The sequence below is a fragment of the Kitasatospora sp. NPDC051170 genome (assembly GCF_044455705.1).
Lineage (GTDB): Bacteria > Actinomycetota > Actinomycetes > Streptomycetales > Streptomycetaceae > Kitasatospora.
In genome coordinates, this window is record NZ_JBITFA010000014.1 from 169,834 (window position 1) to 227,504 (window position 57,671).

At 73.7% G+C, this 57,671-nt stretch carries 42 protein-coding genes and 1 pseudogene (2 of these 43 only partly in view); 23 read left to right on the forward strand and 20 right to left on the reverse strand.

Annotation, left to right across the window (positions count from 1 at the left end):
* A protein-coding gene (locus tag ACIBCA_RS27345) for a hypothetical protein (RefSeq protein ID WP_396285659.1) crosses the window boundary here: on the forward strand, positions 1 to 10,508 show its final stretch. Its footprint begins 11,656 nt before the window's first position; the window shows 10,508 of its 22,164 coding nt (coding positions 11,657-22,164); its start codon lies off the left edge, out of view; the stop codon is at positions 10,506 to 10,508.
* A gap of 6 nt (positions 10,509 to 10,514) precedes the next feature.
* On the opposite strand, the gene ACIBCA_RS27350 is transcribed toward ACIBCA_RS27345, so the two are convergent.
* Genes ACIBCA_RS27350 through ACIBCA_RS27370 form a run of 5 tightly spaced genes read right to left on the reverse strand, consistent with a single transcriptional unit; the run spans position 10,515 to position 13,717 of the window.
* Positions 10,515 to 10,865 (reverse strand): hypothetical protein, encoded by a 351-nt coding sequence (locus tag ACIBCA_RS27350; protein ID WP_396285660.1) that lies wholly within the window; start codon positions 10,863 to 10,865, stop codon positions 10,515 to 10,517.
* Positions 10,866 to 10,886: 21 nt separating this feature from the next.
* Entirely contained in the window at positions 10,887 to 11,219 is a 333-nt protein-coding gene (locus ACIBCA_RS27355) for a hypothetical protein (RefSeq protein WP_396285661.1), read from the reverse strand.
* A gap of 26 nt (positions 11,220 to 11,245) precedes the next feature.
* Positions 11,246 to 12,106, reverse strand: coding sequence for a DUF3592 domain-containing protein (locus ACIBCA_RS27360; protein ID WP_396285662.1), 861 nt, complete (start codon positions 12,104 to 12,106; stop codon positions 11,246 to 11,248).
* Between the two features lie 15 nt (positions 12,107 to 12,121).
* Complete coding sequence (locus ACIBCA_RS27365) at positions 12,122 to 13,189, reverse strand: hypothetical protein (RefSeq protein ID WP_396285663.1); 1,068 nt, start codon at positions 13,187 to 13,189, stop codon at positions 12,122 to 12,124.
* 54 nt (positions 13,190 to 13,243) lie between these two features.
* On the reverse strand, positions 13,244 to 13,717 hold the full coding sequence (locus ACIBCA_RS27370; protein ID WP_396285664.1) for a hypothetical protein: 474 nt from the start codon (positions 13,715 to 13,717) through the stop codon (positions 13,244 to 13,246).
* A 134-nt stretch (positions 13,718 to 13,851) separates the two neighbouring features.
* Between ACIBCA_RS27370 and ACIBCA_RS27375 the strand changes: the two genes are divergently transcribed.
* On the forward strand, positions 13,852 to 14,661 hold the full coding sequence (locus ACIBCA_RS27375; RefSeq protein WP_396285665.1) for an alpha/beta hydrolase: 810 nt from the start codon (positions 13,852 to 13,854) through the stop codon (positions 14,659 to 14,661).
* Positions 14,662 to 14,707: 46 nt separating this feature from the next.
* Here the strand turns inward: ACIBCA_RS27375 and ACIBCA_RS27380 are convergent, their stop codons facing one another.
* On the reverse strand, positions 14,708 to 16,048 hold the full coding sequence (locus ACIBCA_RS27380) for a hypothetical protein (protein WP_396285666.1): 1,341 nt from the start codon (positions 16,046 to 16,048) through the stop codon (positions 14,708 to 14,710).
* A gap of 139 nt (positions 16,049 to 16,187) precedes the next feature.
* On the opposite strand from ACIBCA_RS27380, the gene ACIBCA_RS27385 reads away from it, so the two are divergent.
* Positions 16,188 to 16,730: an ATP-binding protein gene (locus ACIBCA_RS27385; protein WP_396285667.1), complete on the forward strand. Its 543-nt coding sequence runs from the start codon at positions 16,188 to 16,190 to the stop codon at positions 16,728 to 16,730.
* On the opposite strand, the gene ACIBCA_RS27390 is transcribed toward ACIBCA_RS27385, so the two are convergent.
* Positions 16,661 to 17,050 (reverse strand): VOC family protein, encoded by a 390-nt coding sequence (locus tag ACIBCA_RS27390; protein ID WP_396285668.1) that lies wholly within the window; start codon positions 17,048 to 17,050, stop codon positions 16,661 to 16,663. The two genes, ACIBCA_RS27385 and ACIBCA_RS27390, sit on opposite strands and share 70 nt — an antisense overlap.
* 172 nt (positions 17,051 to 17,222) lie before the next feature.
* Between ACIBCA_RS27390 and ACIBCA_RS27395 the strand changes: the two genes are divergently transcribed.
* Complete coding sequence (locus tag ACIBCA_RS27395; RefSeq protein ID WP_396285669.1) at positions 17,223 to 17,696, forward strand: hypothetical protein; 474 nt, start codon at positions 17,223 to 17,225, stop codon at positions 17,694 to 17,696.
* Between the two features lie 9 nt (positions 17,697 to 17,705).
* On the opposite strand, the gene eccD is transcribed toward ACIBCA_RS27395, so the two are convergent.
* Complete coding sequence (gene eccD / locus ACIBCA_RS27400) at positions 17,706 to 19,100, reverse strand: type VII secretion integral membrane protein EccD (protein WP_396285670.1); 1,395 nt, start codon at positions 19,098 to 19,100, stop codon at positions 17,706 to 17,708.
* A 149-nt stretch (positions 19,101 to 19,249) separates the two neighbouring features.
* Here eccD and eccCa point away from each other — a divergent pair, with 149 nt between their 5' ends.
* Together eccCa and ACIBCA_RS27410 are read left to right on the forward strand one after the other, a co-directional pair.
* Positions 19,250 to 23,215 carry a type VII secretion protein EccCa gene (gene eccCa / locus ACIBCA_RS27405; protein WP_396285671.1) on the forward strand — a complete coding sequence of 1,322 codons (3,966 nt, stop codon included), beginning with the start codon at positions 19,250 to 19,252 and terminating at the stop codon, positions 23,213 to 23,215.
* Between the two features lie 487 nt (positions 23,216 to 23,702).
* Positions 23,703 to 26,111: a hypothetical protein gene (locus ACIBCA_RS27410; RefSeq protein ID WP_396285672.1), complete on the forward strand. Its 2,409-nt coding sequence runs from the start codon at positions 23,703 to 23,705 to the stop codon at positions 26,109 to 26,111.
* Between the two features lie 49 nt (positions 26,112 to 26,160).
* On the opposite strand, the gene ACIBCA_RS27415 is transcribed toward ACIBCA_RS27410, so the two are convergent.
* Positions 26,161 to 26,502 (reverse strand): S26 family signal peptidase, encoded by a 342-nt coding sequence (locus tag ACIBCA_RS27415; protein ID WP_396285673.1) that lies wholly within the window; start codon positions 26,500 to 26,502, stop codon positions 26,161 to 26,163.
* Between the two features lie 191 nt (positions 26,503 to 26,693).
* On the opposite strand from ACIBCA_RS27415, the gene ACIBCA_RS27420 reads away from it, so the two are divergent.
* From ACIBCA_RS27420 to ACIBCA_RS27430, 3 genes are all read left to right on the forward strand, one after another.
* The gene (locus ACIBCA_RS27420) at positions 26,694 to 27,203 is read left to right on the forward strand and encodes a hypothetical protein (protein ID WP_396285674.1); all 510 of its coding nucleotides are present in this window, start codon (positions 26,694 to 26,696) and stop codon (positions 27,201 to 27,203) included.
* A complete protein-coding gene (locus tag ACIBCA_RS27425) occupies positions 27,200 to 28,447 on the forward strand; it encodes a sensor histidine kinase (RefSeq protein WP_396285675.1) in 1,248 nt (415 codons plus the stop codon). Before ACIBCA_RS27420 ends, ACIBCA_RS27425 begins: the two co-directional genes overlap by 4 nt.
* A gap of 121 nt (positions 28,448 to 28,568) precedes the next feature.
* Positions 28,569 to 29,009, forward strand: a complete 441-nt coding sequence (locus tag ACIBCA_RS27430) for a hypothetical protein (RefSeq protein ID WP_396285676.1) — start codon at positions 28,569 to 28,571, stop codon at positions 29,007 to 29,009.
* A gap of 36 nt (positions 29,010 to 29,045) precedes the next feature.
* Here ACIBCA_RS27430 and ACIBCA_RS27435 read toward each other — a convergent pair whose 3' ends face one another.
* A complete protein-coding gene (locus ACIBCA_RS27435; RefSeq protein WP_396285677.1) occupies positions 29,046 to 29,246 on the reverse strand; it encodes a hypothetical protein in 201 nt (66 codons plus the stop codon).
* Positions 29,247 to 29,379: 133 nt separating this feature from the next.
* On the opposite strand from ACIBCA_RS27435, the gene ACIBCA_RS27440 reads away from it, so the two are divergent.
* From ACIBCA_RS27440 to ACIBCA_RS27450, 3 genes are all read left to right on the forward strand, one after another.
* Positions 29,380 to 30,486 (forward strand): hypothetical protein, encoded by a 1,107-nt coding sequence (locus ACIBCA_RS27440; protein ID WP_396285678.1) that lies wholly within the window; start codon positions 29,380 to 29,382, stop codon positions 30,484 to 30,486.
* 67 nt (positions 30,487 to 30,553) lie between these two features.
* Positions 30,554 to 33,949 carry a right-handed parallel beta-helix repeat-containing protein gene (locus tag ACIBCA_RS27445; protein WP_396285679.1) on the forward strand — a complete coding sequence of 1,132 codons (3,396 nt, stop codon included), beginning with the start codon at positions 30,554 to 30,556 and terminating at the stop codon, positions 33,947 to 33,949.
* Entirely contained in the window at positions 33,946 to 35,154 is a 1,209-nt protein-coding gene (locus ACIBCA_RS27450; protein ID WP_396285680.1) for a S8 family serine peptidase, read from the forward strand. The genes ACIBCA_RS27445 and ACIBCA_RS27450 overlap by 4 nt, the downstream gene beginning before the upstream one ends.
* Before the next feature lie 701 nt (positions 35,155 to 35,855).
* On the opposite strand, the gene ACIBCA_RS27455 is transcribed toward ACIBCA_RS27450, so the two are convergent.
* Complete coding sequence (locus ACIBCA_RS27455; RefSeq protein WP_396285681.1) at positions 35,856 to 36,653, reverse strand: hypothetical protein; 798 nt, start codon at positions 36,651 to 36,653, stop codon at positions 35,856 to 35,858.
* Positions 36,654 to 36,892: 239 nt separating this feature from the next.
* Here ACIBCA_RS27455 and ACIBCA_RS27460 point away from each other — a divergent pair, with 239 nt between their 5' ends.
* Together ACIBCA_RS27460 and ACIBCA_RS27465 are read left to right on the forward strand one after the other, a co-directional pair.
* Positions 36,893 to 37,267: a hypothetical protein gene (locus ACIBCA_RS27460; protein WP_396285682.1), complete on the forward strand. Its 375-nt coding sequence runs from the start codon at positions 36,893 to 36,895 to the stop codon at positions 37,265 to 37,267.
* A gap of 131 nt (positions 37,268 to 37,398) precedes the next feature.
* Complete coding sequence (locus ACIBCA_RS27465) at positions 37,399 to 38,043, forward strand: sigma-70 family RNA polymerase sigma factor (RefSeq protein ID WP_396285683.1); 645 nt, start codon at positions 37,399 to 37,401, stop codon at positions 38,041 to 38,043.
* A 145-nt stretch (positions 38,044 to 38,188) separates the two neighbouring features.
* On the opposite strand, the gene ACIBCA_RS27470 is transcribed toward ACIBCA_RS27465, so the two are convergent.
* On the reverse strand, positions 38,189 to 39,472 hold the full coding sequence (locus ACIBCA_RS27470; protein WP_396285684.1) for a serine hydrolase domain-containing protein: 1,284 nt from the start codon (positions 39,470 to 39,472) through the stop codon (positions 38,189 to 38,191).
* A gap of 391 nt (positions 39,473 to 39,863) precedes the next feature.
* Between ACIBCA_RS27470 and ACIBCA_RS27475 the strand changes: the two genes are divergently transcribed.
* From ACIBCA_RS27475 to ACIBCA_RS27485, 3 genes are all read left to right on the forward strand, one after another.
* Entirely contained in the window at positions 39,864 to 40,847 is a 984-nt protein-coding gene (locus tag ACIBCA_RS27475; protein ID WP_396285685.1) for a phosphatidylserine/phosphatidylglycerophosphate/cardiolipin synthase family protein, read from the forward strand.
* Positions 40,848 to 40,897: 50 nt separating this feature from the next.
* A complete protein-coding gene (locus tag ACIBCA_RS27480) occupies positions 40,898 to 41,788 on the forward strand; it encodes an alkaline phosphatase family protein (protein WP_396285686.1) in 891 nt (296 codons plus the stop codon).
* A 122-nt stretch (positions 41,789 to 41,910) separates the two neighbouring features.
* Entirely contained in the window at positions 41,911 to 42,522 is a 612-nt protein-coding gene (locus ACIBCA_RS27485) for a hypothetical protein (protein WP_396285687.1), read from the forward strand.
* Here ACIBCA_RS27485 and ACIBCA_RS27490 read toward each other — a convergent pair.
* Positions 42,488 to 43,531, reverse strand: a complete 1,044-nt coding sequence (locus tag ACIBCA_RS27490; RefSeq protein WP_396285688.1) for a hypothetical protein — start codon at positions 43,529 to 43,531, stop codon at positions 42,488 to 42,490. The genes ACIBCA_RS27485 and ACIBCA_RS27490 overlap by 35 nt on opposite strands.
* 176 nt (positions 43,532 to 43,707) lie before the next feature.
* A complete protein-coding gene (locus tag ACIBCA_RS27495) occupies positions 43,708 to 44,631 on the reverse strand; it encodes a chitosanase (protein ID WP_396285689.1) in 924 nt (307 codons plus the stop codon).
* 206 nt (positions 44,632 to 44,837) lie between these two features.
* Between ACIBCA_RS27495 and ACIBCA_RS27500 the strand changes: the two genes are divergently transcribed.
* The gene (locus tag ACIBCA_RS27500) at positions 44,838 to 44,975 is read left to right on the forward strand and encodes a hypothetical protein (protein WP_396285690.1); all 138 of its coding nucleotides are present in this window, start codon (positions 44,838 to 44,840) and stop codon (positions 44,973 to 44,975) included.
* Positions 44,976 to 45,061: 86 nt separating this feature from the next.
* On the opposite strand, the gene ACIBCA_RS27505 is transcribed toward ACIBCA_RS27500, so the two are convergent.
* Positions 45,062 to 46,375 (reverse strand): DUF5685 family protein, encoded by a 1,314-nt coding sequence (locus ACIBCA_RS27505; RefSeq protein WP_396285691.1) that lies wholly within the window; start codon positions 46,373 to 46,375, stop codon positions 45,062 to 45,064.
* Positions 46,376 to 46,566: 191 nt separating this feature from the next.
* The gene (locus ACIBCA_RS27510; protein ID WP_396285692.1) at positions 46,567 to 47,511 is read right to left on the reverse strand and encodes a LysR family transcriptional regulator; all 945 of its coding nucleotides are present in this window, start codon (positions 47,509 to 47,511) and stop codon (positions 46,567 to 46,569) included.
* Between the two features lie 71 nt (positions 47,512 to 47,582).
* On the opposite strand from ACIBCA_RS27510, the gene ACIBCA_RS27515 reads away from it, so the two are divergent.
* From ACIBCA_RS27515 to ACIBCA_RS27525, 3 genes and pseudogenes are all read left to right on the forward strand, one after another.
* On the forward strand, positions 47,583 to 48,527 hold the full coding sequence (locus tag ACIBCA_RS27515; RefSeq protein WP_396285693.1) for an SDR family NAD(P)-dependent oxidoreductase: 945 nt from the start codon (positions 47,583 to 47,585) through the stop codon (positions 48,525 to 48,527).
* A 45-nt stretch (positions 48,528 to 48,572) separates the two neighbouring features.
* Positions 48,573 to 49,148: pseudogene (locus ACIBCA_RS27520) on the forward strand (helix-turn-helix domain-containing protein).
* On the forward strand, positions 49,145 to 50,590 hold the full coding sequence (locus ACIBCA_RS27525; RefSeq protein ID WP_396285694.1) for an MFS transporter: 1,446 nt from the start codon (positions 49,145 to 49,147) through the stop codon (positions 50,588 to 50,590). The pseudogene ACIBCA_RS27520 and the gene ACIBCA_RS27525 overlap by 4 nt, the downstream one beginning before the upstream one ends.
* A gap of 1,204 nt (positions 50,591 to 51,794) precedes the next feature.
* Here the strand turns inward: ACIBCA_RS27525 and ACIBCA_RS27530 are convergent.
* Together ACIBCA_RS27530 and ACIBCA_RS27535 are read right to left on the reverse strand one after the other, a co-directional pair.
* Positions 51,795 to 53,249 carry a DUF2252 domain-containing protein gene (locus tag ACIBCA_RS27530; RefSeq protein WP_396285695.1) on the reverse strand — a complete coding sequence of 485 codons (1,455 nt, stop codon included), beginning with the start codon at positions 53,247 to 53,249 and terminating at the stop codon, positions 51,795 to 51,797.
* 125 nt (positions 53,250 to 53,374) lie between these two features.
* Positions 53,375 to 54,157, reverse strand: coding sequence for an SGNH/GDSL hydrolase family protein (locus ACIBCA_RS27535; RefSeq protein ID WP_396285696.1), 783 nt, complete (start codon positions 54,155 to 54,157; stop codon positions 53,375 to 53,377).
* 170 nt (positions 54,158 to 54,327) lie between these two features.
* On the opposite strand from ACIBCA_RS27535, the gene ACIBCA_RS27540 reads away from it, so the two are divergent.
* Complete coding sequence (locus ACIBCA_RS27540) at positions 54,328 to 55,233, forward strand: 4Fe-4S domain-containing protein (RefSeq protein ID WP_396285697.1); 906 nt, start codon at positions 54,328 to 54,330, stop codon at positions 55,231 to 55,233.
* A 187-nt stretch (positions 55,234 to 55,420) separates the two neighbouring features.
* Positions 55,421 to 56,245 (forward strand): dimethylargininase, encoded by an 825-nt coding sequence (gene ddaH / locus ACIBCA_RS27545; RefSeq protein ID WP_396285698.1) that lies wholly within the window; start codon positions 55,421 to 55,423, stop codon positions 56,243 to 56,245.
* Between the two features lie 128 nt (positions 56,246 to 56,373).
* On the opposite strand, the gene ACIBCA_RS27550 is transcribed toward ddaH, so the two are convergent.
* Together ACIBCA_RS27550 and ACIBCA_RS27555 are read right to left on the reverse strand one after the other, a co-directional pair.
* The gene (locus ACIBCA_RS27550) at positions 56,374 to 57,561 is read right to left on the reverse strand and encodes a globin domain-containing protein (RefSeq protein ID WP_396285699.1); all 1,188 of its coding nucleotides are present in this window, start codon (positions 57,559 to 57,561) and stop codon (positions 56,374 to 56,376) included.
* Positions 57,562 to 57,640: 79 nt separating this feature from the next.
* Positions 57,641 to 57,671, reverse strand: partial view of an RrF2 family transcriptional regulator gene (locus ACIBCA_RS27555; RefSeq protein WP_396285700.1) — the end only. Its footprint extends 413 nt past the window's final position; only the last 31 of its 444 coding nucleotides appear in the window; its start codon lies beyond the right edge, outside the window; its stop codon occupies positions 57,641 to 57,643.

The window sequence follows — 57,671 nt, forward strand, 5'->3', positions numbered from 1 at the left end:
CCTACGTGGGCTACGGCCCGCCGCCCGGCGCGGGACCGGGCGGACGCCTCGCGGGTTCGCACATCCTGGCCGAGGTCTGGACGATCCCGCCGCGCCCGGCGCCGGTCGTCGGCCCCGACGGGATCGAACTCCCCGCCCTCCACCCCGTCCTTCACCCCGCCCCGCACGCCCCGAACGGCCTGGAGGACTTCGTCGCGGGCTTCGAGGACGCGGCGCGGACGTACTTCGACGGCGACTGGCCCGACATGCGCAGGCGCGTGCTGGAGGAACTCGACCTCGGCATGCTGCACCAGGACCTCAAGGCCCTGATGTCCGGCGACTCCCGCAGCATCGTGCTGGAGCGGATCACCGGCCCCGACCTGATGGTCACCTTCCACCGGGCCACGATCCGCAGGAACGAGAACACCGCCGAACTGCCCACCACCGAGATCAACCTCTCCACCGCCGTCACCCGCTCCCACCTGGAGCAGGACACGACCCTCAAGGGGGCGCAGTTCCCCCTGCCCCTGGGCGGCACCGGCTCCGGCAAGATCTTCGGCGGCGGCGCCGGAGCGAGCGGGAACGCCGGACGCACCGACATCCAGCGGCACGGGGACAGCGAGGAGCTCGGCCTCGGCATCAAGCGCAAGACGGCCGCCCTGCTCTACGAGGGCGAGGCCGAGATCGTCGTCACCTTCGAGAGGTTCAGCCGGAACACCGTCCACGAGAGCGGCGAGGGCCGGACGAGCCTCGGTTTCCGGACCGTCGTCGAGAAGGCCGAGGCCGTCCCGGAGGTGCTCCCGGACGGCACGGCCGTCCTGCCGGACCCGCACCTGCCCGTCGCCACCCGCGAGACGCTGGCCGCGTACCAGGGCCTGCCCAGGAACACCGTCGTGCGCGACCTGCGCGACGTCTCCCCCCTGCACCGGCAGCTCGACGCCATCGGCAGGGCGCAGTACGGCGAGTTCGGCTGGCTGGAGGTGCGCGAGGACGTGCTGCGCACCTTCTCCCACGCGGCCGTCAGCGCCCACCTGGCCGCCATGACCCAGGGCGTCCCGCTGCGCACCCCGGTGACGGGCCGGGGCCCGCTGAGCAAGCTCCACCTCGAGGTCACCGCCCACGTCACCACCGAGCACTTCGTCCGGGAGCAGCGCGACTCCGACCTCAACCCCATCCGGGAGACCACCACCCAGGACGGGCAGCGCAACCTGCGCTCGGACGCCAAGACCGGCCAGGCTCAGGTGTTCGGCAAGGGCCCGGTGAAGGAGCGCCCCGGCGAGACCGACCCGAGCGGCAAGCCGTGGAGCGACACCCTCCAGGGCACCGCCACCTTCAGCCGGACGGTGCAGGACCGGGACGGCTGGATCGGCGGCACCTCCACCAAGGGGTACGCCAACGGCAAGATGCAGTCCTGGCAGGCGCTGCACGACGTCACCGTCGAGCTGACGGTGAAGGTCAACGGGCAGGAGCACCACCTCACGACCCCGCAGGGGGTGCACACCCCGACCCTGCTCGAGGCCCAGGTCAGCACCGCGCACCTCGGCCGCCTGCCCGCGCCGCCCACCGACATCGGCGAGGGCCTGCGCAGGCCCACCGGCCTCAACCGCTCCGACGTGGTCCTGAGCCTCGGCCGGGGCGCCACCACCGTGCTCAAGGCCGTCGAGACCAAGCTCGGCGACCTCGGCGCCCTTCCGCCGAAGGTGCTCGCCCGGCTCGCCGAGAAGCTCGACGACACGGCGCTGACGGCCTCGGTGTCCGGGATGACCCGGGGCAGGGTCGTCAAGGTCGCCGTCGACACCGGCAGTTGGAAGGGCACCGTCGAGGTGACGGTCCGCCCGCTGGAGGCGACGGCCCGGCGCACCGTGACCGGCTTCGAGTTCGAACTGGGCGGCCAGCAGCGTACGGTGGTCGGCTTCGTCTGGGACAGCCGCCGGCGCACCCGCTACATGGTCGCGTTCCGCGGCAACGTGCCCCACGTCGCGATCACCGGCGCGTACGCCCACACCCGCGACAGCGTCAGCGGGCTGATCACCGAGCGCACCGCCGGGACCAACAGCCGGGGCAAGAGCACCGAACCGGCCGTCCTCTACGAGGGCGACGCGGTCTTCGACATCGTCTACAGGCCCAGCGTGCTCAGCCGCACGCTGACCGGCGACCGGGTCGACGTGCCGCTGGAGTTCGCCGTCCCGCACCGCGAGGTCGTGCTCACCCCGGTGGGGAACGAGACCGTGCTGCGGCACCTGCCGGACAACCGGCTCGGCTCCTCCGACATCATCAGCCGGATCTTCCACGACTCCGGCGTCGACGGCGAGCCGCAGACCGGGCCGCGGGCCGTGGCCCGGGTCGTCGACCAGCTGGCCGGCAAGGGGACGGAGATCCTCGGCGGCGACTGGAAGCCCATCCGCAAGGAGCTGCTGAAGAAGCTCGACTTCGACGCCCTGCACGCCGAACTCAAGTCGGCCTCCTCCGGGCACGAGATCGTCGTGCGGCACGGCCGCAGCACGGTGCGCGTCACGGCCTCCGCCGTCCACGTGCGCAAGACCGGCGAGGTCGGGGCCGTCGAGTTCAACACCGGCAGCAGCCTGCAGACCGCCGTCACCAACTCCGAGGGCGGCACCAACACCGGCGGCGGGCAGCACCACACCCTCGACGCGAGCGTGCTGGCGACCACCGACCCGCTCGGCACCGGCCTGTCCCTCATGGCCGGGGGCGGCGGCAGCCTCACCCGGTCCAAGGAGCAGCTGAACAGCCACGGCGACGTGGTCGCCTCCGGCACGGCCGTCAAGTCCAAGGTCCCCGCCGACGCCCAGCGTGCCGAGATCCGGCTGACGGTGCGGATGGAGCGCCGGGCCCGGATCGACCTCCACCCGTTCTCCCACGACGAGGTGCAGCTCAGGCCGACGACGCGGCCCGGGACCGACACTACCGTCGTGCTCGCTCAGGTGAAGAAGGCCGTCGACGCCGTCACCCCGCAGTGGAAGCTGCGCCGCGGCGTCGCCCACACCGTCGTCCACGCCGACCTGCTGACCGAGCGCAACCGCATGGTCGACACCGCTAACGGCGCCGCCGGCGGCCGCCGCGGCCACTCCCCGGAGCAGACCGTCCCGGTGCCCCCGGCCACGCTGTTCACCCAGGGCCTGCGCGAGCACGACGTGCTGCGCTGGCTCGGCGACACCTCCGGGCCGCTCGGCCTCGTCCGCAACCAGGGGCCGAAGTTCTTCGGCAAGGACGTCTGGCAGCGGCTGGAGCCGATCGTCACCGGAAGCCTCAGCCACGCGCAGCTGTCCGCGCTGTTCTCCTCGGTGATCGCCCCGCCGCACGTCGAGGGCGCGCCCGCCCCGCGCACCATCGGCACGCCCGCGCTCGGCAAGCGCTGGTTCGTCGAGGATGCCGAGGTCACGGCCACCGTCACCCTGGTGCAGCTGGAGTTCGACCGGAACAACCAGCAGGCGGCGCTCAGCCCCGCCAACGAGTCCGTCGCCACCTCCCGCTCCACCGACCTGCACGGCTTCGCCTGGAACGTCCGCGGCCAGGTCGGCGTGCAGGCTCCCCCCGGGGCCTCGCCCGACGGCAACGGCCTGGGCACCCTCGGCCTCGGCCGCCGTGGCCGCCAGGGCGTGATCACGGCCACCAGCGGCAAGCTGCCCGGCAACGCCAAGGTCGGCATGCCGATGGCCCGCTACACCGGCTACGCCCGGATCGAGATCGACTTCCGCAAGGGCGGTGAGACCCTGGAGTTCCCCCACAAGGGCCTCATCCCGATCGAGCTGGAGACCCCGCTCGACCGCACCACCCAGGGCACCGTCCCCGCCGACCACTGGATGCAGTTCACCCCGGAGCACCCCGGCGGCCAGGAGATGCCCAGGACCCTGCCGCCGGAGGAGATCGCCGGCCGGCTCTCCGGTCCGCTCGCCAACGGCGTGCGGTGGCTGCTCGACACCGACGGCAGGAACCTGCCGGCCAACGCCCACGTCCGGGAGGCACTGGAGAGCCTGCCGCACGAGGAGGGCGTGCTGAGGATCGCCTACCACTCCGAGTTCGAGGACGGCGCCCCGATGTGGCGCGGGCTCAGGGTCACGCCGGAGGACACCGCCGAGGCCCTGCTGCGGATGCGCCGTGACGGGCAGTGGCTGGTGGGCCAGGAGGTGCGGTTCTACTCCTGCAGCACCGCCCGGGGCGGGAACGAGTCGTACATGGCCCGGGTGATCGACGGCCTCCAGGCCGCGCTGCCCGGCGAGGTGCTGAACATCGTCGCCTCGCACAACCACGTGGTCGTCGTGCGCGGGGAGCGGCCCAGGGCCGTGGCCGTGACGGTCGCCTTCGACGAGAACGGGCGGCCCTCCATCACGGGCCCCGGCGGCTGGACCCACACCACGGTGGCCGAGGACGGGACACGGCAGACGGTGACGCGCCCGCAGGCGATGCCGCGCGAGCGGGTGCCGCTGGACGGGGAGCACGGGGTGCTCCTCGGCAACGACAAGGGCAAGACCGCCACCTTGCGCCGCGACCCTACGATCTCCACCCTGTTCGCCGAGATGTCCGTCGACCAGCAGGGTGGAGAGGGGTCGAGCGCCGCCCATGTCCACGCCGAGGACACGGCCATGGAGGTGGACCCGGCCCCGCCGTCCGTCGCGCCGTCCGTCGTTCCGCCCGCCGTGCCCGCGAGCGAAACGGGCAACACGGCGTTCGACCACTACGTGGCGGCGCTCGGCAACGCGGCCCCCAGGCCCCTGACGGGACAGAGCGAGTACCTGAACCAGGTGGAGCGGGTCACCGACGAGGCCCGCCGGATCGGCTTCGTCGTCAACACCATGACCGCCCACGGGGACGTGGAGCGGATCGTCCCCGTGATCAACCGGATCGTCGAAGGACTCGACCCGGCCACCCGCCAGCGCGTGGTGGTCGTCGTCGGGGTCAATGCCCCGAGGCCCGCGAGGGGCCAGGAGCCAACCGCCCTGAACGCCGCCGTGGCCCGCGCCCGCGAGCTCGTACGGGACCTGGACATCCCCGTCGCGGTCGTCTCCGACACCTTCAAGTGGACCAGGAAGAAGGGCAAGCTGGTCTTCCCGTACGGGACGATGCGCAACAGCGTCCTCAACAGCGCGCCCACCCACCAGCTGATCGACGCCATGCTGGAGCGGGGGCTCCACCCCTACCTCTCGGTGCAGGACTTCGACCTCGGGTCGCGCCTGGTGCCCTCCGGACGGCACTTCTTCGACCACGTCCAGGAGGTGCTGAGGCGCCCGCAGCCGCGCCCCGACCACCCGAACGCCTACGACGGGCCCGAGTGGACCGCGCGCACGGACGGGCCCGACCGCCCGGACGGCGACGACGGCACCTGGAACCCCGACCGTCCGCTGGCATTCAGCGGCGGCTACAGGGTGCCCGACGACCCGGAGGGCGTGGCGAGGCTGATCTCGGAGACCACCGACCGGCTGAAGGGCAAGCACCCCGAACTGTGGAAGTCCGACCGGGGGCGGCACCTGCTGGTCGAGCGGTGGCGCCGGGCCATCCGCGAGGACATGGAGGAGCGTGACTGGCAGGCGACCTACGCCCCCCTGCTGCCCTACGCCCCCGAGCCGAACCTGCTCGTCGACGGCCTGGCCGTACGGCTCAAGGGCGAGGACGGCAAGCCCTTCCTGCAATGGGGCAACGGCGGCGCCGAGTTCGAGGACCTGGGCCGCCGCCTGAACCGCCTCAACGCCTGGGAACTCGGGCGGCGGCAGGAACCGCTGCTCAAGGACCTCCCCGACACCGTCTACGTACCCAAACTGGAGTGGGTGCCCAACCAGCAGCCGGCGGCGAGCCCCAGGCCCCCGGGGATGAAGGTCCGGCGGCAGGGCCGGGACGAGATCATCGAACAGACCCGCGCGGACGCCTCCAACAACCGCCTGCCGAACCGTGGTTCGGCGTTCCGGACGGACTTCGAGCACGGGGCGGTCGTCACCGACCTGTCCAGGCTCGCCGCCACGCAGCTGGAGGCCGTCTGGAACAAGGCGCACAAGGCGGAGCTGGACGAGGCCGCGAAGGCCGCCGAGGCGGCCGGACAGCCGCCCCTGGAGGACAAGCCCGTCCCGAAGCGCAAGGCCAAGGCGAGGGACGAGCAGGACGAGGAGGACAACGCCGAGGACGACGGCCCGATGCTGGGGCAGTCGCACGTCCAGCTGACGACCGTGACCGGCCGGCTCTTCAGCAACGACACCGGCGTCAGGGACCCGGACTCGGGGAAGCTCAACCCCCGGGGTGCGAAGAAGGGCACCAGCCCCTCGAAGTACCGCAAGGCGTACAACCCGGGCGACAAGGTGAGGCTGGGCACCGACGAACCGCTCGGCCCGGGGAACACCTGGAACCCGTCCGAGCGGGACGCCGCCTGGCTCGGAGGCGCCGCCCACAACCTGCTCAGCCACTCCACATCCGCCCCGCTCGGTGGTCCGTTCACGGGCATCCACGCCGGCATCCAGCCCGAGCACAGGACGGTGGTCACGCACACCCTCGCCCTGTCGACCCCGGCGTTCCGCCTCGGCCGCAGGCTCGCGATGCTGCGGGACACCCCGGACCTTCTCGAAGGACTCCCGGCCCGCGGGCTCAACGACCCCCAGGGCTACCAGATCAGCGGGCGCGTCCCGGCGGACGGTGACTGCCTGTACCACGCCGTCAACGCCGCCGTGAACATCCAGGGCGTCCACGACGCCCTGGGGCTGCGGGACCTGGTCGTCGAGTGGATGCTGCGCCCGGGCAACCTCCAGGCCGTCGCGGCCCTCGCGCAGACGCGCGGGACGAACCTGGAGGAGCTGTTCCTGACCGTCGCCCTCACCGGCAACTGGGCCACCGGGGCCGGCGACCTCGCCCCGATGCTGGTCGCCTCGACGCTGGGCGCCCGGTTGCACATTCACGTCGGGGGCGTCATGCACACGATGCGGCCCCTGAACGGGAGTGCGGCCGGTGACATCCACCTCCACCTGGAGGGCAACCACTACAGTCCGATGGAGGAGGTCGGTGCCTCCACGGAGCCCATGGACACGGGGCACATGGGCGCGGAGCCCACGGACATGGACGTCGACGAGCGGCCGTTCAAGCGCCCCCACAACGCGCCGGCCGGTTCGGACGACGCCCTGACAGGGCCTCCCGTCCACGCTCCCGGCCCGTCGGCCCCGCCGCGCCCCGCGCACCCGACCGTGCGGGAGCTGGAGCTGCTGAGCCACGAGCAGCGGCGCGCCCTCGCCCAGGACGCCTCGTACGTCCGGCGGTTGCGCGACAGCATGCCCGCCGCCGACTTCGCCGACGCCGCCGCCCGGCTGCTGGTGCACGTCGACCCTGGCGTGCACCAGCCCGTCTCGGCGCGCAACCAGGCGCACACCCAGCTGAGCCGGCTGCTCAACGACCCCGAGGTCACCGAGCGGCTGCTGGTGAAGGGCGTCCAGGTGGTCATCGTCCCCAAGGACGTGCCGATGACCGAGGTCCAGGGCCTGGGGCAGCTGCTGCGCGGCCGCCGGGCCGGCGGCGACGCGGGCGACGGCCGCCCCTGGTGGCAGATCCGTGGCGCGAACGTGGACGAGATCGTGGCGATCCCGGAGGAGAACCTCACCGGGGACCGGACGACCATCGGCCACGGCAACGAGCAGCCCGAGGGGTACTCCATCGCCACCCACGAACTCGCCCACGCCGTCCACAAGTTCGGCCTCGACGAGGACGAGCAGGCGCTGATCGAGGACGTGTACCAGGGCAAGCGGCAGGCGGACGGCCTGGCCGACGTGTTCCAGGAGGAGTCCGTCACCACCTGGCCGGACGGCGGGCGGCGCAACCGCGACGAGGAACTCGTCGGCAACTACTCCGCCAGCGACGAGTACGAGTACTTCGCCCAGCTCACCAACACCTACCTCGGCACCAACCACGGCAACGACCCCGTCACCGGGAAGCCCCGCAACAACGGCGCCGACTGGGTGCGGGAGAACGAGCCGGAGCTGCTGCCGCTGCTGGAGCGCCTCTACGGGCCGGACCCGCAGGCGCCTCTCGCCAACCCGGTGACGAGGACGCGTGCGAACGACGAACCGCTGCTCTGGCTGCGGGAGTTCAACCAGATGGCGACGGACGAGCCCAACCTCGTCCCCGAGCCCGAGCCGGTGCTCGCCGACCCGCACCCGCTGAGCGAGGCCGACCTCATCGAGCTGGCCCTCAACCCCGCCTTCGGCGCCCACCCGGCCCCGGGGCCCACGGGTCTCGCGCTCACGCCCGCCGGCTCCGTCCACCTGCTGTCCGACCCGACGGACGCCTGGTCGTCGTTCCCCCAGGGGATCCGGACGGTGCTGGGCAAGATGCCCCCCGAGAACGGGTACGTCACCCTCGCCCACCTCACCGGCGCGCAGGGCATCGGCCACGGCTGGAACGCCGACCCGACGCGCACGGCGACGGCCCTGGTGAAGCTGGCCGAGGCGGGCACCTGGACGGGCCAGCCGCTGCGCTTCCTTTCCGGCCACTTCGCCCTCGGCGGCGCCGACTCACCCGCCGCGAGGACGCTGCTCGCCCTGTACGAGCAGCTCGCCGCGCACAAGACGCTGAAGATCGTCCCGTCGATCTACGCGCCCACCGACGCCGTCCACGTGGCCGACGCGGGCACCGGCAAGCCCAGGTTCGTCACGGCCCGGGCGGTCGGTTACACGGCCGCTCAGAACCCCAGGGTCGAGGGCCCGGGCCAGTGGTACCACCTCACGGTGAGGGACGGCGCCGTCCACGCCGAGCCGAAGGGGCACGAACTCCTGCGCGACGGCGAGACGTTGATCGAGACGTCGAGCCCGCAGTCGCCGATCGACCCGAGGATCGGTCTGCCGACCGTGCTGGGCAGCGACACCGGCCGCCAGATGACCTGGGCGCCGGAGCTGGACGCGCTGAAGCGCCACCTCGCCCCGTCGACGAAGCCGGTCACCCTCAGCGCGGACCTGCTGAAGATCGTCAATCCCCACGACCCCGGGAAGGGGGCGCCGAACCGGCTCCAGAGCCTCGAGGCCGTCCTCGCCGTGCGCGAGGTGTTCTACAACGAGCTGAAGGTCGCGGCGAGGACGACGGCGCTCAGGGACGTACCGACGAGCGTGTCCACGCACTTCCGCAAGTTCGGCTCCGGCGAGGAGGGCCTTCGGAGCGTGGAACGTCAGGTCCGCGCCACCGGACTGGGCGCCTTCGCCCTGGTCGACCTGGGCGGGCGCCGGTTCGTCGCGCTCGTCCACGACGCGGACGGCAGACTGCACTGGGTCGACGCCGCGAAGCGCGAGATGTGGACCGCGGACTCCGAGTACCGGTTCAGCGGCCTCAAGGAGATCGAGGGCCTCGCCGCCGGCGCCGTGATCCGGGCCGCGACCACCTACACCCGCGAGCACCACCTCCCCGGCGACGATGCCATCGACGCGCAGATCGCCTCGCTGGTCCGGGAGTTGGCCAAGAAGCCGCAGGTCGGGGAGACCTGGGCCTCGGCCGGGTACATGCTCGGCAGGACCGGCTACGGGAGGCAGGAGCACGCCTCCACGTGGAAGGACTTCGGACCCGTCAGGAACGGCAAGGAGTCCCTCCAGCACATCGCCCCGGCGGTGTCGCAAGGGGCGGCCAAGACGGCGGGTGCACCGGCGTACAAGTGGCGGCACAGCACGGCGGAGAGCACCCTGCGGGACGCCGTCGAGGAGAACAAGGCGCTGGCGAGCGAGCTCGGCGCCTTCTCGAAGGCCCGGGACGCGCGAGACGAGCAGCTGAACGCGTTCGCCGACGGCACGGCCGAGAACCGGATCGCGACACTCAGGACGATCGAGAGCGCGCTGGCCGAGAAGCTGCAGGCGTCCGAGGCGTTCCTGGGGAGGATCACCGTACCGACCAAGGAGGATCAGGGAACGCCGGTCAGGACGGCGCCGTTCAGTGACGCCAAGAAGGCCGCGGACGCCGCCTGGAAGGCCCTCGACTCCCTGGCCGAGACCAGGGAGAAGCTGGAAGCCGGCACGTCCAGGCCGGACAAGGCGACGGTGGACGGCGTCCTCCTCCAGGTCGACACCGTCGAGTGGCGCCTGGAGGACCTCGGCAAGCTGCACGCGCAGATGGCCAAGGAACTCGACGGCCGGCTCACGAAGCTGCTCGGAACGGGCAAGGACGCGGACGGGGGCATCCTGGCCCAGCAGACCAACGACGCCGAGGTCAACGTCCTGAGCATGGTCTACGACCGGATGAACCTGACGGGCCTCATGGGGAACAAGCACCAGGTGCGCGGCACGGTGGTGGTGGCCTCGACCCAAGGCACCTGCGACAGCTGCAAGTTCGTGGTCGGGGACCTGAAGAACTCCCACTTCCCGACCGTCGAGGTCATCGTCGTCTACGGGAAGCCCAGCGGCCACTACGGCGACCGGGGGCAACTGCACGGCAGGGACATCTCGATGGGGAAGGTCGCCCTCAACGTCGACGTCTGGTACGGCTACCGGAAGGACTGGGAGACCCAGACCACCATCGACAGGAAGAGGTACTACCGCCTCACCCCCGCCCACCACCCCAAGAACGGCTGACCGCCGTCAGTCCCCCTGGGACCAGGCGGCGACCGGCAGCGACAGGTAGACGCCGAACTCCTCCAGCCCGGTGGCGGCGTGGACGCCCTCGTGCAGGGCGTCCACCCGCTCCTGCCGGTCGGCGGCCCTGCTGGCGAACCACTTGGACCTGACCTCGATCACCACGTCCAGCCCGCTGCGGTCCAGCGGCCCCAGCGCCCGGAACCGGATCTCCACGTCCCCCGGCTGGAGGTCCCCGTCGTACGGCTCCTCGGGGCACTCCACGGCGAGGGAGACCAAGTGCGGCAGCACCACGCCCAGTTCGCGCAGTACCGCCTCGGGCACGGAGGGGGAGTAGGTCACGTCGACGAGTGGCATGCCCGACACCCTAGCCGGGGCTCACCCCGTGAGCATCGGTCGGTCGGCGAGCCGGGCGACCTCGGCGAAGTAGGCGCGGAACAACGGCTCGTCGGCGCGCGGCACCCGGAACGCGGGCGAGGTGGAGTACTGGAACGCGGCCGGGTCGGTTCCGTACAGCGCGGCGTTCGGATCGCGCACGGTGCCGATGAACAACTGGCCCGGCTTGTCGGGCTTCTTGTACTGCACCAGCGCCCCGATCCACCGCAGCGGCACCCGGAGCTCGGACCTGCCCCTGCTGAACACCTCCAACACCCCCCGGTCCACGCGCAGATGAAGGTCCTCGTAGTCGAACGTGAGCGGCTCCTGTTCCATGGCGGGACGATAGCCCGCCGCCCGCGTCACAGCATCACCGCCCCCACCACGGCGGCCGCTGTCACGGCCAGGACGCCGACGATGTTGACGACGATGTCCCAGTGCCAGGAGTTGCGTTCGGCCTCGACGTCCAGGACGAAGCGCGCCGGGTCGTCGGGGGAGTAGTGGATCGTGACCTCGAGCCCCCGCGATCCGGCCGGGTTCTTCAGTCCGGACTCGCAGTAGGCCGTGACGGCCCTGCCGTCGAGGGTGGTGAAGGTGAGGACCGGGACCAGACGGGTGGAGGTGCCGGTGTCGGCGTCGACGGTGACATTCTTGAGGACGGCGACGACCCGGGCGGGAACGGCGACCATGGCGTCCAGCGCGCCGATCCGGCGGCGCCGGTCACGGAGGTTCCCCGGCAGGTGGTACAGGCCGGACAGCGCCCACGGGCCGCAGAAGCCGATGAGCGCCCACGGCCAGCCCCGGTCGATCGCGACGACCGTCACCACGCCGGCGTAGACGAGGAACAGCGCGAAGTTCGCCCAGCCGAGCCCGCGCCCGCCCTCGGAGAGGTGATTGGCGAACCGGAAGGCGTGGGGCAGGCCGCGCGGGTACAGGACGCCGATCTCCCGGCCCGTCCAGGCCGCGTCGATCGAATCGCCGGGCCCGCCGTCATTGGTGACGGTGAACTCCTGCCCGGTGGAAGGGTCCTGGAAGGAGACCAGCACGGATATCCCGTCCGACGGGGAACTCCCGTGCCGGGGCTCGTCCACCCGCTCGATCCGCCCCTTCACGCGGACCGTCCGCTGCGCCTTCGTCACCCCGGCGAGCGACCTCCCGTACCCGACCAGCGCCAGCGCGCCGAACACGCCGCACCACAGCGGCAGATACCCGTACCAGTCCATCGTCCTCCTGCCACCTCACCGCGCCGGAGCGCGGCTCGTCACTCGGCCCCGTCCGTCCGCCTCCAGCGTGGCCATGCCCTCGGCGCCGGTCACGACGACCCTGATGACGAGCGAGCCGGTGAGACGCTCGACGGTGATCTGCCAGCTCTGCGGGGAGCGGCCCCCGAGGCCGGTGGTGGCCTCCTCGACCAGAGCGGGGAAGCGGTCGAAGGGCAGCGTACGGGGGTCGAACCCCGGGGCCTGCGTGCCGGGTGGCGAGAACACTACCGACAACTGGCGCTCCTGCACGACGACGGTGAGCGCCTGGCCCGTGAACCCACGCTGGGTGATCGAGCCGAGGGCCCGCTCCAGCTCTCCCTGCTGGAGAAACGACTGCCCCGGGCCGAGGGCGACCGTTCCGGAGGCCGACGAGACGACCGTGGTCGACGACGTCGCGGAGACGCTGACCGACGGCTTCGCCGCGTCGTCGACCCGGTCGAACAGCTCCGTACGGAAGAACAGCACCACCGCCGCCGCCCCGAGCAACAGCCCGAGCAGCCCGACGATCCCGAAGGCACACCCCTCCGGCGGCGCGACCACCGTGGCCGGCCCGGGCACCGAATCGAGCCGCGCCGAGGCCGCCCGCTCCTCCCACTCCGGCGTCGGCCGCTTCACGATCTTCGCCCGCCACGGCCGGTCCGGCGGGTACTGCACCACCACGACCCCGCGCGGCTGGTAGCGGGGGAGGTCGACGAGGTTGATGTCCTGCTTGACGGCGACCCGGTGCGCCGGCCCGTCGTCCGGCACGACGGACAGCTCGAACCGCACCGACGCGTCGCTTCTCTCGTCCCTGTCGGCCGCCAACTCCTCGATCACCGCGAGCGCCGTGCACGGCACCACCGCCGCCTCCCGCGCCCGCCCGGGCGCCCCGGCGAGCCGGACCAGCACCCCGTAGACCACGGGAACGACCAACCCCGCGACGAACAACGGCGGTCTGTCGACGACGGAGCCCACGACGAGCGCCGCCAGCGACCCCCCGACCACCCCGCCGGTCAGGAACGACCAGGCGAACGCGGCGGGCGTGCTGTGCGTGGTGATCGTCATACGGGTGATTCTGCTGGGATCAGCCGGCGTTGAACAGATCCCGGCACCGTCCGCTCACCGCCGTACACCCTGCGGCCACAGAACCTCCACGGGCACGCCCCGCTCGCAGGCGTACGCCACCACGTCGGCCGTCCCGCCGAAACCCCGCGCCGGCAGCCCGTCCCAGACGGCGAGGAGCCTGTCGACGCGCTGGACGAGCAGTTCGCTCCCCGTCATGTGCGAAGCCTCGTTCGAAGCGATCAACCCCGTGCGGTGCACGGCGCCGGCCCGCGCCAACAGCCCGTCGTAGACCGGGTGATGCCACCGCGGCAACCCCTCCCGGTACTCGGACGCGGGAACGACCACCTCCAGCCGCCCACCCAACGCGAGCGCCATCTCGGCGATCCAGGCATCCGGCCCGTCCGCGATGCACGACACCACCGTCAGCTCCACCGAATCAGCCCTCATCAGCGCATCGGCGAGCAACCGCCGCACCCGCGCCTCGACTTCGCCCGCCAACTCGCGATGCCCCGTGATCCCTATCCGCATGTCACCGGTCCCTCTGTCCCCTCGCCGCGCATCATCGATCCATCCCTCGTTCAACCGGTGCAACGCCGCCGGTTCCATCGAGTTGTGTACCCACGGCGCACCCCGGCACCCCGCTGGATGGCTACCATCTGCTCATGGTCGATCACGAGACGGCGTTTCGTTCCCTGGACGGTACCGCGTTGTTCGGCACGGTGTGCGCCACCGGCACGCGAGGTCCGGCAGCGGTGCTGGTCCACGGCTCGGGAGTGACCCGGGAGGAGGGCGGCTTCTTCACTCGCCTCGCCGCCGGGCTGGCAGCCTCGGGGGTGACCAGCCTGCGGTTCGACCTGCGGGCGCACGGCGCCAGCGGCGGGCGTGAGTCGGAGCTGACGATCGCCTCGGTGGCCAACGACATCCGCGCGGCCGGCGACCACCTGCGCACGGAGACGGGCAGCGCGGGCGCGGTGCACGTGATCGCCGCCTCGTTCTCCGGCGGGGCCGCCGCTCTGCACGCCGCCCACCGGCCCGGCGATGTCGACAAGTTGGTGCTGTTCAACCCGCGGCTGGACTACAAGGAGCGGTACGTCACCTCCCGGCCGGGCTGGTCGGAGGACTACCTGTCCGGGGAGACGGCGGCGCGGCTGGAGAAGCAGGGCTTCACCGAGAAATCGCCGTTCGAACTGAACCGGGCCCTGCTCAACGAGGTCTTCCACCTGGACACCCCGGCCATCCTGGCCGGAGTGCGGGCCCCGGTACTGATGGTGCACGGCACTGCGGACACCTTCGTACCCGTCGAGTCCTCCCGCCGGCACCGGTCGATGTTCGGCGGCCCGGTGGACCTGGTGGAACTCGACGGCGCCCAGCACGGCTTCGCCGTCCACGACGACCCCAAGTATCTGGACCCCCAGTCGCAGGCATGGCAGCACGAGGTCATCGAGCGGGTGACCACCTTCCTGGTCGGTTAGGAGACCGCCAACTCGCGCAGCGGACGACGAGGCCGAATCCCATGGCTCACGCCGCCTTCTGGCGGGCGACCTCGCTGGTGCGGTCGCGCAGCTGCCGGACAGCGCGGCTGGGGGAGTTGGCGGGTAGGGCGCGGGTGAGGGCCTGGAAGTGCTCGTCGCCGCGTACGGAGCTGATCGTGAGGTAGTCGTCGAGGAAGGTGTCCCAGGTGGCGCAGGCCGCGTCGAGGTGGCCGCGTTCCATCTGGCGGCGGGCCAGCAGGCCGTTGCCGTGGACGCGGCCCTGTTTCTCGTTGGCGGGGCGGGTCCGGTTGGAGAGCTGGAGTTCCTTGATCGCGCCCGGCAGGTCGCCGAGCTCGTACAGGACGTGCGAGACGTGGAAGTGGTACGCGGTCTGGTCGTAGCCGCCGACCGCGTCGTTGCGGCCCTCGGCCCGGGAGAGGGCGGTCTCGGTCTCGGCGAGGCGCGCGAACGCCTGCCGGCGGTCCTTCACCATGGCCGCGCCGTGCGCCTGCTGCCCGGTGAGGAAGGCCCGCAGGCGCGGACCGGCGGCGGGTGCGGCCTCGGCGGCGGAGTCGGCGAGTTGAAGGGCCTTGGGGCCGTAGCCGAGGTTGGACGCCTGGAGGGCCATGCCGCGTAGGGTGCGGCAGTACGTGACGTGGTCCTGCGCCTCGCGGGCGAGCTTGAGCGCCTGGACGTAGTACCGCTGGCCGAGGCCGTGGGCGGTCTCGTACATCGCCATCCAGCCGGTGAGGTACGTGAGGTCGGCGGAGGCCGCCAGCAGGTCGGCCTTCACCTTGGCGGTGCCCGACGCCTGGAGCCACGGCCCCACCGAATTCACCAGGAACGCCGCAGCCATCGGCCGGGCGTGCGCGGCACCGAGTTCGTCGAGGATTCCGGCGATGCGGTCGGTCATCGTGCGGACGGTCTGCACCTCGCCTGCCCCGACGCGCACCGTCCGACCAGCGGCGGCGGGGGAGATCCGGTCGGCGGTGTCGTCGAACAGGGGGATCGTCAGCGCGAGCGAGTAGAGCCCGGCCGTGAGAATGCCCCTGCGCGACGGATCCATGTCAGCCTTGCCGATCGCCATCAGATCGGACAGAACCCCCCGGTCGGCGCGCGAATCGCCGTCCGCCTCGAAGCCGGTCTCACCGGGCGTCACAGGCCGGCCGAGCCGCCGGGCGAATACCTCCCGGACCACCTCGCGCACCTCGACCCGGGGCCGGGTGCCGGAAAGCCAGTGCGAGACGGCCGACTTGTCGTGCGTGAGCCGCAACCCGGCCTCGGTGCCGACACGGTTCACCGCACGGGCGAACTGATCGTTGCCCCACCGGGCTTGGTGCATGAGTGCGGCGAGTTCGATGTTCGGTGTGCGTGATCGGTGCGCCATCGATCCGTCCCTTGTTCAACCGGTTCAACGCCTGGACCAGCTTGGCCGGTTCTCCCGAGCTGTGTACCCGCGTTGACTGGTCATCAGCCATTCGGACGCCTCGGAACGGCTGCCGACTCGTCGATGCGTGGAGCTTCCCGTGATCCTCAGCCCGCTCGCCAATGCACGCTTTCCGGTGCCGCTGGAGTGGGGCGAGCCGCCGGGACCGGGCGCGGTCCCGGCGGCTCGGCGGCTGGTGGTGGCGATCCTGCGGGAGTGGGAGGTGCCGCTGTCCGCCTCGGAGTTCCAGGAACTGGCGCTGTGCGCGAGCGAGGTGATCGCCAACGCGCTGGTACACACGGGGGAGCGCTGCGCCGTGACCGTACGGCGCAGCGCTGGGCGCGTGCGGGTGGAGGTGTCCGATTCCTGCCCGTCGCTGCCGCGACCGGAGCGTGATCCCGAAGGGACCAGCGGGCGCGGCCTGCTGCTCGTCGAGGCGCTGGCCCACGCCTGGGGCTGGCACCCGGCCGGGCCCGGCAAGGTGGTGTGGTTCGAGTTCGTGACGGCACCGGAACGGCCGTGCCCCACGCATGGGTGGGGCACGGCGGGCGGGCTTCGCGGGTTGGGGGCCGGTCAGGCGGTCGGGGTGTTCTCGGGGTACCAGCGGAGTTCGACGGTGTTGCCGTCCGGGTCCTGGACGTAGAGGGAGGTCGCGGTGCCGCGGGCGCCGTAGCGGGGGCCGGGGCCGTCGAGGACGGTGAAGACGCCGGAGTCGACGACCTCCTGCCAGTCGAGGGGTTCGACGGTGAGGCAGATGTGGTCGACGTTGGACTCGTTCCGGGGGCGGTGGAACAGGTCGATGATGGTCGCGGCGTTGACCCGGACGGACGGGAAGGACACCTTGCCCGCCCGCCATTCCTCGACCCGGACGGGCTCCAGACCGAGCAGGCCCGTGTAGAAGGCCAGTGAGCGCTCGATGTCGGCGACGTTGAGGACGAGGTGGTCGAGGGCGATGACGCGCATGGGGGTGTGCTCCGGGTGGTGAGGGTGGTCGTGGTGACGGGTTCCACGATCCCCCGGATCCCGGGCCGGTATCAAGATCGAATGATGATCGTTTAGCTGGACTCAACGATTCTGACCTGGGGCCGTCGGCCGCAGGGGCGGCCTTGTCGTAGGTGGCGCTTACGGTTCGCCCATGAACGTTCCCGAGGTCATCCGCATCAGCCACGAGCCCGACTACCGCACGAGCACCATCGGGCGCTTCCAGGGCGGCCAGTTCTTCGCGTCCGTCACGGCGGCGTTCCCCGAGGGGTGGAGCGGGGACGACTGGCAGCCGCAGAAGCGGTGGTTCGCGGTGCTGCACCGGTTCGACGAGGGCGGGCGACATGTCGACTCGCGCATTCAGTCCACCGGGACCACGGCGGACGGTGAGCGGAAAGCCGTTGACGCGGCCGGTCGACTGCTGGACGGGTGGCTGGACGAGCTGGCCGGGCGGGAGTACCGGGACATCGTCATCGCCCCCTTCGAAGTGCGCTTCGAGGGGGCGCTGTTCGGCCTGGTCGTCGAGATCGACGAGGACGAGGACGAAGAGGAGGACGGCGTCTGGATGGAGCTCTACCCCGACGGCCTCGGCTTCCAGGCCCCCTGGGACGGCTCCTACGACACCTGACCGCGCCGCTCAGCTCATCAGCCCCCGCAGCTGGTGGTACACCCCGCACGCCTGCATCGCCAGCGGCAGCAGCGACAGCGCGCACAGCGTGTGCAGGATGTCCGCGAGCCGCCCCCAGTACGGCAGCAGCCGCCGCCCGGGCACCGTCCACCCGGCGATGAGCAGCGCCGCCGCGAGGCCCAGCAGCGCGCCGAGCAGCCCCAGCCGCCCGGTCGCCGACGCGGAGCCGGCCTCGCGGGCGAGCAGCGCCAGCACCCCGTACGCGCCCGGCAGCAGCAGCGCGAGTCGCTGGCGGATGCTGCCGATGGCGCGCCCGTGCAGCAGGAGCAGCAGGGACAGCGCCCCCGCCTCCCACGGGCCCGCCCACCCGTCCGCGAAGGCCAGCACCGTCAGGCAGCCTGCGGACACCGCGCCGATGGCCGTGTACAGCGCCATCAGGTAGTCGTCGGCGACGAGGGCGCGCGGCAGGACAGCTTCCGCAGGCACGGGCTCGATGTTCTCCTGGAGTTCCTCCGCGTTGCGCGGCAGCATCGGCAGCCGCAGCCCGGACAGCCGGAACGCCATCGACGGCACGAACGCCCCGACGAGTACCGCGAACACCGCGACCAGCGACACCAGCTCGGAGGGCGAGAGACCGGACAGCACCAGCACCCCCGCCAGCACCCCGATGACGGCGACGAGCACGATCCCCAGGAACAGCGGCGCCGCCGCCCCCACCGCCGCGAGCGCGAGCACCGCCGCGCCCGCCCCCGCCGAGGAGGCGGCCAGCACCTGCGCGCCCAGCACGTCGGAGGAGCCGGAGCCGGAGCCGGCCCCGCCGGGCAGCAGCAGCGCCGCCAGCCCCAGGTACGGCACCGCCGCCGCGCCCAGCGCCGCGCCCGTGCCGGCGTCGGACATGGCCCGCGAGGCGCTGGCCGCCCCGAGGAGCAGCAGGACCGCGACCGCCCCGGCGGCCGCCTCCCGGGCGTGGGCCGGGCCGGGGAGGGCGAGGAGCACCCAGCCGACGGCGAGGGCGGTGAGGGCGAAGGCGAGGGCGAGGCGGCGGGTGAGGACGGGGCGCCAGCTGTCGCCGCGCTCGTCCATGCCGGTGGCGACGCCGTCGACCAGGTCGTCGAAGTGGACGGTGGGCAGGGCTTCGTGGCGGGCCCGGAGGTAGACGGTGTCGCCGTCGTGCAGGCCGAGGGCCTCGGCGGTGGTCTCCTCGTCCAGGGGCTCCTCGCCGAGGCGCTGGAGCACCCAGCCTCCGTGTTCCAGGCCCTCCTCGGCGAGTTCGGGGCCGGCGTGGGCCACGACGGCGGGCAGCAGGTCGGCCAGGGGCACGTCGGCGGGGACGGCCAGTTCGAAGGCCGTTCCCGGTGCGTGGAACCTCAATCGGCACAGTCCTGCCACGACACTGCTGCTCACGCCGGTCCTCCGGTTCGGTGAATGCTCTCCGCCCGGTTGAACGGCCTGCCGGGCGTGCCGCGTTCAACCTGAACCCGACGCGGTGCACCGTCCGTGGGTCAGATCGTGAGCGCGGAGAGCGTGGACGGCGTGTCGATGAGGAGCCCCGAGTGAGTGTCGAGCTGGTCAGCCGGACGCCCCGGCGCCCGGGGCCCGAGATGCCGGACGGCGAGATCCAGCTCCAGGAGCCGCCGGGCCTGCCGGAGAAGCAGAGCGGCATGGCCGGTGTGATCGCCATGGCCCCGATGGCGCTCGGCTCGCTCTCGATGGTGTTCATGTTCCTGCACCCCGGCGGGGGCGACGGCGGCGGTGGGGCGCTCAGCTACGTGGCGATGGGCATGATGGCCCTGTCCGCGGTCGGCATGCTCGTCACCCAGCTGATCCGCGGTTCCAGCGACCGCAAGCAGCAGCTGCGCGCCGAGCGCCGCGACTACCTGCGCTACCTCGCCCAGATGCGCCGCCAGGTGCGCCGCGCCATCGACGCCCAGCGCAAGGCGCTGGCCTGGCGCCACCCGGCCCCGGCCGAACTGCCGTCCCTGGTCGGCACCAGCCGCCTGTGGGAGCGCCGCGCCGCGCACCCGGACTTCAGCGACGTGCGGATCGGCATCGGCGCCCAGCGCCTGGCGACCCCGCTCGCACCGCTCTCCACCAAGCCCGTCGAGGATCTCGAGCCGCTCTGCGCGCACGCGCTGCGCCGCTTCATCCACGCCTACGGCACCGTCGCCGACCAGCCGATGGCGATCCACCTGCGCGGCTTCTCCCAGGTGCTGCTGCGCAGCGACGACGAGGCCGCCGCCCGGGATCTCGTCCGGGCGCTGGTCGCCCAACTCGCCGTCGTGCACGGCCCGGACGAGCTGCGCGTGGCCGTGGTCGCCGACGACGCCCGCCGCGCGGACTGGGACTGGGCGAAGTGGCTGCCGCACGCCCTGCACCCGACCGAGACGGACGGCGCCGGGCCCGTACGACTCGTCGCCGGCAGCCTCGTGGAGGCCGAGCAGCTGCTGGGGGAGGAGTTCACCGGCCGCCCCGGCTTCGAGCCGGACTCCGTGCCGCACCGCGACGAGCCGTTCACCGTCATCGTCCTGGACGGCCCCGGCGCCCACACCGGCAGCCGCGCGGCCCTCACCGGCTACCGCAACACCGTGATGATCGACCTGGCCGACACCCTGGAGTGGCGGGCCTCCCGCGTCACCCTGCGGCTGCGCATCGAGGACGGGCGCCTCGCCATGGTCGGCGCCGACCGCAACCGCAAGGACGTCGTCACCGACCTCGGCCGCCCCGACGTCCTCACCGCGGCCGCCGCCACCCGCCTGGCCGCCCGGCTCGCCCGCTACCGCATCGCCGACGGCGTGGACGCCGCCGAGCCGCTCGCCACCGACTTCGACCTCTCCGCCCTGCTCGGCATCCCCGACCTGCACGCCCACGACGTCGAGGCCCTGTGGGCGCAGCGCGGCATCCCGCAGCGCCTGCGCGTGCCGCTGGGCCTCGGCCCGGACGGGCGGCCCGTCGACCTCGACCTCAAGGAGTCCGCGCAGGGCGGCATGGGCCCGCACGGCATGCTGATCGGCGCCACCGGCTCCGGCAAGTCCGAGCTGCTGCGCACCCTGGTGCTGGCCCTCGCCGTCACCCACTCCTCCGAGGTGCTCAACTTCGTCCTCGTCGACTTCAAGGGCGGCGCGACCTTCCTCGGCCTCGACACCCTCCCGCACACCTCCGCCGTCATCACCAACCTCGCCGACGAGGCCGCCCTCGTCGACCGCATGCGCGACGCCCTGCACGGCGAACTCGTACGCCGCCAGGAGCTGTTGCGCGAGACCGGGTACGCGTCGCTGCTGGAGCACGAGACGGCGCGCGCCGCCGGTGCGGCGCTGCGGCCGCTGCCCACCCTGTTCGTCGTCGTCGACGAGTTCAGCGAACTCCTGTCCGCGCACCGGGACTTCATGGACCTGTTCGTGATGATCGGCCGCCTCGGCCGCTCCCTCGGCGTCCACCTGCTGCTCGCCTCCCAGCGCCTCGACGAGGGCCGGATGAGCGCGCTCGAGTCGCACCTGTCGTACCGGATCGGCCTGCGCACCTTCTCCGCGATGGAGAGCCGCGGCGTCCTCGGCGTCCCCGACGCCTACCAGCTGCCCTCCTCGCCCGGCAACGGCTTCCTGCGCAGCGACACCTCCACCCTCACCCGCTTCAAGGCCGCGTACGTCTCCGGCCCCTACCGGCCCAAGCGCCGCGCCGGGCAGCACGCCGCCATCGCCGGGCAGGTCGTCGCGTACGGCACCGACTATGTGATGCCCCGTCAACTCCCGGTCGCGGCCGTCGAGGTGGAGGAGGAGCAGTCCGCTGGCTCGCTGCTCGAGGTCGCCGCCGGACGGCTGCGCGACGCCGGGCCGCCCGCCCACCGCGTCTGGCTGCCGCCCCTGGACGTCCCGCCCACCCTCGACGAACTGCTGCCCCCGCTCGTCCCGCACCCCGAGCGCGGCCTCACCACCGCCGACGAACGCGCCCACGGCGCCCTGACGCTGCCCGTCGGCGTCGTCGACCGGCCCTTCCAGCAGCTGCGCGACATGCTCACCGCCGACCTCTCCGGAGCCGGCGGCCACGTCGGCATCGCCGGCGCCCCGCAGAGCGGCAAGAGCACCCTGCTGCGCACCCTCATCACGGGCCTCGCCCTCACCCACACCCCGGCCGAGGTCCAGTTCTACTGCCTCGACTTCGGCGGCGGCACCCTCTCCGCCCTGCGGGGCCTGCCCCACATGGGCGGTGTCACCGGCCGCCACGACGCCGAACGCGTCGTGCGCACCATCGCCGAGGTCAACGCCGTCATCACCCGCCGCGAACGGTACTTCGCCGAACTCGGCATCGACTCCCTCGCCTCCTTCCGCCGCCGCAAGGCCGCCGGCGAACTGCCCGACGACCCGCACGGCGACGTCTTCCTCGTCGTCGACGGCTGGAACACCCTGCGCCAGGAGTTCGGCGACCTCGTCCAGCCGCTCACCCTCATGTCCCAGCGCGGCCTCAACTACGGCGTCCACCTCGTCATCGGCACCACCCGCTGGGGCGAGATCAGCAGCGCCCTGCGGGACCAGCTCCAGACCCGCTTCGAACTGCGCCTCGGCGACGCCATCGACTCCGTCATCAACATGCGCGCCGCCGCCAAGGTCCCCAAGTCGCCCGGGCGGGGCCTCACCGAGGAACAGCTCCACTTCCTCGCCGCCCTGCCCCGCATCGACGGCTCCGGCCACGCCGACGACCTCGGCGAAGGCGTCGCCGACCTCGTCGACGCCGTCGCCGCCCACTGGACCGGCCCCCGCGCCCCCGAGGTGCGCACCCTGCCCCTCACCCTCGACGTCGACCGCCTCCCCGCCCCCGAAGGCCGCCTGCGCGTGCCCATCGGCCTGGAGGACACCGAGGTCTCGCCGCTGTGGCACGACTTCGAGGAGAGCCCCCACCTGCTCGTCGTGGGCGACAGCGAGGCCGGCAAGACCAACATGCTGCGCCTGATGATCCGCGCCATCACCACGGCCTACACCCCGGCCGAGGCGCGCATCATGCTCGTCGACTACCGCCGCGGCCTCTACGACGCCGTCCCCGAGGAGTACCGCCTCGGCTACGCCGTCGCCGTCGACAAGCTCCGCCAGATCGTCGACGGCGCGTCGCGCGCGATGAAGAACCGCATCCCGCCCGCCGACATCACCCCCGCCCGCCTCAAGCTCCGCGACTGGTGGACCGGCCCCGAACTCTTCGTCCTCGTCGACGACTACGACCTCGTGGGCTCCACCAGCGGCGCCCACCCCTTCGCCGCCGTCCTGGAAGACCTCTCCCAGGGCGCCGAGATCGGCCTCCACCTCGTCGTCGCCCGCGGCGCCAACGGCATCGGCCGAGCGATGAGCGACCCGCTGATCCGCAAGCTCCAGGAGGTCAACTCCCCGACGCTGCTCATGTCCTGCCCCCCGAGCGAGGGCTACCTCTGGAACAACGTCAAGCCCCGCACCCTCCCCGCCGGCCGCGGCCTCTACATGACCCGCCGCCGCACCGTCCAGGTCCAGACGGGCCTCCTCGCGGACGCGGACCCGCAGTGACGGGCCCCGGCCCCGTGCGGGCGGTCGGCGGGTCGCGGGCCGCGCGGCGGCGGGTGGCAGCCGGCGCGGCGCCGTCGGCACGGCGGCACGGTCCGGCGGCGGGACGGAGGTTCCGTCGCTCGGTGGCAGCCGGCGCGGCGCCGTCGACCCGGCACCGCGCGGAACCCACGGATGCGCGGCTGATGGTTCGGTGCGTTCAGCCGGTGCGGACGGCACGTCCTCTGCGAGTGGCAGGGCTCCCGTTGCGTCCCGCACCGGGTGGTGCCCCCGAGCCGGCGGTTGGCGCGGTGCCGTTCCTCCGGCGCCGCGCCCAGGCGCCGGAGGGGCGGTTGTGTCGGTTGCGCGGCGCTGCGCGCGGGGCGGAACGTGCGGACCGCCGTGCGGGTGAGGTGAGTTGCGCTCGGTCTGGCAGCGCCCGGCGGGTGCGGAGCCGGAGCGGTGTGGCGTCGGTTGTCGGTGGTGTGCGGGTCGGTCGGGAGATGGAGTGATGGGCGGTTCTACGGCGTCGACGTTGCGGGCGCTCGGGGCGCACTATGTGATCGCGCCGGTCGGGGCGGAGGCGGACGGGCTGGCGGAGGCGCTGGCGCCGGTGCGGGCGGAGGCGCGGGCGCTGCTGCTGTTCGCGGCAGCGGCCGATGCGGCGCCCGTGCTGCTGGCCTCGCTGGACGAGGTGGCGAAGGCGGCGGCCGACCGTGGCGCCGAGGTGCTCGTCCTGGCGGCCTCCGGCCTCGCCGCGCCCGGCCCGGACGGGCGGCGGCCGGCCGAACTGCTGGCCGCGCGCTGCGGATTGACGGTGGTGGCACCCGACGCGGTGGTCAGCATCGAGGCGGACGGCACCCTGCTCGCCGTCGACGGCACCTGGTGGCGCTGCCGCCCGTACGGGAACGGCGCGCCCGCCGACGCCCTGGGCGCGTACTGGCCGGCCGCCGCGACCGTCACCCCGCTGGGCGGCAGCGCGTACCGGGTCACCGAGACCGCCGTGAGGTCGGCGCCGGCGGTGCTGGGGCAGGCGGACGCGGACGGCCTGCTGCTGGTCCTCGGCGAGCCGGACGGCGGGCTGCCGAGCGGTCCTCAACTCGCCAATGCCGCCTCCCTGTTGCTGGAGGAGCACGGCGACCCCGAGCGACTGACGCTGAGTGCACCCTGGGCGGAGCCGGTCGCGCTGATCGAGCTGGTGGCCGTGGTCGCGGCCTCGCTGGGCCGGGAGGTCCGGGCGGCGGTCGGCGTACCGGTCGGCGAGCAGCGGCACGTCCACCCGGCGGCGGACGGCGGCCCCGGGTGGGAGCCGTACCTGACCGAGCTGGTGGCGCGCCCCAGCGACCGTACGGTGACGGCGGTCGGCTGGCGCACCCGGCCCGACCTGCCGCCCGTACCCGGCGTGGCGCGCTACCCCGCCTTCCCCGGCTGGGAGTTGGAGGCGGTGGCGGCCGGCCTGTGGCTGCGCCCGGCGGCGACCGCCGACCGAGGCCCGCGCCTGCGGCGCCCGGACCCGGCGGGCCCGGTGCTGGTCGTCGGCACGCCGGGGCGGCCGGTGCCCGAGACGGTGTGGGATCACCTGGGCGCGCTGCTGGGCGCTCTGCCGCCCGCGCCGGGGCGGCTGGCGCTCACGGTGGCGGGGGCGCTGGACGTGGAGTCGCGGGCGGTGGGGCGGTTCTGTGCGCGGCTGTACGGGCTGGAGTGGGTGGAGGGGGCTGGGGCGGTGATGGGTGGAGGGCCAATGTTGGCCCCTGCGCCTGCTCCCGAGCCTGAGCTTGAGCCTGCGGCTGTCGCCGAGCCCGTTGAGGTTGAGGAGCCGGAGGCTGCCCCCGAGCTTGAGCCGGCTCCGCCGACGCCGATGGTCACGGTGGCGAGTGCCAACCCCGAGCCCGTCGAGGTCGAGGAGCCTGAGACCGCCCCCGAGCTCGAACTGGCTCCGCCGACGCCCATGGTCACCGTGGCGAGCACCGGCCCCGAGCTCGAGCCGGAATCCGAGCCGGAACCGGAATCCGAGCCCGAGCCCGAATCCGAGCCGGAGCCGGAACCCGAGCCCGAGCCCGAGCCCGAGCCGGAACCCGAGCCCGAGCCGGAACCCGAGCCCGAGCCGGAACCCGAGCCCGAGCCGGAACCCGAAGCAGCCCCGGAGCCCGAACCGACCAAGGGGCCAAAATGCGCCCCCACCACCCCCGACCAGGACCGCGCCGCCCTGGTCGCCCAACTCGGCCCCACCTACCACCGCCTCGCCCGCCGCGCGGACGACGCCGCCACCCGCCTGCCCGCGCTGCGCGTCCAGGCGGCGGAGGGCGACGCGGGGCCCGAGCTCGTCGCGGTGCTGCTGCACCAGGGCGACAGCAGCCCCCTCGCGCCCCGCGCCGACCTCCTCGCCGCCGCCCGCTCGGGCGTGCCCGAGGCCGCCGAGGTGTACGGCCCGTACCTGCGCTGCCTCGCCGCCGGCCTGCGGCGGCTGCCCAGCCACTACGGCGGCGTGCTGGTGGCCGGTCCGGCGGACGCGGCGGATCCCGGGCGGTACGCCCCGGGCACGGTGCTGGCGGAGGCGGCGCCGGTCAGCGGCGTCGCGGCGCCGGGGGTGGATCTGGGGGACGGCGTGGGCGTCGAGTTCGCCATCTGGTCGGTCGGCGGACGCCGCAGCTCGGCCTTCGGCGAGCCGGGCGACCAGCCGTCCGTGATCTTCGCCCCGGGCACCGAGTTCGAGGTGATCGATGTGGACCCGGCCGACCCGGACACCGGCCGCCCGCTGCGCGTGCTCCTGCACGAGATCGGTGGCGTCCGCCCGGGCCCCGACCGCCTGCGCGGCTGGCTCGCCCGCCGCGACGCCGTCGCCCCCGCCGACCGCGTGCGGCCCGCCGACCCGTCCCGCTACCTCCTCGACCTGGGCGCCGCCCGGTCGGCAGGGGAGTAGCGGCTGCCCATGGGGTCGGGGGCGGGGTCGGCAGCCGCCGCCCCCGCCCTCAGCGGAGCTTCCCCGCCGCCCCCGGCCGGGCGACGCCGTCGACCGACAGGCAGATCCCGTACACCCGATCGTGCCCCGTCCACCCGTTCACCCGCCCCCGGTTGTTGCTGATCTGCACCCGTCGGCGCGCCGGGTCGACGGCCGACACCAGGTGCAGGTACACCGTCCCGGCGACGCGGGCGAGGACGATGTCGCCCGGCGCCAGCAGCGCCGGATCGGCGGGGGCGACGACCACCGCCTGGCGGCTGCGGATCAGGGGAACCATCGACGTCCCGCTCGGCCGGAACTCCACCGTGGCGCCCTCGGCCACCCGCCTCGCCACCGCGTCCAGAGCGCCCATCCCGCGATGCTCGCACCGGGCCGGACCCGCGGTCGAACGGATTTCCGCGCGGCTCCCGCCGCCCGCGTATTCCACTCGCACGGGCCGCTCCCGGGCGCGCCCGGCCGCGAACCCGGGTTAGGACTGGACGGGAGATCATCCGGCCACCGCCCGGCCCCGCGCCCGGCGGCCTCACCCCCAGGGATCCCCGCATGAACGACTCCCCGACCGTCGGTGCCACCGTGCACCTCATCGAGCCGGACGGGTCCGCCGGGCCGGTCCTCGCGGACGGGTTCCTCGCCGGGCCGACGACCGTGCTGGTGCCGAACCCGCCGCAGACCGTCGGCGACCCCTGGCAGCGCTACCTGGTGCGGATCGGCGCGGAGGACGCGCGGGTGGCCGGGACGAGCCTGGCCGCCACGTCGGCGGAGGGGTTCCGTACGGCGGCGGCCGTGCTGGCGCTGGTGGAGCCGCCCAGAAGTGCCGGGCTCGCCGACCTGCCCATCACGCTGTCGGCGCTCACCGACAGCCTGCGCCGCAACCGGGGCGACCTGTGGTCCGCCTACGCCGGCCTCGGCTTCCCGGTCGGGCCCCCGAAGGGGGACGGCGCCGAGGTGCCGGCGGAGACCTGGTGGCTCTCCCACGTCGGCGACGATCTGTCCGTCTTCGCGGCGGGCATCTGCTGCATCAGCGTGAACTGCGGTGGCTGCAGGAAGAAATGAGCCCGCCACCCTCCGTGCACCGCCGCCACTGGCTGCGCTCGACGCGGCTTCAGGACGCGGCGCTCGCGCTCGCCGTGATCGTCCCCGAGGCGTTCTTCTTCGGGGCCCCGGTCGCCCCCGGCGCCGACACCCGCAGCCGGCTGGAACTGGTCGCGTTCTGTCTGCCCGAGTTCCTCGCCCTGCTGTACCGCCGCCGGTGGACGCTGCCGTCCTTCGCGGTGGTGTGGGCGGTGGCGGTGAGCGCCGACCTGGTCACCGCCACCACCGACTTCGAGTTCACGCCCTACTTCGGCATGCTGGTCGCGCTCTACACCGTCGCCCGGCAGTGCGGTCGCCCCGCCGCGCTGGCCGCGCTCGCGCTCGCCCTGGTGCCCTCGGGGCTCGCGATCCGCTACACCGTGGAGCAGCTCGCCATGCCCGGCCACCGCACGGCCGCGCTGATCGCGGGCATCGCCTTCTACCTGCCGGTGACGGCCGCGGCCTGGGGTATCGGCGTCTGGTCCCGGGCGGTGGCGGAGGCGGCCGCCCGGGACCGGCGCGAACTGGCGCGCGCCCGCCGCGCCGTGGCGCACGAACGCACCAGGATCGCCCGCGAGTTGCACGACATCGTCGCCAACGCGGTGGCGGTGATGGTGATGCAGGCCGAGGCCACCCGCTCCACGGCCTGCGCCCAACCGGCCCGTACGGACGCCTCCTTGGCCCGGATCGAGGAGGTCGGCCGCGCGGCGATGGCCGAACTGCGGCGCCTGCTACGGCTGTTGCGAACCGCCGAGGCATCCATGGAGCAGGACGAGCAGCGGGAGCCCGAGCCCGACACCACCCGCCACGGACTCGCCGACCTGGCCACCCTGCTGGAGGACGTGCGCCGCGCCGGAGTGGCCGTGGACCTCGAAGTGTCCGGCACCCCGGCGCACTTGGACGACAGCCTCGACCTGACGGCCTACCGCCTCGTGCAGGAGGCCGTCACCAACGTCACCAAGCACGCCGGCCCGGGCAGCCGCGCGGTGGTGCGCGTCGACTGGTCGGAGGTGCTGCGCCTGGAGGTGGTGGACGACGGCGCCGGGCGCAGCAGCCGCAGCGCCGCCCGCGGGCTGTCCACGGGGCACGGGCTGCTGGGGCTGGCCGAGCGCGTCGCGCTGTTCGGCGGCGAGCTGTCCGCCGCGCCGTACCGCTCGGGCTTCCGTGTCACGGCCACCCTCCCGCTCACCCCCGCCCTTCCGCCGGAGAACCGGTCGGCTGGATGAGCCGGATGAGCCGCTCGGCCGGGTGAGCCGGTCGGCCGGGTGAACCGGTCGGCCGGATGAACCCCGGGGCGCCGGCCGTCCGTGGTGAGGGGAGAGGCTCGGCGGCAGAAGGAGTACGGGAATGGGCGAGGAGACGACGGTGGACGGCGGGTTCCGGCTCGCGGCGGTGTTCGACGTGGTGGACCCGGTGACGGGCCCGGGCTTCGCGCCCGACCGGCCGCGGCTCGGGCAGGCCGAGCAGGAGACCTTCGTCCGGTACCTGAGCGAGGGCGAGGCCGTGCTGCTGACGCCCATGCTGATGGACGACGTCCTGGACCCGCAGCGCCGCGGCGTCGTCCCGATGGGCTTCCGCACCGACGGCCGCTGGGTCTGGACCGACACCGTGACGTACTACCTGCGGGAGTACGGGCTGGCGCCCGAGCCGGAGCTGCTCGCCCACCTGCGCGCCCAGGGCGACCTGCCGTGCCCGCAGCCGTCCCCGGAGGCGCTGGAGCGGGCGGTGGCCTTCGTGCTCACCCCGCCCGGGGAGCCGGCCGAACCGGTGTGGACGGTCGGGTCCTGAACCCGGCTGAACCAGGTCGGGCACGCCGTCCGTAGCTCACCACAGGAGTGTCGTCGAGCGCAGGGGAAGCATGGTGGGCGAGGAGAAGCGCGGCGGGGCGGGGGCCTCGGGCTCGGCCGGGTTCCAACTTCCGGCGGTGAACTGGGCGTTGGCGGCCGAGGAGCCGGAAGCGCCACCGTCGGAGCCTGAAGTGCCGCCGTCGGGGGCGGAAGCGAGGAGTGGGACGATCGGCGCCACCGCGCCCCTCCCGCAGACCGTCGCGCCCCCGGCGACCCCGGCACCCCCGGTACCGGACTCCGAGGCGGAACCCGATCCGGACCCGGCGGCCGCCCTCGCGGTGCCCGCGCCCGCCGCGCCCGCCGTGCCAACTGTGGCCGTCGTCGCGGAAGCGGCCGCCGCCACCGTCGCGGCCGAGCCGGACACCGCCGGCGAGAGCGACCCCGGACCGCGCCCCGGCCGGGTCTCCCGCCCGATGATCGCGGCGGCCGTCGCGGTCGGACTCGTCCTGGTCGGCACCTCCGTGGTCGTCACCCGCCTGGGCCACGACCCCAAGCAGGGCCCCGCCCGCGCCGACAACCCGCCCGGCTACGGGCAGAGCGACGGCGGCGGCAGCGGCTTCGCCCCCACCTTCGACGAGCACGGCGGCACCAGCGGCTCCGGCGGCACCCCCGCCCCGGACGGCCAGGCCGGCGCACCCGCCCCGGCGCCCGACGGCGGCACCGCCGCGCCGGGCGACCAGTCGGCCGCCGTCCCCAACGGGAGCACCCAGGTCGTCCCCGGTCAGCCCGCCCACCCGGGCGCGGCGGCCCCCGGCACCGGTGGCACGGACACCCGCTCCCAGGGCGGCGGCTCGGCCGCCTCCGGCGGCTCCTCGGGCGGATCGAGCGGCGGCTCCACGAGCGGCGGGTCCTCCGGCGGCGCCACCGGAGGCTCCGCGGGCGGCGCCGCCGCACCGCCCCCCGCCACCCAGCAGCCGGCCCCGCCGCCCAAGCCCGCCCCCGTCGTCGCCATCGCCGGCCCGTACTGCGACGCCAAGGGCAGCGTCAAGATCAACGGCTGGTTCGACCAGGGCGTCTCCGGCTGGCGCAAGAACTCCGGCGGCTGGGGCAGCGACGGCTGCAACGGCACCTACGTCTCGATGCCCATGTCCGGCGCGGCCGGCAAGGACGACAACGGCAACTCGGTGGTCTGGTCCTTCAGCGGCCTGGGCAACGTCAGCAGCTGCGCCGTCGCCGTCTACATCCCCGGCAGCAGCGACGTGAAGAACGTGGGCGGCAACCCCTCCGTCTACACCGTGAGCAGTGGTGGCTCGTTCAACATCAACCAGACGGCCTACCGCGGCAGTTGGTTCAACGCGGGCACCTTCCCCTACCAGGGCGGGCTCTCGATCACCCTGCACAGCCGCGGCGTGGACTGGGGCGGCAACCAGTACGCCCACCACGCCGCCAGCGCCGTCCGCGCCACCTGCACCTCCTGAACCCCGCCGCTGATCCCCGCCGCCCCGGCGGGGCCCACCACCCCATGACGAAGGGAACCCCCAGGCAATGTCGCGCCCGGTGCTGACGGTCTGCGCGGAGCGGCAGGAGCCCGGCTCCTACCGCACGATCGGCGAGGCCGTCCAGGCGGCCCGCAGCGGCGCCGTGATCTCGGTGCGCCCCGGCCGGTACGAGGAGAACCTCGTCCTCACCAAGGTGGTGAGCATCACCGCCGAGGACGTCCGCGGGAGCGTGCGGATCAGCCCCCGGCGCGGCTCCGTCGTCCAAGTCCTCGCCGAAGCCGTCCAGTTGACGGGCCTCATCCTCCAGGGGCAGGACGAGGACCTGCCCGCCGTCGACGTCCCGCGCGGCCAGCTCGCCCTCCAGGACTGCGAGGTCGTCGGCAACTCCTGGACGGCCGTGCTCACCCGCCAGCAGGGCGAACTGGCCATGCGCGGCTGCCGGGTGGTCAACACCGCCGGGGCCGGGCTCGTCGAGACCTCCACCGGCAACAGCGTCATCGAGGACAGCGTCGTCGAACACCTCGGCACCTCCGCCCTCGTCATCGGCGAACGCGCCAACCCCACCGTGCGCCGCTGCGTCCTGCGCGACGCCCGCGGCAACGGCGTCTGCGCCAACGGCGAGTCGCGCGGCGTCGTCGAGGACTGCGAGATCTTCGCCACCGACAAGCCCGCCGTCGCCATCGAGGAGCAGAGCACCACCCGCCTGCTGCGCACCGAGATCCGCGACGCCGCCCTCGGCGTCTTCGTCGGCACCACCGCCCGGGCCGTCATCGAGGACTGCACCGTTACCGCCGTGCGCGGCCACGGCTACGTCCTCACCAACGGCACCGACCCCGTGCTGCGCCGCTGCCGCGCCGTCCGCCCCCAGGGCAGCGGCGTGCACGTCTCCGGGCGCGCCCGCGGCACCCTCGAGGACTGCGAGGTCAGCGCCGCCGCCGGGCCCGGCATCCACGTCGGCGAATCCGCCGGGCCCAGCGTGCTGCGCGCGATCGTGCGCGACAGCGAGGGCGACGGCGTCGAACTCACCGGCGAGAGCGCCGCCGAGTTCGACCGGCTGGAGGTGCACGACAGCTCCGGCAACGGCGTCGTCGTCCGCGAGGGCGCCAACCCGCTGCTGCGCCGCTCCACCGTCACCAACGCCGCCGCCCACGGCATCGAGGTGCTGCGCGACGGCCGCGGCCGCATCGAGGAGGCCACCGTCCTCGACTCCGGGCAGCACGGCGTGCGCATCAGCGACGGCGCCAACACCTACCTCGGCGGCTCCCAGATCCGCGGCGCCAAGTCCAGCGGCGTCTCGATCGGCGCCGAAGGCATCGCCACCCTGCGCGACGTCGAATGCGCCGACAACACCTACGACGGCGTCAGCGTCGAACGCGGCGGCGAACTCACCGCCACCCGCGCCCGCTCGCGCGCCAACCGCCGCCACGGCCTCCACCTGATGCCCGGATCCCGTGCCACCCTCACCGCCTGCCAGTTCACCGGCAACACCGTGGACGGGCTGCGCTCCGAATCCGCCGAGCCCGTACGGCTCACCGACTGCGTCACCGCCGAGAACCAGGGCGCCGGGCTGCGCCAGAGCGAGCCCACCGAGCGCCTCGCCGTCGAGAACCTCGACAGCCACGACAACCGCTCGCCCGACGCCCACGGCACCGCCTCGGCCGCCTCCGCCGCGCCGGTGGCGTCCTCGGCCTCGGGTTCCGGCTCCGGCTCCGGCTCCGGGGACGCCACCGAGGGCGCCACCCCGGCCGAGGCGACCGCCGCGCCCGGCCCCCAGGGCCCCCAGGCCGTCCTGCAGACCCTCGTCGGCCTGGACGGCGTCAAGGAGCAGGTCGCCACCCTCGTCAACCTCAACAAGCTCGCCCGCCGCCGCGAACAGGCCGGCCTGCCCGCCCTGCCGATGAGCCGCCACCTCGTCTTCGCGGGCCCGCCCGGCACCGGTAAGACCACCGTCGCCCGGCTCTACGGCGCGATCCTCGCCGAACTCGGCGTGCTGCGCAGCGGCCACCTCGTCGAGGTCGCCCGCGCCGACCTCGTCGCCTCGATCATCGGCGGCACCGCCCTCAAGACCACCGAGGTCGTCAAGGAGGCCCTCGGCGGCGTGCTCTTCATCGACGAGGCCTACACCCTCTCCGCCGGCTCCGGCGGCACCGGCCCCGACTTCGGACGCGAGGCCATCGACACCCTCGTCAAGCTGATGGAGGACCACCGCGAGGACCTGGTGGTCATCGTCGCCGGGTACGAGACCGAGATCCGCGACTTCCTCGCCTCCAACCCGGGCCTCGCCTCCCGGTTCAGCCGCACCGTCGAGTTCCAGAACTACAGCGTCGGCGAGCTGACCACCATCGTCGAGCACGCCGCCGGCGGCCACGGCTACGAACTCGCCGACGGCACCCGCGAGGCCCTCGCCATCCACTTCGACAAGATGCCCAAGGGCCCCGACTTCGGCAACGGCCGCGCCGCCCGCAAGGTCTTCGAGGAGATGGTCGACCGCCAGGCGTCCCGCCTCGCCGTCCTCGACAACTTCGACAACGCCGACCTCACCCGGCTGCTGCCCGCCGACGTCGGCGAGCAGGCCGCCGCGGCCGCCGCCCGCGCCGCCGCCGGGCAGGACGAGCCCGCCGAACCCGGCCTGCTCGACCGGCTGCGCGCCATGGTCGGCCTCGGCGCGGCCAAGCAGCAGGTCGAGGACCTCGTCAACCTCACCCGCCAGACCCGCCGCCGCGTCGAGGCGGGCCTGCCCGCCGCCACCGTCAGCCACCACCTCGTCTTCTCCGGCCCGCCCGGCACCGGCAAGACGACCGTCGCCCGGCTGTACGGCCAACTCCTCGCCGAGCTCGACGTCCTGCCCGCCGGCCAGCTCATCGAGACCGCCCGCGCCGACCTCGTCGGCCGCTACATCGGCCACACCGCCCAGCTCACCCGCGACGCCTTCGAACGCGCCCGCGGCGGCGTGCTGTTCATCGACGAGGCGTACACCCTGACCCCGCGCCACGGCGGGGGAGGGGACTTCGGGCAGGAGGCCGTCGACACCCTCATGAAGCTGATGGAGGACCACCGCGACGAGGTCGTCGTCATCGTCGCCGGGTACGAGGACGAGATGCGCGGGTTCCTCGCCTCCAACCCCGGCCTCGCCTCCCGCTTCTCGCGCGAGATCACCTTCGACCACTACGCGGACGACGAACTCGTCACCATCGTGCGCCTCCAGGCCGAGACCGCCGGGTACAGCTGCACGCCCGAGACGCTCGCCGCGCTCGGCACCATGTTCGGCTCCGTCCCGCGCGACCGCTCCTTCGGCAACGGGCGCTTCGCACGGCAGGTGCTCGAGTCGATGATCACCCGGCAGGCCGGGCGCCTCGCCACCCTCGACGTCGCCGACCTCGACGAGCTCAGCCTGCTGCTGCCGCAGGACATCCCGGCCGAGCGCACCGGCAGCCTCGCGTGAAGCGTGCCTCCGTTCTGGTGCTCGCCGTCGCGCTGCTGCTCCCCACCGCCGGCGCCGCCCTCGCCGACTCCCCGGACGCGCTGCCCGGCGTCACCCAGCAGCGGCGCGACGCCGGCGGCAAACCCGCCGGCTGCCTGCCCCCGTCCACGAAGAGCACCGCGCTCACCCCCTGGCCGCAGACCTTCCTGCGCCCCGAACGGGCCTGGCCGCTCAGCCGGGGCGAGGGCGTCACCGTCGCCGTCGTCGGCTCCGGAGTCACCGACGGGGCCGGGCTGCTCGCCGGACGCCTCGACCACGCCCCCCGGCTCCAGGGCGCCGGGGACCCCGCCCAGGACTGCGTCGGCCACGGCACCTTCCTCGCGGGCCTCATCGCCGCCGACCGCCGCGACGGCACGGGCTTCGCCGGGCTCGCACCCCGCGCCCGCATCCTCGCCGTCTCCGTGACGGACGAGGGCGGCACCACCACCCCGGACCTCCTCGCCCGCGGCATCACCGCCGCCGCCGACGCGGGGGCGAAGGTCATCGCCGTCGGGGTCGCCCTGCCCTCCGGGAACGACGCGCTCGCCGCCTCCGTCCGGGCGGCGCGGGCCAAGGGGGCGCTGGTCGTCGCCCCCGCCGGCCCTGACGCCACCGTCGGCACCGGCAAACTCCCGCCCGCCTACCCGGCCGCGTACCCCGAAGTCCTCTCCGTCCGCGACCTGACCCCCGCCGGCACCCTGCCCGAGGGCACCCCCGGCGGCCGCGTCGACCTCACCGCCCCCGGCGACGCCGTCATGGGCCCCGGCCCCGCCGCCGGCGGCTACTACACCGGCGCCGGCCCCAGCTTCGCCACCGCCTTCGTCGCCGCCACCGCCGCCCTCACCCTCGGCTACCACCCCACCCTCACCCCCGACCAGCTCACCCGCCGCCTCGAAGCCACCGCCTACCGCACCGGCGACCCCGCCTACGGCTACGGCACCGTCGACCCCGTCGCCGCCGTCGCCGCCGTCACCCGCCTCACCGCCCCCGACCCCACACCTCCGCCCCCCACCCCCCAGGCCCTCACCCTCCCCCCACCCCCACCCGAGGACCCCGCCCCCACCCACGCCACCCTCATCGCCCTCACCTCCCTCGCCGTCATCCTCCTCACCACCGCCGCCGCCACCCTCACCCCCCGCGCCCGCACCCGCTCCTACCACCCCGGCCGCCTCCCCACCGACCCCTAACCCCCGCGGCCCGCCCCCACACCCCCGAACCCACCGGCACAGCCGAGCGAGCGCCACGGCCGAACCACCGAGACACAGAAAGTCGCCCCACCCGACTTCCCGCGCACCACCCCTGCCCGGCCCGCCCCTTCGGGCGTGGGCCGTCGGAAGCCATCGCGCGGGAAGTCGGCCCACCTGACTTCCCGTGCACCACCTCTCCCCAGGCAGATTGTGCGGCGGCAGCCGAGCAGCCATGGAGCAGGAAGCCCACCCATCTGACTTCCCGCGCACCACCCTTGCCCCGAATCGCTTCCCCACTCGCCCCCATCGCGCAGGAGGCCGCCCACCGCGGCGCAGGAAGTCGACAGAGTCGACTTCCTGCGCGCCTGCCCCTTGCCTCCGGGTGTTCTTTGACGTGCCGCCATCGTGCAGGGGCCGCGTACCTGGCCGCAGGGTGGGGGGCGTGGGAAGTCGGCCGAGTCGACTTCCCACTCATCACCTTTGGGGTCGCCCATTCGCCGCATGGCAGGCGCGCAGGAAGTCGACGGAGCCGACTTCCTGCGCGCGGCCCCCCTTGCCTCGGGCCGCTACGCCCCTCGGCGCCATCGCGCTGGGGCTGCCCGCCGGACCGCAAGGGTGGTGGCGCAGGAAGTCGGCCGAGTCGACTTCCTGCGCGCCGCTGTGGGGCGGGACGGGCCGACTCGGGGGGCGTGCGTTCGAGCTCAGGGAGTGTCCGGGGGGTGGCGGTCTGCCATGGCGTCGCCGATGAGGGCGGCGGCTTCGAGGTAGGTGGGGCGGGCGCGGCGGGAGGTGGGGGTGGGGAGGGTGAGGGTGGCGCGGGTGCGGGGGGTGAAGTGGGTGAGGAGTTGGGGGGTGGGGACGGTGGGGGAGCCGGGGGGTGGCGGGGTGAAGAGGACGGTGGCGTCGGGGCCGAGGCGGTCGAGGTGGGCGGAGGCGTTGCGGGCGCCGGTGGGGGTGGCGGGTTCGCAGACGATGACCTGGTCGGCGAGGGGTGCGAGGTGGGGTGCGGTGGTGGCGTCGGTGAGGACGACGGGGGAGAGGCCTCCGGCTTCGGCGAGGGCGCGGGGGTAGTCGCCGTCGGCGGGGAGGGTGCGCAGCAGCAGCCGGCCCGTGCGGACCTCGCCCTCGCCGGGCCCGGTCGGGTCGAGGACGATGACGGGGTCGGCCCGGTGTTCGGCGAGCAGCGTGCCGAGCAGCGTGGCGACCCCGGCGCCGCCGGAGCCGACCACGGCGATCCGGTGGCAGACGCGCAGCGGCGTGCGGATCCGCGCGATCAGCTGACGCCGCCGCGCCTCCCGCCCCTGGGGGAGGGCGAGCCGCCGCCGCGGGGAGGCCGCGGCGGGCGGCGGCGGAGGAGCCCAGGTCTCGGCGACCGGCGGTGCGACGACGGCCCGGGGCCGCTCCGCGGGCGGGATCAGGACGGTGCCCAGCGGGTCGAGCGGCTTGCGCGGCACGAGCGGGACGGGTTCGGGCCACACCGCCGGGGTGTAGTCGCCCATCGCCTGACCTCCCGGATCGCTGCCGCCCCTGCATCCGCTTCCACGTCCCCGGGCCCGCCGGGGGTTCAGCAGCGGGTTCAGCTGAACCGGCCCGCCGACAGGCCCCGTTGAGCGGGTCGGGGCGCAGGGAGCGTCCCTCAGGAAAATCCCCTGCCGCGACGGCGGCCACTCGCTACCGTCTGCCACGGACCAGGAACCGGCAGCAGTCCCGAGGACGGGGCGGGGGAGGCACGAGAACGATGGACGCGGACGAGCCACGGGCGCGCGAGTGGGTGACGGAGCTGGTACGGGAGCAGGCCCCGCCGAGGCCGGGGCGGGCCGCGCTGGCGGTGCCCCGTCAGCCGGCCGCGCAGGTGATCGACGTGGCCCGGCGCCTGGCGGTCGCGGCGGTGCCGCGGGTGCGGCGCAGGCCCGATCCGGTGCCGGACCTGCTGCGGGTGGCGCGGGCCCTGGTGGTGGACGAGCACCCCTCGGCGCCCGGGTGGTCGGCGGCGGAGTGCGCGGAGTTGGCCGATTGGGTGGCGCTGCTGATCGAGCACCGGGGTGAGGACGGTGTTCAGCACCTGGTCAGCGCCCTCAACGCCGCCGCAAACGTCCGGGCGGACGGACGTTAGCGAAGCGTTGGTGGCGCATTTGCGACGCCCGGCAGGCTGCTGCTGAGCCGAGCCGGACGGAACGACCGGCGGGCTCCCCGTACAGCGCCCGCGCCCGTCGCGGTGCCCCTGCCCGACCTGAGAGGTAGCGCGTGTCGTCGAAGCCGTCCGTCGCCCCGTCCACGCCCGTCGCGACCAGCACCGCCGCCAGGGTCCCGGCCCAGCGCACCGCCAGCACCAGCAGCAGCACTGAGCCGCGCCCCACCCTCGACCAGGACACGCTCGCCGAGATCTACCGCCTGCACGGCGGTTACCTCCTGCGCTCGCTGCTGCGCGCCACCGGCGGCGACCGCGGCAAGGCCGAGGACATCCTCCAGGAGACCCTGCTGCGCGCCTGGCAGCATCCCGAGGCGCTGGCCGCCGGTGCGGAGCAGAGCCGCCCGTGGCTGTTCACCGTCGCCCGCCGGATCGCCATCGACCACTACCGGATGGCCGCGGCCCGCGCGAAGGAGGTCATCGGCGAGCCGCTGGAGGACCGCCCGCTCGCCGAGGACCCGTACGAGCAGGTGGTGGTGGCCCGGGACATCGCCCTGGCCCTGCGCCGGGTGCAGAAGCACCACCGCGAGGTGCTGGTCGAGCTGCACCTCAAGGACAGCTCGGTGCAGGAGGCGTCCTCGCGGCTGGGCGTGCCGCCGGGCACGGTCAAGTCCCGCAACTTCTACGCGATCCGGGCGATGCGCCCGGTGCTGGCCGCCGAGCACGGCTACGCCCCGACCGGGACCGCCGCAGCCGTCTGACCGCATCACCGCGAAGCCGCAGCACCGCGAAGCCGCAGCACCGCGAAGCCGCAGCACCGCGAAACCGCAGGACCGCGAAACCGCAGGACCCGAACAGCAGGAAGGCCCCCGCCCAGTGGGCGGGGGCCTCCTCGCGTGGAACGGATCAGATCCGGGTGTCCTCGACGACCGGGAGCTCGTCGCCCTGCCCCGCCGCCGGCACGAACGCCGTCCGCGGCGATACCCCGTTGGCCGGCTTGGCGGCGGCGGGCTTGGCCCCGCAGAACGCCGGCTCCAGCGCGCCCATCAGCCCCTGCGTCACCGCGCCGTTGTTGGAGGCGTTGGCGAAGACGACCACGGTGCGGTGCCCGTCCCGGGTGGTGAAGGACTGGGTCTGGAAGCCCTGGACGATGCCGCCGTGCCCGTACACGTCCCCGCAGGAGAGCGAGATGCGGCGCAGCCCGAGCCCGTAGGAGATCTTCGCGCTGGGCGTCGGCAGGGCGGCCGTCATCTGCTGGAGCGAGGCGTCGGAGACGAGCCCGCCCGCGCTGCCGGCGACGAGGGCGGTGAGGAAGCGGTCGAGGTCCTCGGCGGAGGAGGTGACGCCGCCGGCGGCCCAGAGCCAGGAGGCGGTCTGCTCGGTGGAGTCGAGCAGCGGCTTGCTGCGGTCGTCGTTGGTGAGGTAGCCGGTGACGTGCGGGCCCTCGATCCGCTGGTCCGGCACGACGAAGGAGGTGCGGGTGAGCCCGAGCGGCTCGATGATCCGCTCGTTGAGCACGTCCGCGTACGGGCGGCCGGTGAGGTGCTCGACGGCGAGGCCCATCAGCACGAAGTCGGTGTTGGAGTACGAGTAGCGGCTGCCGGGCGTGTACTGCTGGCCGTGCCGCACGGACATCGCGACGAGGTCGGTCGGGCTGTACACCTTGCTGCGGATGCGGGCCTCGAAGGCGGCGGTGGTCTCCTCACCGGCCTGCTCCAGCAGGTCGTTGGTGTGGTCGTAGATCCCGGCGCGGTGCTCCATGACCTGACGGCCGGTCATCGTCCAGCTGTCGGGCAGGGTGCCCGCGGGCAGGTACTCGCGCAGCGGGCGGTCGAGGTCGATGCGGCCCTGCTCCGCCAGTTGCATCACGAGAACGGCGGCGAACATCTTGCTGTTGCTGCCGACCCGGAACCTCCACGAGGAGTTCATGGGGGTGCCGTCGAGGTCGGCCTTGCCGACGCTGAGCGAGCGGAGGTTCTCGTCGTCGCCGTGGTCGGTGATCACGGCGAACGCGCCGGGGGCGCCTGCGGCGGTCGTGGTGCGCAGGGCGGCGAGCACGCCGGCCGTGTCGGGCACGGGGGCGGTGGGTCCGTCCTGGTCGGCCGCGGCGGCGTGAGCGGCTCCGGTGGCGGTCAGGACGGCGGCTGCGGCGGCCACGGCCAGGGAGCGCAGAAGACGGGTCTTCGCCATGTTCCTCGGTTCTCTCCTTCGGCTGACGCGGTGTGGTCCGCGTCGATCGAAGATCCACTATCGGCTGCCCGGGCGGGCGGTGGCAACCTGAACCATGGTGTCCGGACGGCCCGTTGTCCAGGGTGTTCTGAGGTGCTTTCACTCCTTTCGCCCCGCCGGAGCCGCGCGGCGCGTGGCCGTTCCGGAGGGCGCACCGCCCGTTTCCCGGCCCGGCGGCAAGGTTTCACCCGCTGTCATCTGCCCGTGGCGGCCGGTCACCGCCATGCTGTTCGTCGCCCGGAGCGGCCCGCGGAACGGCTCGCGGAACAGCCCGCCCCGGGGCTTCCCCGTCCCGTCTCCCCGTTTCCGCACCCCGTTCCCGTCCCCCGTCCCCCCAGACAGTGGAGCCCGAATGCCCCTCGCCTCCCTCGCGCGCCGTGCCGGTGCGGTGCTGCTCGCCGCCGCCGGCCTGATATCCGTCGGCACCCCCGCGAACGCCGCCGGCACGTTCACCGCGTACGTGTTCCCGGACCAGTCGCACAGCGTGGTCTACAGCCTGATCAACTCGGCGACGAAGTCCGTCGACGTCACCATGTACGAGCTGCGCGACACCACCGCCGTCAACGCGCTGATCGCCCGCCAGCGGGCCGGCGTCCCGGTCCGGGTGATCCTGGACGGCGCCCACACCTCGGTGAACGGCTCCGCCTACTCGGCCCTCAAGGCGGCCGGCGTCGGTGTGACGTACTCCTCGACGGCGTTCGTCTACACCCACCAGAAGACCGTCACGGTGGACGGCGCCAAGTCCCTGGTCATGACCGGGAACCTGGACACCACCTACTACTCCAACGACCGCGACTACGCCGTCCTGGACACGGACCTCAACGACGTCGCCGCGATCGAGCGGGTCTTCGCCGCGGACTACGCCAAGACCTCGATCACCCCGACCGACGGCGACAACCTGGTCTGGTCGCCCACCGACTCCCAGTCCCGCCTGCTCGCCCTGATCAACGGCGCGCAGACCTCCCTGGACGTGGAGCAGCTGGAGTTCGGCGACCCGGCCCTGGTGAACGCCGTCGCGGCCGCCGCGAACCGGGGCGTCACCGTGCGCGTGGTCGGCATGGACCAGAGCTCCTACTACTCGTACTTCGACCAGGTCGTCGCCGCCGGCGCCAGGGTCGTCACGTACTCCACCACCACGGGCCTGTACATCCACGCCAAGGCCGTCGTCGCCGACTACGGGACGGCCTCGGCCAAGGTGTTCGCCGGTTCGGAGAACTTCTCCGACAACTCCCTGAACCACAACCGCGAGCTCGGCCTGATCGTCAACGACGCGGGCGTGCTCAGCGCGATCGAGAACACCGTCGCCAACGACTTCGCCAACGGCACGCCGTATTAGAGCCGTTGACGACCCTCCCCACCTACCCGTTCTCGCCCGAGAGGTTCGACATGACTTCCTCCACGACGCCCACCCGCAGCCGCCGCACCGCGACCGCGATCGGCTCCGCCGTCGCCCTGGTCGCCTCCTCCGTCGGCCTGTGGGCCGCGACCGGCTCCAGCGCCCAGGCCGTCGCCCTGCCCACGCCGGACCACATCGTGGTCGTGGTGATGGAGAACCACGCCTACAGCCAGGTCATCGGCAGCAGCAGCGCGCCGTACATCAACCAGACCCTGGTGGCCGGCGGCGCCAACCTCACCCAGTCGTTCGGCATCACCCACCCGAGCGAGCCGAACTACTACGCGCTGTTCTCGGGCTCCACCCAGGGCCGCACCGACGACAGCTGCGTCGTGGTCGGCGGCTTCTCGGCGCCGAACCTGGCCAGCGAGGTCATCGCCGCCGGCAAGACCTGGGCCAGCTACAACGAGTCCCTGCCGAGCCAGGGCAGCACCGTCTGCAGCAGCGGCAACTACGCGCAGAAGCACAACCCGTGGTTCGGCTTCGGCAACGTCCCGCTCAACTCGGCGATGACGTTCTCGCAGTTCCCGACGAACTACTCCACGCTGCCGAAGGTCTCCTTCGTGGTGCCCAACCTGTGCAGCGACATGCACGACTGCTCGGTCGCCACCGGCGACACCTGGATCAAGAACAACCTGGGCGCGTACGCGACCTGGGCGAAGAACAACAACAGCCTGCTGGTCGTGACCTTCGACGAGGACAACAAGCTGTCGGGCAACCGCATCCCGACCGTCGTCTACGGCGCCCACGTGATCCCGGGCAGCACGACGGCCACCACGTACAACCACTACAACGTGCTGCGCACGCTGGAGGACCTCTCCGGTGCGGCCGGCCACGCCGGCAACGCGGGCACGGCGACGGACATCACGGGCATCTGGAACTGACGCCCCTCTCCGGGTAGTCGGGCCGGTGGCGCCCGCCACCGGCCCTCCCGGCCCCGCCCGGGCCCTCAGGCTTCGAAGGCCCGGCTCGACCAGCGCCGCGCCCGCCTGGTAAGGATGGGCGGGTGCGATTCGAACGTGTGCCGATGCCGGAGGCCCTGGAGGCCCGCCCCCGCGACGACCGGGGCTACCCGGTGCCGGCCATCACCCCCTGGCAGGACGGGCGGCCGCAGTTCGCGCTGACCGACCACGACCGCAGCGCCGACTGCGCGCTGCGGCGCCTGTGTTCGGTGTGCGGCGGCTTCATGCCACGCGGCCCGGTGTGGCGGGTGGTGGGCGCCGAGGAGAGCGCGGCCATCGCGGCCGCGCTCGCCGAGGGCCTGCCGTACCGCAACCTCGCGCCCACCCTGGAGGGCCCCGGCCACCGGGCATGCATGCTGTACGCCGCGATGGTGTGCCCCTACCTGGCCCGCCCCAACGCCCGCCGCGGTACCAGCGCCGAGGACGCGGCGGACGAGGTGACCGGCGCCGCCGTGCGCGGTGCGGCGCGCGGTGCGGGCGGGGCGGTGGTCGGGTTCGGCGACTACGAGTACGCCGTCACCGGGGCCCGGGTCCTGTTCCGCTTCCTCGACCTGGTGGAGTTCCTGCCGCACGACTCGGCGGACGAGCAACTCCCGCTGCTGCAAGCCGAGTTGTCTGACATCACGGCTGCGGACGGTAGGACGGCAGCCCCTTGATCGTGGAGACCTGGGTCGGCGCGGCCGAGCCGTCCGCGGGCAGGGTGACGATGCCGTCAGGGGTCCGGGCCGCGATGGTCCTGCCGTCCGGGGACCACGCCGGCTCGGTGTAGTCGGTGGTGGCGGAGGGGGTGAGGTCCTTCTCGCTCTTCGGGCCGTCCAGCGGGGAGCGGCTGAACAGGTGGTCGTGGCCGTTGACCGAGCGGACGAAGACGAGGTGCTCGCCGTCCGTGGACAGCGCGGGCTGCGAACCCTTGCCCATGGAGTGGGTGTTGGGGCGGATGTAGGTGTCGTAGATGAACACCTCGCCCGCGGGGGTGTTGGCGTACGCGATCTCGCCGCGCTGGCCGCCCGCGTTGGCCCAGGTGTTGCCCGCCTGCGGGGGCTGCGGCATGTTCTCGTTGCCGCCCTCGGAGTTGTGCGGGGTGAGGACCTCGGGGGTGCCGCCGACGGACTTGACGGGGATCGTCTCCAGGCGCAGCGTGCCGCCCTTGTCGGAGGCGAAGACGAGGTTCCTGAACCGTTCGGTGGCGTTCGCCGAGGTGTCGCCGCCGGTGTCCTTGGTGGCGCGCTGCCAGGTCGGGTGGGACCAGGTCTCGCCGGCGGGGTGCTTGGCGACGACGACCTTGCCGCCGCCGTCCGGGTTGGCGGTCATCAGGTCGCCGTCGCCGTTGATGAACACGGCCTTCTTACCGTCGGGGGACCAGGCCAGGTCGCGTACGGCGGTGCCGAAGTCGACGGTGGTGCCGTTGATCGCGATGGCCGCGGCGCCGGTGCTGATGGTCAGGTGGTTGGCGGCGGAGGTGCCGTTGACCTCCTTGCCGCCGGGGGCGGGGGAGCCGCTGCTCTTGCCGCCCGGGCCCGCGCTGCCGGTGGCGACGGGCGCGCCGGAGGTCGGGGCGGCCACGGGGTCGCTGGTGTCCGGGCCGCAGGCGGTGAGCAGGACGGCGCTGACGGTGGTCGTCAGGGCGATGGCGGCTGCGGTGCCGAATCTGTTGCGCTCGGACATTTCCAGGTCCCCCTCGGGTGTGGTTCGTGTTCGAGGAAGAGTCTGGCAGCGGCAGGTCAGGGCGCGGTGAGGGTCGCGTCACAGCTGTGGAACAAGATCAGCGGCGGAACGAAGGCCGCGCGACGGCCCGTCACGCCGGGGGCGGGGTGCGGGCCCCCGGCGTGCTTCACGGAACGTCAGGAGACGGTGTACGAGCTGCCGAAGGCCGTCACGGAGAGTGGGCCTTCTAGGCCGTAGTTGCCGGTGGCGGCGATCCGGCGCAGGCACTCGACCCGGTCGACGGACTTGCGCCACTCCTCGGCGGTCGAGGAGTTGGCCGGGTTGGTGAGGTCGTCCACGCGGACGTCGAAGAAGGCGTCCAGCCACGCCTTCTCGCCGGCCGCCGCCGGGGAGCCGACCTTGGCGGTGGTGCGGTCGACCAGCGCGGGCAGGGCGTCGTACTCGCCGCCGTTGCCGTGCTGGATGGAGGCGTCGTACAGCTCGGCGCGGGCGAGCGCGGTGGTGAGGCCGAGGCGGTCGGCCTGGTCCATGGCGGGGGAGAAGTAGCGCTGGTCGACCTGGTCGTCCTGGACCTGGCGGAACGTCGCGTCCTGGGCGGCCTGCTGCCAGGCGGCGATGTAGTCGGCCTCGGGCAGGCCGCTGGTGTCGCCGCTGCCGGAGGCGGCCAGGCGCTCCAGTTCGGGGATGAAGCGGGCGAGGGGATTGTCGGGGGAGACGGCGGTGTAGGCGCGGACCACCTTGAGGGCGTCGCCGTCGTTGGTGGTGAAGCCGGCGCGGCCGGCGGTGACGCCGCGTCCGTCGTGGATGTTCTCGGCGTAGGCGTACTGGATCTCGGTGGTGCTGTTCTCGAAGATGCTGACCAGCTGGTCGGCCCGGCGGCGCTGGTCGGGGCTCATGCCCGCGGCCTGGACGGTGGCCTTGGCGGCCTGGGCCTGGGTCTGGGCCTGGGCCTGGCTCCGGGCCTGGGTTTGGGTTTGGGTCTGGGCCGTGACGGTGGTGGTCGGCGTGGCCTCGGCCGCGGTGCAGGCCCAGGTGGAGGCGGCGGTGAGGGCGACGGCCGCAACGGCGGTGGCGGCTCGGTGGGTTCGGGTGAAGCGCATGTGGGGGCTCCGAATCCATGAGGGGGGTCTTGTTAGGAAACTTTCCTAACTTGGACCGCATTGAAGCACCGATGGCCGGAGCCGTCGAGACCTCGCGGACGGTCGGCTTGAGGGATTTGTCTGATTCATCAGAGAACCGTGAGGATTGCGTGGTGCTTGGAGCGGTGTTTATCGGCCGTTGATCGCCTGCGCCTACCGTCACTCCCATGAGCGAGACAGCGGCCGAGGGGCCGGCGCCCGAGGGGCGGATGACGGAACAGGACGTCGAGCGGTTCCGGCGGTTGCTGGCCCGGCTGGACGAGTCGCTGGCGGCCGACCGCGAGGCGGCGGGCCGGGAGGGCTGAGCGAGATCGACGAAGGCCCGGGGTGTGCTGAGCGCACCCCGGGCCTTGTGTCGTCCGGCAGTTGGCGGTCCGTCAGTTGCAGCCGATCAGTTGCAGCCGTCGCAGCAGCACCCGTCACAGCAGTCGCAGCCGTCGCAGCACTGGCAGCAGTCACCGCAACCGCTGCAGGAGTCGCACCCGTTGCAACAGTCGCAGCAGTCACAGCAGTCGTGCCGCTCGCAGAACCCCTTCCGCCGCTCGTGCGTGAACGGGTCGTTGTGCTCGCAGCACAGCAGCTGGCACGTGCAGGCCATCAGGGCCCACACCGCGCAGCCGGCGAGCAGGTTGCGCGGAGGCGGCGGCGTCTGGCCGGGCGGGGTGAAGCCGGGGCCCATCGGCACCCAGGGCGGCGGTGGCTGGTTCGGGTCGTGCCCGGGCGGCGCCTGGTGCGGCGGCGGACCGTACGGGCTCGCGCCGGTCGGCGCGGCGGCGCCGGTGCCCGCGTGCCCGTCTGCGTTACCCGTACCCGCGCCCGTCCGCGTACGGCAGGTCGCGCCGTGCCCCGGGGCGCCGAAGACCCGCTCCACGGCGCGCTCCGTCTCGTGCGCCAGCAGCACGTGCACCAGCTGCTTGTCGGTCAGCTCGACCTCCCGCAGCGCGAGCCGGATGCCGTGGACGGCGTCCCGGCAGAGCCGCTCGGCCTCGGCGCGGTCGGTGCCCGTCGCGGTGAGCGGGTTCCACGCGCCGCTCGCGGCGTCCTCGGCCTGGTCCTCGGCGGCGTCCAGCAGGTGGGCGAGGCGGCCGAAGAGCCGTCCGGCCTCGGCGAGGGGTGCCGCGTTGCCGGGGCGGCCGGCGATGACCGCGGTGTGCTCGAAGGCGGCGGCGGTGGCGGTCTCGGTGGGCTCGGTGACCAGCAGCACGGAGTCGCCGGGCAGCAGCGAACGCTCCAACTCGCCCTGCCGGGAGGCGGCTTCGAGGAGCACCCCGGTGTCGAAGCCGACCACGGAGGCGCTGCCCGCGCTGCGCCGGTCCCAGCGCCGGGTGACGGCGCGGGCCCCGGCGGCGACCGGACGGCGGGCGAAGACGCCGTCCCGGTCCTCGACGTGGTCGCGGATCTTCACGGAGGCGAGGGTGAGCGAGACGGCGGCGGCGAGCCTGGCCCCCTCGCCCTTGGCGACGGAGGCCGTCCGCATGCCGCGCAGCGGGCAGGGCCCGGCGGTGCGGCGCCAGGAGGAGTCCTCGCGGGCGGCCTGCGCCTCGACCAGGACGGAGATGATCAGACCGTCGTAGTTCGTCGCCGTGCGGGCGAGCTGGCCGTGGTCGTCGCGCAGGGCGAGGCAGAGGCCGCACAGGTGCGCCATCCAGGAGGCTTGGAGCCGTTCGGACAGGCGGTGTTTGCACGGTCTGATGATGCCGAACACGGAAGTCCCCCTCGCCTTGTGGACCGCCGGCCGGCCACGATGTCCGGGACATCATATGATCGACGGCGCTCGCGGTGAGGCGCTCCGTCAGCGGTCCGCCAGGCGCCCGCCAGGCGCTCCGTCCGGCGGTCTGCGAGGCGCCCGCCAGGCGCTCCGTCCGGCGGTCTGCGAAGCCGTCGGCCCCGTCGCCCTCACGCCTCCGCGGACGCGCCCTCCCCGATCACGGGCAACTCCACCGCCACCACCCGCAGCGCCTCCTCCACCCGCTCCACCGCAGCTCCGCCCGTATGCGGCAGCCGGGCCACCGACAGCCGCCGGTGCTCCTGCGGCCCGCCGCGCACCGGCAGCACGCGCACCCCCTCCGGCACGGCGGGCGCCAGCAGGGCCGGTACGGTCGTCAGCCCGAAGCCCGCGGCCACCAGGTGCAGCTTGGCCAGCCAGTCCCGGACGGACAGCACGATCTCCGGCCGCTCGTCCAGCCCCGGCCACACCCCCATCAGCCGGTCCTCGCCCACCGACGGCGCCGCGATCCAGCGCTGCCCCCGCAGGTCCGCCACGTCCACGAAGTCGGCCCGGGCCAGCGGATGCCCGGCCGGCACCGCCAGGCACAGCTGCCGCTCACTCAGCGTGCGCATCCGCAGTGGGGGCGACTCGTCGTCCAGCGGCCGGTACGGCGGCGCCGAGGCGAGCAGCGCGAGATCCAGGCTGCCCGCGCGCAGCGCCCGCACCAGCGTCGGGGTGGTGCCCTCGCGCCCGACCACGTGCAGGTCCGGGTCGGTGCGCCGCAGCCTGGTGAGCACCCGCGGCAGCAGGACGGCGCCCGCCACCGGCACCCAGCCCAGCCTCACCGTCCCCGGCTGGCCCGGCAGTTGGGACAGCTCCCGGGCCGTCGCCTCGATCTCGCCGAGCACCGCCGTCGCCCGCCGCAGCACGATCCGCCCGGCGGCGGTGAGCCGGACGCCGTCGCGTCGTCGCTCCAGCAGTTCGGCGCCCGCCGCCCGCTCGATCGAGGCGATCTGCCGGGAGACGGCCGACTGGGTGTAGCCGAGCGTGACCGCGGCCGAGGTGAACGTCCCCTGCTCGGCGACGGTGCGGAAGACCCGCAGTGCGGTGAGTGACACATCCGTGAAGTCCATGACGTTTCCTCATACTACCTGTGCTCAGCTTTCGTTGGACGCATGCGATGGCGGCTCCTAGCGTTACGGGCATGGACATCGAACGCACCGCAGCCACCACCGCAGCCACTACCGACACGGCGGGCACCACCGCCACCGCCCGTACGGCGCTCGTCACCGGCGCCAACCAGGGCCTCGGCCTCGCCCTGGTGGAGGGCCTCGCCGCCCGCTTCGACCCCCAGGACCTCGTGCTGCTCACCGGCCGCGACGAGGGCCGCGTCGCCCGCGCCGCCGCCGAGGTCGCCGCCCTGCCCGGGACCCGCGCCCGGGTCGAGGGCCGCGTCCTGGACGTCACCGACACCGACGCCATCGCCGCCCTCGCCGAGGAGTTGCGCCGCCGGCGCGGCGGCGTCCACACGGTGATCTCCAACGCCATCGCGCGCGTCCTGCCCACCGAGTCGCAGGCCCCGCGCGTCGACGAGTTCATCGACGTCTCCAACACCGCCACCCACGCCGTGCTGCGCTCCTTCCTCCCCGTGCTGAACCCCGGCGGCCGGATGCTCGTCGTCGCCAGCACCCTGGGCACCCTCGGTCACCTCGACCCCCGGCTGCACCCGCTCTTCGACGGCGCGACCCTCGACCAGGTCGAGTACGCCGTCGAGTCCTGGCGCCGCGCCCACCACAACGGCACCACGCGGGACGGGGGTTGGCCGCTGTGGCTGAACGTCCCGTCCAAGGTGGCCCAGGTCGCCGCCGTACGGGCCGTCGCCGCCGAGCGCCGCGAGCGCGACCTCGCCGAGGGAACCCTCCTCGCCTCGATCTGCCCCGGCATGGTCGACACCGCCACCTCCCGCCCCTGGTTCACCGACTTCAGCCACGCCCAGACGCCCGCCAAGGCGGCGGAGGCGGTCCTCGACCTCGTCCTCGCCGAGGGCGCCGACCCGGAGCTGTACGGGCAACTCGTCCGCTTCGGTGAGGCCCTGGACTGGCACAGCGGCGCGCCGCTGGCCGAGCAGGACGGCCTGCTGATCCCCTGACCCTGCCTCTGTAGCCTCTCCCATATCCGGGATAGCATCACGAATATGGGAACAGAAACGGCCGCCGCCATCGCCGCCGACGAGCGGCTGGCACAACGGCTCGCCGAGCTGCGGCTCGAACGCGGGTAGACGCTCGACGAGTTGGCGCGCCGGGCGGACGTCAGCCGCTCCACCCTCTCGCGCGTCGAACGCGCCGAGGTCAGCCCGACCGCCGCTCTCCTCGGGCGGCTGTGCGGGGTGTACGGGCGGACCATGTCCCGGCTGCTCGCCGAGGTCGAGTCCGGGCCCGTGCCGCTGGTCCGGGCCGAGGAGCAGCAGGTGTGGTGGGACGAGGCGACCGGATTCGTCCGGCGCTCCGTCTCCCCGCCGCACGGCTCGCTGCACGCCGAGATCATCGAAGGCCGGCTGCCCGCCGGCGCCGACATCGCCTACGACCGCCCCATCCTCCCCGGGCGGGAACACCACCTCTGGCTCTTCGAGGGGCAGTTGGAGCTCACCCTGGACGGCCAGGCGCACCCGCTCGCCCCCGGCGACTGCCTGCGCTACACCTCCACCACCTGCCGCTTCCGCAGCCTCGGCCCCGGCGAGGCCCGCTACGCGCTCGTGGTGGTCGAACCGTGAGCGCGGCCCTGGGCACGGCGGCCGCCAGGGAAGCCGCCCCGAAGCAGCGCTTCGACGCCGCCGGACGCCGGGTGCTGCTGGTCTGCGTCGCGGGCGGGTTCACCACCCTGCTCGACCAGTCCGTCCTCAATACCGCCATCCCCGCCCTGCGCGAGAGCCTCCACGCCCAGCCCGCCCACCTCCAGTGGATCGTCGCCGGGTACTCCCTCGCCTTCGGCCTCGCCCTGATACCCGGCGGGCGCCTGGGCGACGTCAAGGGCCGCAAGTGGTTCTTCGTCTCCGGGCTCGCCCTGTTCACCCTCGTCAGCCTGGTCTCCGCGACCGCCACCGACCCCGCCGTGCTCATCGCCGCCCGACTGCTCCAGGGCGCCGGCGCGGGCCTCGTCAACTCCCAGATGATCGGCACCCTCCAGGACGTCTTCGACGGCCAGCTGCGCGCCCGGGCCCTCGGCATGTACGCCGTCACCGGCGGCCTCGCCTTCGCCCTCGGGCCGCCCGTCGGCGGCGCGGTCATCGCCGTCGCCGGGCCCGAACTCGGCTGGCGGCTCACCTTCCTGCTCAACCTGCCCTTCGGCCTGGCCACCCTCGTCCTCGCCGTCCGCCACCTGCCCCGGCCCAAACCGGCAGCCCGGCACGCGGACCTGGACATCCTCGGCCTGCTGCTCGTGGCCGCGCTCACCCTCGCCCTGATGCTCCCCTTCGTCCAGCCGCCCGGCTGGGCCGGCTGGCTGGGCTTCGCCGCGGCCGCCCTGCTCCTGCTCGGAGCCCTCGCGTGGTGGCAGCGCCACTACGCCCGTACCGGCGGCCACCCCCTCATCCACCCGGCCCTCACCCGCTCCGCGCCCTACGCCCTCGGCACGGCCACCGCCATGGCGCAGTTCGGCTCCTCGCTCGCCGCCTCCCTCGTCCTCACCATGTTCCTTCAGGACGGCCTCGGCCTCTCCCCGATGGGCGCCGCCCTCGTCGCCCTGCCCTCCGCCGTCGCCATGGGCACCGCCTCCGCGCTCGCCTGGCGCGTCGTCCAGCGCTTCGGCCGACGCACCATCACCTACGGCATGGCCGGCGCCGCCCTCGCCTACCTCACCAGCGGCCTCCTCGCCCACGGGGCCCCCGCCCCCTACCTGCCCTGGCTCCTCGCCCTCCTCCAACTCCTCGGCGGCGCCTCCACCGGCGTGATGATGTCCACCAACCAGGCCTACGTCCTGCGCCACGCCCCCGCCGAAGCCGCCGGCGTCAGCGGCGCCATCCTCCAGATGTCCCAACGCATCGCCGCCGCCGTCACCGTCTCCGCCCTCTCCGGCATCTACCTCCGCCACACCACCACCGGAGGCACTCACCGCACCGCCTACCTCACCACCACCCTCATCTGCGCCACCATCGCCGCCCTGGCCATCCTCACCTCCCTCCCCACCCCCACCAAGCGCTCTACCCCCACCCGCTGACCCCCGCTGCGGCCACTCTCACCCGCTAAACCGTCCGCCCCGACGGCACCTCACCCCCCCGCCGTCGCGCCGAATCGCACGAGAAGTCGACGGAGTCGACTTCCTGCGCCACCATCTCCACCCGCTACGGCGCCCGCCCGGCTGCGGCCATCACCTCGCCCCCTCTGCTGCGGCGGGGCTCGCCCTCCGCTGGCTAGCGGGTGGCGCGAGAAGTCGGCGGCATCGACTTCCTGCGCTGTCACCACCTCCGCTCCCTGTGGCGTCCGCCCCGCTGAAGCTTCAGCGGGGCGGACTTCACGCGAGGTGGAATAGGTCGCCGCCGCCCTGCAGTCCGTTGCCCCCACCTTCGCTGCCACCCCGGCGGGTGGGGGCATCGACCTCTCACGCTGCCACCTCCACCCGTTATGTCATCCGCCCTGCTGGTATCCCACCCATGCTGGCGCCTCAGCGGTTGGCGGGTTGCACGGGAAGTGGGCGGCATCGACTTCCTGCGCCACCACCTCCACCCGCTACGGCGCCCGCCCCGGCTGCGGCCTTGGCGGGTTGCGCAGGAAGTCGGTGACATCGACTTCCTGCGCTGCCGCCATCACCTCGCCCCCTCTGCTCCGGCGGGGGCTCGCCCTCCGCTGGCTAGCGGGTGGCGCGAGAAGTCGGCGGCATCGACTTCCTGCGCCACCACCTCCACCCGCTACGGCGCCCGCCCCGGCTGCGGCCTTGGCGGGTTGCACGGGAAGTCGGTGACATCGACTTCCTGCGCCGTCACTATCTCCACTTCCTGTGTCGTCTGCCCCGCTGAAGCTTCAGCGGGGCAGACGACACAGGGAGGTGGAATAGGTCGCCGGTGCCCCTGCCTTCGTTGCCGTTTCGGTGGGGCGGCATCGATGTGCTGCGCCGCCGTCACTTCCGCCTGCGCTGGTGGCGGCTCGCCCCGGCTGGTCGGCGGGCGGGTGGCGCGAGAAGTCGGCGGTATCGACTTTCCATGCGCAGGTCTCGGTGCAGCGAGCGGCGGCAATTGTGCGGGGAAGTCGGTCGGGTCGACTTCCCCGCGCAGCGCTGCTCGCTGGTGGGGCAGGAGGCTGCGGCTGAAGGCAGTGAGCAGGTGATGTCGTCAGCGCGAGAAGTCGGCGGTGTCGACTTCTCGCGCCGGCAGAGCTCTCCCCATCAGGTGACCGCTGCCGCGTAGGAAGTCGATCTGTTCGACTTCCTACACGCCGGGGGCGGTGGGGAGGCGGCCGCTCTTTATGGCGGTGAGGAGGTCCGCGTGGTCGGCTTCGGTGCGGTCGGCGTAGGCGACGGCGTGGGTGGCGATGGCTTCGTCGAGGGCTTCGCTCTTGCCGCAGTAGCCGGAGAGGAGGCTGGGGTCGGCGGTGTGGGAGTGGGCGCGGGCGAGGAGGGCGCCGGTGATGCGGGCGTAGTCGTCGAGTTGGGCGGGCTGGAGGGCGGCGGGGTCGACGCTGCCCTTGCGGTTGCGGAACTGGCGGACCTGGTAGGGGAGTCCGTCGACGGTGGTCCAGCCGAGGAGGGTGTCGCTGACGACCTGCATGTGCTTCTGGCCGAGGACGACCCGGCGGCCCTCGTGTTCGAGGGGCTGGGCGCCGCTGCGGCCGGGCAGGTACGGGAGGAGGGCGGAGGGGCGGGCCTCCTTGACCTGGAGGACGAGGGGCTGGTCGCGGTGGTCGGTCAGCAGGACCACGTACGAGCGGGTGCCCACGCTGCCGGTGCCGACGACGCGGAAGGCCACGTCCTCGACCCGGTGACGCCCGAGGAGGGTGCGCACCTCGGCGGGCACCGTGGTCACGTACGCGCCGAGGGAGTCCGCCACGGCGGTGGCGGTGGCGTCGGTGACCTCGGTGAGCACCGGCGGGGCGGCCGTGAAGCGCCAACCGCCGTCCTCCGTACGGGTGGTGCTGCGGGCGGCGAAGCGGGCGCTGGTGTTGCCGAGGGCCTTGGCGCCGACGCGCTCGAGGACGTCGGCGAGGTCGTGCGCCTCGGCGAAGGAGACCAGCTGTTCGTCGGCGACGGCGTTCCACGCGTCCAGCGCGGGCAGCTTGGCCAGGGTGCGTACGGTGCGGCGGTAGGAGCCGGCGGCGTGGCGGGCGGCGTCGCGGGCGGTGGTCTCGTCGGCGCCGGTTTCGCGGGCGGCGAGGACGAGGCTGGCGGCGAGGCGCTTGAGGTCCCATTCCCAGGGGCCGGGGACGGTCTCGTCGAAGTCGTTGATGTCCATGACGAGCCGGCCGCGCGCGTCGCCGTACAGGCCGAAGTTGGCGGCGTGCGCGTCCCCGCACAGCTGGGCGGTCACGCCGGTGACGGGGCTGGCGGCGAGGTCGGCGGCCATCAGTCCGGCCGAGCCGCGCAGGAACGCGAAGGGCGAGGCCGCCATCCGTGCGACCCGGAGGGGTACCAGGGAGGCTATGCGGCCCGCGTTGGAGGACTCGAGCGCCTCGACGGCGGTGGGCCGCCCGGTGGCGGGCGCGAATTCGGCGTGGCGCTCGCGCGGCACCCGTTCGCGCAGTGCCTTGCCGCGCTCGCGCGCCCGCCCGTCCCGTTCCGTCGCGAATCCCGCGACGGCGAACTCCCGCCGCGCGCCGCCCGTCGCGCCGCCACCCACGCCCGCGCCGCCGACCGCCCCGGCCTTGGCCCCGCCCGTCGTCACTGCCACTGCTCCCCGCCCGTCCGTTCCGTTCCGACCATCGCCCGTGACCTGCACGGATGGTTCAACGGGGGGAGTGACGTCCGGGGAGGCGCAGTGGTTCCTCGGCTCGGCGACGCGTTCCTGACGAAGGGTCAGAGCGGCAGCAGGTCCGGCCGCTTGGCCTCGACGTGGTCGCCCGAGGACTCGCCGCGCAGCCGCCGCCCGACCCAGGGGATGAGGTGTTCGCGCGCCCAGTGCAGGTTCTCGCGGCGCTGGTCGGCGGGCGAGAGCGGGCGCACGGTGGGCCAGGGCGCCTCCGGGTCCTGCTCGGTGCGCAGGCCGAGCGAGCGGGCGGCCAGGAGGGCGACGCGCTGGTGGCCCTCGGGGGACAGGTGCAGCCGGTCCTCGCTCCAGGCGCGGCGGTCCTGTACGGCGCGCAGCGACCAGAGGTCGGCCACCTTGCAGTCGTTGCGGTCGGCGACGGCGCGCATGTGCCCGTTGTAGGTGGCGATCTTGCCGCGCAGGTGCTTGAGCAGCGTCATCTCGCGGGTGTCGAAGCCGGTGCAGATGAGCACCGTCCCGGCGTTGGCGGTGAGTTGGGCGACGGCGGCCTCGAAGCGCTCGGCGACCTCGTCCGGGTCGCTGCCGGGGCGCAGGATGTCGTTGCCGCCCGCGCAGAAGGTGACCAGGTCGGGCTGGAGGCGCTTGACCTCCGGCACCTGCTCGGCGGCGATCTGGTCGAGCAGCCGGCCGCGCACCGCCAGGTTGGCGTAGCGGAACCCGCCCTGGGGGCGGCCCTGGGCGAGGAGTCCGGCGAGGCGGTCGGCCCAGCCGGCGAAGGCGCCGTCCGCACCGGGGTCGTTCAGTCCTTCGGTGAAGCTGTCCCCGAGGGCTGCGTACGAACTGAGGTCAAGGGTCTCCTGGAGGTTCGGCATGACGTAAATAGTTCACCTTCTCAAGTTCCCTACGCCACCGTAGGTGGCCCTGGCGGAACGTGAGATGGACCACGTAACCTCCCTGCCCCGCCCGGCGAAGCCGTCCGACGCGACCCGAAGCCACCCGAAGCCACTCGAAGCCACCCGAAGTCTTCCGAAGGAGCACCCCCATGGCCCCGACGCCCGCTGCCGGCCTGCCCGCCGACTGGTCCGTGGACGAGCGCTGCATGAACTGCGACGCCGCCCGCCAGCTCGCCCCGGAGTTGATCGAGGAGCGCGCCGGACGCTCCGCGCTCGTACGCCCTCCGAGGGACGAGGCCGAGACGCGCAGCCTCCTCGCCGCCGCCCACGCCTGCCCCACCCGCTCGATCCGCCCCGGCACGGGCGCCCTCACCCGCGACACCGACCCGTTCCCGCTCGCCCTCGACAAGGACGAGGACGAGGGCGTCCTGCTGCTCGGTCACAACTCCCGCCGCACCGCGGGCGCCAGCTCCTACCTGTGCCGGCGGCCCGCCGGCTGGCTGATGATCGACACGCCCCGCTTCTCCGAGGACCTCGCCGCCCGCTACGAGGCGCTCGGCCCGGTCACCGACATCCTGCTCACCCACGGTGACCACGCCGCCCACGGCCGCGCCTGGGCCGACCGGCTCGGCGCCCGGCTCACCGTCCACGAGGGCGACCTCGACGCCGCCCCCGACGCGGACCGGGTGCTGCGCGGCACCGACCCGGTGGACCTCGGCCCCGGCGCCGTCGCCCACCCCTTCCCCGGCCACACCCGCGGCAGCGTGCTGTACGTCCTCGACGAGCGGCACTGCTTCACCGGCGACAGCCTCTACTGGTCCCGCGCCACGGGGGACATCGAGGTGCACGAGTCCCTCACCTGGTACTCGATCGAGGAGCAGGCGGCTTCCCTGACCCGCAGCCTGGACCGGCTGCGCTTCGAGTGGCTGCTGCCCGGCCACGGCGACCGCCGCCGGATGCCCGCCGAGGAGGCGCGGCGCCGCCTGAGCGGCCTGGCCGACCGCTGTCGGGCGCTGCGCCCCTCGCCGGTGGACTTCACCGCCGTCCGCTGGTGACTCCGGGGCGATGCCGGGGCGATGCCGGGGCCGATCCGGGGTCGTGCGCCGGTGCTCGCGCCGGGTGCGCGGGGGTCTGCGCCCGGAGGGGGAGCATGCGCGGGTGTGCGAAGGACGGTGCCGGGGCAGCCGCCCCTGGAACGTCCGCCACCGCGAACTCCCTTCCAGTCAAGGACGGTTGAGGACCATGCCCAGCCAGATCCCGGAGCGCACCGCACGCCCGCGGCGCTACCTGATGTGCCGGCCGACGCACTACACCGTGGACTACGCGATCAACCCCTGGATGGACCCGGCGCAGCCCACCGACACCGCGCTCGCCCTGCGCCAGTGGGAGCGCCTCCACCGCACCTACCGCCTCCTCGGCCACACCGTGGAGCTGATCGACCCCGTCCCGGGCCTGCCCGACATGGTGTACGCCGCCAACGGCGCGACCGTGCTCGGCGGCCGGGCGCTGGTCGCCAGCTTCCGCTACCCCGAACGCGCCCCCGAATCCGACGCCTACCAGGCGTGGTTCCGCGCCCGCGGCTACCGCGAGGTGCACCGCGCCGCCCACGTCAACGAGGGCGAGGGCGACCACCTGGTGATCGGCGGCCGCATCCTCGCCGGTACGGGCTTTCGCACCTCGCGCGCCGCCCACGCCGAGACGGCCCGCCTGCTCGGCGTCCCCGTCGTCGGCCTCACCCTCGTCGACCCGCGCTTCTACCACCTCGACACCGCCCTCGCGGTGCTCGCCGACGACCACGTCATGTACCACCCGGAGGCGTTCGACGCCGACAGCCGGCGCGTGCTGCGCACCCTCTTCCCGGACGCGATCCTCGCCGACCGGGAGGACGCCGAGCACTTCGGCCTGAACGCCGTCTCGGACGGCCGCCGGGTGCTGCTGCCGGAGGCGGCGAAGAACCTGGCGGGGCGGCTGGCCGAGTACGGCTACGAGCCGATCCCGGTGGACGTCTCCGAACTGCTGAAGGGCGGCGGCGGGGCCAAGTGCTGCACCCTCGAACTCAGGCCCTGACGAGCCCTCCCGGCTCGCCCGACCCGGCCCGCCCGCGATCGTCGGCGGTCGGGTCGGGTCGGGTCGGGTCGGGTCGGGCCGGTCGGGCCGGGTCGGTCGGTCGGGCCGGCGTCGGTTCGGGCTCCGGCTCAGACCAGCCAGAGGTCGGGCCCGAACACCTCGTAGTGGATGTCGGCGGCCCGCACGCCCGCCGTGAGGAGCTGCTGGCGCACGGACCTGAGGAACGGGAGCGGCCCGCACAGGTAGGCGGTAGTGCCCGCCGGGACCTCGACGGTCGACAGGTCGACCAGGCCCGTGCGCCCGGCGGGCCAGTCGCCGAGGGGGCGCTCGTAGAAGACGTGGGCGGTGGCGTCGGGCAGTTTGGCGGTCAGCTGTTCGAGGTCGGCGCGGAAGGCGTGGCTCAGCTGGTCGCGGTCGCCGTGGACGGAGACGATCCGGCGGGTGGAGCCGGAGGCGGCGAGGTGGTCGAGCATCGCGGTCATCGGGGTGTTGCCGATCCCTGCGGAGGCGAGCAGCACCGGCCCGTCGCCCTCGACGAGGGCGATGTCGCCCAGCGGCGGGGCCAGTTCGACGGTGTCGCCGGTGTGGAGGTGGTCGTGCAGGTGGCCGGAGACCTCGCCGCCGTCCTCGCGCTTGACGGTGAACCGCAGGGCGCCGTCGGCGCGGCCGGAGAGGCTGTACTGGCGGATCTGGTGGGCGCCGTCGGCGAGCCGGACGCGCACCGAGACGTACTGGCCGGGCCGGGAGGCCGGTACCGGGCGGCCGTCGGCGGGGCGGACGACGAAGGTGGTGACGGCGTCGGTCTCCTGGTAGCGGGTGACGACGGTGTACGGGCGCCAGAGGTCGGCCGGGTCGCCGCCCTCGCCGCCCGCAGCGGTCTCGGCGCGCAGCCGGTCCTCGATCGCGATCAGCGCGTTCGCCATCAGCCAGTACACCTCGTCCCAGGCGGCGGCGACCTCGGGGGTGACGGCCTCGCCGAGCACCTCGACGATGGCGGCGAACAGGTGCTCGTGGACGATCGCGTACTGGGCGTCGGTGATGCCGACCGAGACGTGCTTGTGCGCGATGCGGGCCAGCATCGCGTCCGGCCGCCGGTCGGGGTGGGCGACCAGCGCGGAGGCGAAGGCGGCTATCGAGCCGGCCAGGGCCTGGCGCTGGGTGCCGTTGGCCTGGTTGCCCCGGTTGAACAGGTCGCGCAGCAGCTCCGGGTGCGCGGCGAACAGCCGGTCGTAGAAGCGCGGGGTGATCTCACCGATCGCGCCGCCGACGACGGGCAGGGTGGCCTCGATGACCTCGGCGGACTTCGCGGACAGCATCAGTGGGGCTCCTAACTGGTATCTCAGATTCGTATTAAAGGGCGCGATGGGAGACCGCTCCCACGGGCGGGGAGTGCGGTCAGCCGGTGGGGCGTGGGCTCAGGCTCAGC

Coding starts and splice junctions, on each gene's coding strand:
- ACIBCA_RS27390 (WP_396285668.1), bottom strand. CDS start 17,050: ATGCGCGTCATCGCCCTCGACCACCTCGTCCTCAACGTCGCCGACATC.
- ACIBCA_RS27510 (WP_396285692.1), bottom strand. CDS start 47,511: ATGGACTTCACGGATGTGTCACTCACCGCACTGCGGGTCTTCCGCACC.
- ACIBCA_RS27490 (WP_396285688.1), bottom strand. CDS start 43,531: ATGTCCGAGCGCAACAGATTCGGCACCGCAGCCGCCATCGCCCTGACG.
- ACIBCA_RS27380 (WP_396285666.1), bottom strand. CDS start 16,048: ATGGCGCACCGATCACGCACACCGAACATCGAACTCGCCGCACTCATG.
- ACIBCA_RS27455 (WP_396285681.1), bottom strand. CDS start 36,653: ATGGGCGACTACACCCCGGCGGTGTGGCCCGAACCCGTCCCGCTCGTG.
- ACIBCA_RS27360 (WP_396285662.1), bottom strand. CDS start 12,106: ATGGACTGGTACGGGTATCTGCCGCTGTGGTGCGGCGTGTTCGGCGCG.
- ACIBCA_RS27355 (WP_396285661.1), bottom strand. CDS start 11,219: ATGGAACAGGAGCCGCTCACGTTCGACTACGAGGACCTTCATCTGCGC.
- ACIBCA_RS27350 (WP_396285660.1), bottom strand. CDS start 10,865: ATGCCACTCGTCGACGTGACCTACTCCCCCTCCGTGCCCGAGGCGGTA.
- ACIBCA_RS27420 (WP_396285674.1), top strand. CDS start 26,694: ATGAACGACTCCCCGACCGTCGGTGCCACCGTGCACCTCATCGAGCCG.
- ACIBCA_RS27495 (WP_396285689.1), bottom strand. CDS start 44,631: ATGCGCTTCACCCGAACCCACCGAGCCGCCACCGCCGTTGCGGCCGTC.
- ACIBCA_RS27445 (WP_396285679.1), top strand. CDS start 30,554: ATGTCGCGCCCGGTGCTGACGGTCTGCGCGGAGCGGCAGGAGCCCGGC.
- ACIBCA_RS27425 (WP_396285675.1), top strand. CDS start 27,200: ATGAGCCCGCCACCCTCCGTGCACCGCCGCCACTGGCTGCGCTCGACG.
- ACIBCA_RS27550 (WP_396285699.1), bottom strand. CDS start 57,561: ATGCTGTCCGCGAAGTCCGCCGAGGTCATCGAGGCCACCCTGCCCGTC.
- ACIBCA_RS27395 (WP_396285669.1), top strand. CDS start 17,223: ATGAACGTTCCCGAGGTCATCCGCATCAGCCACGAGCCCGACTACCGC.
- ACIBCA_RS27430 (WP_396285676.1), top strand. CDS start 28,569: ATGGGCGAGGAGACGACGGTGGACGGCGGGTTCCGGCTCGCGGCGGTG.
- ACIBCA_RS27460 (WP_396285682.1), top strand. CDS start 36,893: ATGGACGCGGACGAGCCACGGGCGCGCGAGTGGGTGACGGAGCTGGTA.
- ACIBCA_RS27365 (WP_396285663.1), bottom strand. CDS start 13,189: ATGACGATCACCACGCACAGCACGCCCGCCGCGTTCGCCTGGTCGTTC.
- ddaH (WP_396285698.1), top strand. CDS start 55,421: ATGCCCAGCCAGATCCCGGAGCGCACCGCACGCCCGCGGCGCTACCTG.
- ACIBCA_RS27475 (WP_396285685.1), top strand. CDS start 39,864: ATGCCCCTCGCCTCCCTCGCGCGCCGTGCCGGTGCGGTGCTGCTCGCC.
- ACIBCA_RS27535 (WP_396285696.1), bottom strand. CDS start 54,157: ATGCCGAACCTCCAGGAGACCCTTGACCTCAGTTCGTACGCAGCCCTC.
- ACIBCA_RS27415 (WP_396285673.1), bottom strand. CDS start 26,502: ATGGGCGCTCTGGACGCGGTGGCGAGGCGGGTGGCCGAGGGCGCCACG.
- ACIBCA_RS27375 (WP_396285665.1), top strand. CDS start 13,852: ATGGTCGATCACGAGACGGCGTTTCGTTCCCTGGACGGTACCGCGTTG.
- ACIBCA_RS27410 (WP_396285672.1), top strand. CDS start 23,703: ATGGGCGGTTCTACGGCGTCGACGTTGCGGGCGCTCGGGGCGCACTAT.
- ACIBCA_RS27480 (WP_396285686.1), top strand. CDS start 40,898: ATGACTTCCTCCACGACGCCCACCCGCAGCCGCCGCACCGCGACCGCG.
- ACIBCA_RS27515 (WP_396285693.1), top strand. CDS start 47,583: ATGGACATCGAACGCACCGCAGCCACCACCGCAGCCACTACCGACACG.
- ACIBCA_RS27370 (WP_396285664.1), bottom strand. CDS start 13,717: ATGCGGATAGGGATCACGGGGCATCGCGAGTTGGCGGGCGAAGTCGAG.
- ACIBCA_RS27540 (WP_396285697.1), top strand. CDS start 54,328: ATGGCCCCGACGCCCGCTGCCGGCCTGCCCGCCGACTGGTCCGTGGAC.
- ACIBCA_RS27470 (WP_396285684.1), bottom strand. CDS start 39,472: ATGGCGAAGACCCGTCTTCTGCGCTCCCTGGCCGTGGCCGCCGCAGCC.
- ACIBCA_RS27500 (WP_396285690.1), top strand. CDS start 44,838: ATGAGCGAGACAGCGGCCGAGGGGCCGGCGCCCGAGGGGCGGATGACG.